50 protein-coding genes and 2 tRNA genes (2 of these 52 cut by a window edge) are annotated in these 55,201 nt (G+C 67.7%); 23 read left to right on the top strand and 29 right to left on the bottom strand.

Translation table 11 applies throughout. The annotated features are described in order from the left end of the window. Positions 1-770: the 5' portion of an ABC transporter substrate-binding protein gene (locus QWJ38_RS12425; RefSeq protein WP_290359398.1), read on the bottom strand. 73 nt of this gene lie to the left of the window's left edge; the window shows 770 of its 843 coding nt (coding positions 1-770); it begins with the start codon at positions 768-770; its stop codon lies off the left edge, out of view. A 165-nt stretch (positions 771-935) separates the two neighbouring features. Between QWJ38_RS12425 and QWJ38_RS12420 the strand changes: the two genes are divergently transcribed. After that, positions 936-1,958, top strand: a complete 1,023-nt coding sequence (locus QWJ38_RS12420; RefSeq protein WP_290359397.1) for an isopenicillin N synthase family dioxygenase — start codon at positions 936-938, stop codon at positions 1,956-1,958. A gap of 75 nt (positions 1,959-2,033) precedes the next feature. On the opposite strand, the gene QWJ38_RS12415 is transcribed toward QWJ38_RS12420, so the two are convergent. After that, positions 2,034-2,110, bottom strand: a tRNA-Pro gene (locus tag QWJ38_RS12415). A gap of 65 nt (positions 2,111-2,175) precedes the next feature. Then, a complete protein-coding gene (locus tag QWJ38_RS12410; RefSeq protein WP_290359795.1) occupies positions 2,176-3,105 on the bottom strand; it encodes a polyprenyl synthetase family protein in 930 nt (309 codons plus the stop codon). A 351-nt stretch (positions 3,106-3,456) separates the two neighbouring features. On the opposite strand from QWJ38_RS12410, the gene rplU reads away from it, so the two are divergent. The 4 genes from rplU to proB all read left to right on the top strand — a co-directional run bounded on the left by rplU (position 3,457) and on the right by proB (position 6,422). Further along, positions 3,457-3,768 carry a 50S ribosomal protein L21 gene (rplU, locus tag QWJ38_RS12405; RefSeq protein ID WP_195797624.1) on the top strand — a complete coding sequence of 104 codons (312 nt, stop codon included), beginning with the start codon at positions 3,457-3,459 and terminating at the stop codon, positions 3,766-3,768. Positions 3,769-3,811: 43 nt separating this feature from the next. Next, positions 3,812-4,069, top strand: a complete 258-nt coding sequence (rpmA, locus tag QWJ38_RS12400; protein WP_290359396.1) for a 50S ribosomal protein L27 — start codon at positions 3,812-3,814, stop codon at positions 4,067-4,069. Positions 4,070-4,212: 143 nt separating this feature from the next. Continuing rightward, positions 4,213-5,283 carry an Obg family GTPase CgtA gene (cgtA, locus tag QWJ38_RS12395; protein WP_290359395.1) on the top strand — a complete coding sequence of 357 codons (1,071 nt, stop codon included), beginning with the start codon at positions 4,213-4,215 and terminating at the stop codon, positions 5,281-5,283. Then, the gene (gene proB / locus QWJ38_RS12390) at positions 5,280-6,422 is read left to right on the top strand and encodes a glutamate 5-kinase (RefSeq protein WP_290359394.1); all 1,143 of its coding nucleotides are present in this window, start codon (positions 5,280-5,282) and stop codon (positions 6,420-6,422) included. The genes cgtA and proB overlap by 4 nt, the downstream gene beginning before the upstream one ends. 70 nt (positions 6,423-6,492) lie before the next feature. Here the strand turns inward: proB and QWJ38_RS12385 are convergent, their stop codons facing one another. Continuing rightward, positions 6,493-7,095: an RNA pyrophosphohydrolase gene (locus tag QWJ38_RS12385; RefSeq protein ID WP_290359393.1), complete on the bottom strand. Its 603-nt coding sequence runs from the start codon at positions 7,093-7,095 to the stop codon at positions 6,493-6,495. A gap of 120 nt (positions 7,096-7,215) precedes the next feature. Here QWJ38_RS12385 and QWJ38_RS12380 point away from each other — a divergent pair, with 120 nt between their 5' ends. Beyond that, complete coding sequence (locus QWJ38_RS12380; protein WP_290359392.1) at positions 7,216-8,961, top strand: proline--tRNA ligase; 1,746 nt, start codon at positions 7,216-7,218, stop codon at positions 8,959-8,961. Next, positions 8,958-9,578: a lytic transglycosylase domain-containing protein gene (locus tag QWJ38_RS12375; RefSeq protein WP_434063976.1), complete on the top strand. Its 621-nt coding sequence runs from the start codon at positions 8,958-8,960 to the stop codon at positions 9,576-9,578. The genes QWJ38_RS12380 and QWJ38_RS12375 overlap by 4 nt, the downstream gene beginning before the upstream one ends. Here the strand turns inward: QWJ38_RS12375 and QWJ38_RS12370 are convergent. The 6 genes from QWJ38_RS12370 to hemA form a co-directional block, all read right to left on the bottom strand. After that, positions 9,575-10,144 carry a UbiX family flavin prenyltransferase gene (locus tag QWJ38_RS12370; protein ID WP_290359391.1) on the bottom strand — a complete coding sequence of 190 codons (570 nt, stop codon included), beginning with the start codon at positions 10,142-10,144 and terminating at the stop codon, positions 9,575-9,577. The two genes, QWJ38_RS12375 and QWJ38_RS12370, sit on opposite strands and share 4 nt — an antisense overlap. Next, a complete protein-coding gene (gene grxD / locus QWJ38_RS12365) occupies positions 10,144-10,455 on the bottom strand; it encodes a Grx4 family monothiol glutaredoxin (protein WP_290359390.1) in 312 nt (103 codons plus the stop codon). The genes QWJ38_RS12370 and grxD overlap by 1 nt, the downstream gene beginning before the upstream one ends. Positions 10,456-10,530: 75 nt before the next feature. Next, positions 10,531-11,187 carry a hypothetical protein gene (locus QWJ38_RS12360; RefSeq protein WP_290359389.1) on the bottom strand — a complete coding sequence of 219 codons (657 nt, stop codon included), beginning with the start codon at positions 11,185-11,187 and terminating at the stop codon, positions 10,531-10,533. Positions 11,188-11,325: 138 nt separating this feature from the next. Beyond that, positions 11,326-12,144, bottom strand: coding sequence for a peptide chain release factor N(5)-glutamine methyltransferase (prmC, locus tag QWJ38_RS12355; protein ID WP_290359388.1), 819 nt, complete (start codon positions 12,142-12,144; stop codon positions 11,326-11,328). Continuing rightward, complete coding sequence (prfA, locus tag QWJ38_RS12350; protein WP_290359387.1) at positions 12,141-13,223, bottom strand: peptide chain release factor 1; 1,083 nt, start codon at positions 13,221-13,223, stop codon at positions 12,141-12,143. Before prfA ends, prmC begins: the two co-directional genes overlap by 4 nt. A gap of 57 nt (positions 13,224-13,280) precedes the next feature. Next, a complete protein-coding gene (hemA, locus tag QWJ38_RS12345; RefSeq protein ID WP_290359386.1) occupies positions 13,281-14,585 on the bottom strand; it encodes a glutamyl-tRNA reductase in 1,305 nt (434 codons plus the stop codon). Positions 14,586-14,630: 45 nt separating this feature from the next. Between hemA and QWJ38_RS12340 the strand changes: the two genes are divergently transcribed. After that, a complete protein-coding gene (locus QWJ38_RS12340; RefSeq protein WP_290359385.1) occupies positions 14,631-14,903 on the top strand; it encodes a hypothetical protein in 273 nt (90 codons plus the stop codon). Here the strand turns inward: QWJ38_RS12340 and miaB are convergent. The 3 genes from miaB to QWJ38_RS12325 form a co-directional block, all read right to left on the bottom strand. Then, on the bottom strand, positions 14,893-16,239 hold the full coding sequence (gene miaB / locus QWJ38_RS12335; RefSeq protein WP_290359384.1) for a tRNA (N6-isopentenyl adenosine(37)-C2)-methylthiotransferase MiaB: 1,347 nt from the start codon (positions 16,237-16,239) through the stop codon (positions 14,893-14,895). The genes QWJ38_RS12340 and miaB overlap by 11 nt on opposite strands. A gap of 5 nt (positions 16,240-16,244) precedes the next feature. After that, a complete protein-coding gene (locus QWJ38_RS12330; protein ID WP_290359383.1) occupies positions 16,245-16,631 on the bottom strand; it encodes a hypothetical protein in 387 nt (128 codons plus the stop codon). Positions 16,632-16,762: 131 nt separating this feature from the next. Further along, complete coding sequence (locus tag QWJ38_RS12325) at positions 16,763-17,170, bottom strand: VOC family protein (RefSeq protein ID WP_290359382.1); 408 nt, start codon at positions 17,168-17,170, stop codon at positions 16,763-16,765. A gap of 278 nt (positions 17,171-17,448) precedes the next feature. On the opposite strand from QWJ38_RS12325, the gene QWJ38_RS12320 reads away from it, so the two are divergent. The 6 genes from QWJ38_RS12320 to aspT all read left to right on the top strand — a co-directional run bounded on the left by QWJ38_RS12320 (position 17,449) and on the right by aspT (position 27,412). Then, a complete protein-coding gene (locus QWJ38_RS12320) occupies positions 17,449-18,015 on the top strand; it encodes a DUF3302 domain-containing protein (protein ID WP_290359381.1) in 567 nt (188 codons plus the stop codon). Further along, positions 18,016-19,236 (top strand): HlyD family secretion protein, encoded by a 1,221-nt coding sequence (locus QWJ38_RS12315; protein WP_290359380.1) that lies wholly within the window; start codon positions 18,016-18,018, stop codon positions 19,234-19,236. 7 nt (positions 19,237-19,243) lie between these two features. Continuing rightward, entirely contained in the window at positions 19,244-20,686 is a 1,443-nt protein-coding gene (locus QWJ38_RS12310) for an efflux transporter outer membrane subunit (protein ID WP_290359379.1), read from the top strand. 445 nt (positions 20,687-21,131) lie between these two features. Beyond that, complete coding sequence (locus tag QWJ38_RS12305; RefSeq protein WP_290359378.1) at positions 21,132-23,882, top strand: aminotransferase class I/II-fold pyridoxal phosphate-dependent enzyme; 2,751 nt, start codon at positions 21,132-21,134, stop codon at positions 23,880-23,882. A gap of 83 nt (positions 23,883-23,965) precedes the next feature. Next, the gene (locus tag QWJ38_RS12300; RefSeq protein ID WP_290359377.1) at positions 23,966-25,666 is read left to right on the top strand and encodes an aspartate:alanine exchanger family transporter; all 1,701 of its coding nucleotides are present in this window, start codon (positions 23,966-23,968) and stop codon (positions 25,664-25,666) included. A gap of 45 nt (positions 25,667-25,711) precedes the next feature. Further along, positions 25,712-27,412, top strand: coding sequence for an aspartate-alanine antiporter (aspT, locus tag QWJ38_RS12295; protein ID WP_290359376.1), 1,701 nt, complete (start codon positions 25,712-25,714; stop codon positions 27,410-27,412). A 70-nt stretch (positions 27,413-27,482) separates the two neighbouring features. On the opposite strand, the gene QWJ38_RS12290 is transcribed toward aspT, so the two are convergent. Then, a tRNA-Met gene (locus QWJ38_RS12290) sits at positions 27,483-27,559 on the bottom strand. 96 nt (positions 27,560-27,655) lie between these two features. Between QWJ38_RS12290 and ftsY the strand changes: the two genes are divergently transcribed. Next, positions 27,656-28,774, top strand: a complete 1,119-nt coding sequence (gene ftsY, locus QWJ38_RS12285) for a signal recognition particle-docking protein FtsY (protein ID WP_290359375.1) — start codon at positions 27,656-27,658, stop codon at positions 28,772-28,774. A 48-nt stretch (positions 28,775-28,822) separates the two neighbouring features. Here the strand turns inward: ftsY and ffh are convergent, their stop codons facing one another. Then, a complete protein-coding gene (gene ffh / locus QWJ38_RS12280; RefSeq protein ID WP_290359374.1) occupies positions 28,823-30,214 on the bottom strand; it encodes a signal recognition particle protein in 1,392 nt (463 codons plus the stop codon). 50 nt (positions 30,215-30,264) lie between these two features. Here ffh and QWJ38_RS12275 point away from each other — a divergent pair, with 50 nt between their 5' ends. The 7 genes from QWJ38_RS12275 to QWJ38_RS12245 all read left to right on the top strand — a co-directional run bounded on the left by QWJ38_RS12275 (position 30,265) and on the right by QWJ38_RS12245 (position 40,661). Beyond that, the gene (locus tag QWJ38_RS12275) at positions 30,265-31,122 is read left to right on the top strand and encodes a cytochrome C assembly family protein (RefSeq protein WP_290359373.1); all 858 of its coding nucleotides are present in this window, start codon (positions 30,265-30,267) and stop codon (positions 31,120-31,122) included. Between the two features lie 9 nt (positions 31,123-31,131). After that, the gene (locus QWJ38_RS12270) at positions 31,132-31,374 is read left to right on the top strand and encodes a PP0621 family protein (protein ID WP_290359372.1); all 243 of its coding nucleotides are present in this window, start codon (positions 31,132-31,134) and stop codon (positions 31,372-31,374) included. Next, on the top strand, positions 31,371-33,239 hold the full coding sequence (locus tag QWJ38_RS12265; RefSeq protein WP_290359371.1) for a sensor histidine kinase: 1,869 nt from the start codon (positions 31,371-31,373) through the stop codon (positions 33,237-33,239). Before QWJ38_RS12270 ends, QWJ38_RS12265 begins: the two co-directional genes overlap by 4 nt. After that, positions 33,236-34,813: a sigma-54-dependent transcriptional regulator gene (locus tag QWJ38_RS12260; protein WP_290359370.1), complete on the top strand. Its 1,578-nt coding sequence runs from the start codon at positions 33,236-33,238 to the stop codon at positions 34,811-34,813. Before QWJ38_RS12265 ends, QWJ38_RS12260 begins: the two co-directional genes overlap by 4 nt. A gap of 651 nt (positions 34,814-35,464) precedes the next feature. Next, positions 35,465-38,368 (top strand): ribonucleoside-diphosphate reductase subunit alpha, encoded by a 2,904-nt coding sequence (locus tag QWJ38_RS12255; protein WP_290359369.1) that lies wholly within the window; start codon positions 35,465-35,467, stop codon positions 38,366-38,368. A gap of 340 nt (positions 38,369-38,708) precedes the next feature. Then, positions 38,709-39,890: a ribonucleotide-diphosphate reductase subunit beta gene (locus QWJ38_RS12250; RefSeq protein WP_290359368.1), complete on the top strand. Its 1,182-nt coding sequence runs from the start codon at positions 38,709-38,711 to the stop codon at positions 39,888-39,890. 222 nt (positions 39,891-40,112) lie between these two features. After that, entirely contained in the window at positions 40,113-40,661 is a 549-nt protein-coding gene (locus tag QWJ38_RS12245) for a histone (RefSeq protein WP_290359367.1), read from the top strand. 71 nt (positions 40,662-40,732) lie between these two features. On the opposite strand, the gene QWJ38_RS12240 is transcribed toward QWJ38_RS12245, so the two are convergent. The 14 genes from QWJ38_RS12240 to QWJ38_RS12175 all read right to left on the bottom strand — a co-directional run bounded on the left by QWJ38_RS12240 (position 40,733) and on the right by QWJ38_RS12175 (position 53,169). Further along, positions 40,733-41,791, bottom strand: coding sequence for a zinc-ribbon and DUF3426 domain-containing protein (locus tag QWJ38_RS12240; protein ID WP_290359366.1), 1,059 nt, complete (start codon positions 41,789-41,791; stop codon positions 40,733-40,735). A gap of 36 nt (positions 41,792-41,827) precedes the next feature. Then, positions 41,828-42,742 carry a 50S ribosomal protein L11 methyltransferase gene (gene prmA / locus QWJ38_RS12235; RefSeq protein WP_434063975.1) on the bottom strand — a complete coding sequence of 305 codons (915 nt, stop codon included), beginning with the start codon at positions 42,740-42,742 and terminating at the stop codon, positions 41,828-41,830. A gap of 95 nt (positions 42,743-42,837) precedes the next feature. After that, positions 42,838-44,187 carry an acetyl-CoA carboxylase biotin carboxylase subunit gene (accC, locus tag QWJ38_RS12230; protein WP_290359365.1) on the bottom strand — a complete coding sequence of 450 codons (1,350 nt, stop codon included), beginning with the start codon at positions 44,185-44,187 and terminating at the stop codon, positions 42,838-42,840. 9 nt (positions 44,188-44,196) lie between these two features. After that, complete coding sequence (gene accB, locus QWJ38_RS12225; RefSeq protein WP_290359364.1) at positions 44,197-44,664, bottom strand: acetyl-CoA carboxylase biotin carboxyl carrier protein; 468 nt, start codon at positions 44,662-44,664, stop codon at positions 44,197-44,199. Between the two features lie 79 nt (positions 44,665-44,743). Further along, a complete protein-coding gene (gene aroQ, locus QWJ38_RS12220; protein ID WP_290359363.1) occupies positions 44,744-45,187 on the bottom strand; it encodes a type II 3-dehydroquinate dehydratase in 444 nt (147 codons plus the stop codon). Positions 45,188-45,331: 144 nt separating this feature from the next. Beyond that, positions 45,332-45,886 carry a TlpA family protein disulfide reductase gene (locus QWJ38_RS12215; protein ID WP_290359362.1) on the bottom strand — a complete coding sequence of 185 codons (555 nt, stop codon included), beginning with the start codon at positions 45,884-45,886 and terminating at the stop codon, positions 45,332-45,334. Further along, a complete protein-coding gene (locus QWJ38_RS12210) occupies positions 45,883-46,494 on the bottom strand; it encodes a hypothetical protein (protein ID WP_290359361.1) in 612 nt (203 codons plus the stop codon). Before QWJ38_RS12210 ends, QWJ38_RS12215 begins: the two co-directional genes overlap by 4 nt. Beyond that, the gene (mtgA, locus tag QWJ38_RS12205; RefSeq protein WP_290359360.1) at positions 46,494-47,234 is read right to left on the bottom strand and encodes a monofunctional biosynthetic peptidoglycan transglycosylase; all 741 of its coding nucleotides are present in this window, start codon (positions 47,232-47,234) and stop codon (positions 46,494-46,496) included. Before mtgA ends, QWJ38_RS12210 begins: the two co-directional genes overlap by 1 nt. A 6-nt stretch (positions 47,235-47,240) precedes the next feature. Further along, positions 47,241-48,095, bottom strand: coding sequence for a shikimate dehydrogenase (gene aroE / locus QWJ38_RS12200; protein WP_290359359.1), 855 nt, complete (start codon positions 48,093-48,095; stop codon positions 47,241-47,243). Next, entirely contained in the window at positions 48,092-48,949 is an 858-nt protein-coding gene (locus QWJ38_RS12195; RefSeq protein WP_290359358.1) for an energy transducer TonB, read from the bottom strand. Before QWJ38_RS12195 ends, aroE begins: the two co-directional genes overlap by 4 nt. Before the next feature lie 2 nt (positions 48,950-48,951). Then, positions 48,952-50,994: a ribonuclease catalytic domain-containing protein gene (locus tag QWJ38_RS12190; protein WP_290359357.1), complete on the bottom strand. Its 2,043-nt coding sequence runs from the start codon at positions 50,992-50,994 to the stop codon at positions 48,952-48,954. Next, positions 50,978-51,724: a nucleotidyl cyclase domain-containing protein gene (locus QWJ38_RS12185; RefSeq protein WP_290359356.1), complete on the bottom strand. Its 747-nt coding sequence runs from the start codon at positions 51,722-51,724 to the stop codon at positions 50,978-50,980. The genes QWJ38_RS12190 and QWJ38_RS12185 overlap by 17 nt, the downstream gene beginning before the upstream one ends. A gap of 75 nt (positions 51,725-51,799) precedes the next feature. Continuing rightward, on the bottom strand, positions 51,800-52,558 hold the full coding sequence (fabG, locus tag QWJ38_RS12180; protein ID WP_290359355.1) for a 3-oxoacyl-ACP reductase FabG: 759 nt from the start codon (positions 52,556-52,558) through the stop codon (positions 51,800-51,802). Then, positions 52,555-53,169: a YqiA/YcfP family alpha/beta fold hydrolase gene (locus tag QWJ38_RS12175; RefSeq protein ID WP_290359354.1), complete on the bottom strand. Its 615-nt coding sequence runs from the start codon at positions 53,167-53,169 to the stop codon at positions 52,555-52,557. Before QWJ38_RS12175 ends, fabG begins: the two co-directional genes overlap by 4 nt. 224 nt (positions 53,170-53,393) lie before the next feature. Between QWJ38_RS12175 and QWJ38_RS12170 the strand changes: the two genes are divergently transcribed. Then, a protein-coding gene (locus QWJ38_RS12170) for a zinc-dependent metalloprotease (RefSeq protein WP_290359353.1) crosses the window boundary here: on the top strand, positions 53,394-55,201 show its 5' portion. The gene runs 919 nt beyond the window's last position; 1,808 of the gene's 2,727 nt are visible here — the first part of the coding sequence; it begins with the start codon at positions 53,394-53,396; the stop codon falls past the right edge of the window.

Here is a 55,201-nt window from a genome sequence, read left to right as displayed (position 1 = left end):
CACTTGACGAACAGCTTCTCGGCCTCGCCGCGCTTTTCCAGCTCGCGCAGCACCTCGTCGACCACGGCCTTGAACTTGGTCTCGCCCTTGCGGATCCCCAGGGCCAGCGGCTCGATGCTGATGTTCTGCGGCAGGATCGCGTACTGCGCCTGTGCGCCGCCGAGCTTGGCGTACTGGTCCAGCAGCGAGACCTCGTCGTTGACGAAGGCGATGCCCTTGCCCTGCTGCAGCGCCTGGAAGGCCTGCGGCCCGGTCTCGAAGGTGACCACCTCCACCTGGCCGACCGCCTTGCGGATATTGGGCTCCTGCGTGCCTCCCTTAACGGTGACGACCTTCTTGCCGGCGAGCTCGGCGACGTTCCTGATGCCGCTGTCCTTCTTGACCAGCACCTTCTGCCCGGTGACGAAGGTGGTCAGCGAAAAGTCGATCACCGCCTCGCGCTCCTTGTTGTGCGTGAGGCTGGCGGCCAGCAGATCGACATGGCCTTGCTGCAGCTCGGGGATGCGCGCGGCCACGGCCAGCTGCTTGAGCTTCAGCGGCACGCCCAGCCGGGCGGCGATCGCGCGGGCCAGGTCGACCTCGTAGCCGATGATCTCGCGCGACTTCGGATCGATGAAGCTGTTCGGCTCGTCGGTGCCGAGCACGCCGACGACCAGCTCGCCCTTCTTGCGGATGTCGTCGAGCTGGTCGGCGCGGGCCGGGGCGGCCAGACCCAGCAAGGTGGCGGTGATGGCGGTGATCGCAAAGGCGCGGCGGCGCAGCAGGCTCATGGGCTTTTCCTTAGGTGCAGTGAACAGGGCCTCAGCTTAGAAAGGCCTGTCCGCGCCGGGAACAAAGGCTTGCACATATGCTTAGGCGCAAATCGGTGCAGGCCGCGCCGGGATTTGCGGCATGCTGTCGCGCATGCGAACCGCTTGCTTCATCCCTTGCCGACGATGACTGCCCTGTCTCCGCTCGAACACCAGCTGCCGGTGATCGACGTGGCGCCGCTGGTGGCCGCGACGCCCGACGCCACGGCGCTGGCCGAGGTTGCCGCGCAGATCGGCGCCGCCTGCCGTGCGCATGGCTTCTTCTATGTGCGCGGCCATGGCGTGCCGGCGGCGCTGGTCGAGCGCCTCGATGCATTGGCGCGTGAGTTCTTCGCCCAGCCCGAGGCCGAGAAGCTGCGCCTGACTATGAGCGCCGGCGGCCGCGCCTGGCGCGGCTATTTCCGCACTGGCGGCGAGCTGACCTCGGGCCGGCCGGACTGGAAGGAGGGGTTCTACCTCGGCAGCGAGCTGGATGCCGAGCATGCGCTGGTGCGCGCCGGCACGCCGCTGCATGGCCCCAATCTCTGGCCCGAGCGGCCGGCCGGGCTGCGCGAGGCGGTGCTCGACTATCTGCAGGCCGGCACGGCGCTGGGCCATGCGCTGATGCGCGGCATCGCGCTGAGCCTGGCGCTGCCGGCCGACTACTTCGCGGCGCGCTACACGGCCGATCCGCTGATCCTGTTTCGCCTCTTCAACTACCCGAGCCGGCCGGCGCCGGAGGCGGTGCAATGGGGCGTGGGCGAGCACACCGACTACGGCCTGCTGACCCTGCTGTACCAGGATGCCACCGGGGGCCTGCAGGTCCGGACGCGCGCCGGCTGGATCGAGGCACCGCCACTGCCGGGCAGCTTCGTCTGCAATATCGGCGACATGCTGGACCGGATGACGCGCGGCCTCTACCGCTCGACGCCGCATCGGGTGCGGCTCAACAGCAGCGGTCGCGACCGCCTGTCGTTCCCGCTGTTCTTCGATCCGAACTTCTTCTCGCGGCCGGCCGCTATCGAGGGCCTGCCCGCCGCCGAGGACGACCGTGCCAGCCGCTGGGACGGCGCCAACGTCCATGCCTTCGAAGGCAGCTATGGCGACTACCTGCTGGCCAAGGTCGGCAAGGTGTTCCCCGAGCTCAGCGGGACGGTGCTGTCGCCCTGATTGGGAAGGCGGCCCGAAAAGCAAAAAGCCGCGGAGTCCGCGGCTTCTGCAGTCCTTGTCACCAAGGAAAAATTCTGGTCGGGGTGAGAGGATTCGAACCTCCGGCCTCTACGTCCCGAACGTAGCGCTCTACCAGGCTAAGCTACACCCCGATGTGTCGATCAAGTCAGGGGAGCCCTGATTTGTTCTCAACTTCTTGTTCTGTCGTTCGATCCGATCAAAAAGATCTCTCAACCGACTGAGCCGCAAATTCTAGCAGACTTTCCTGCCACTTGTTAAGAGGCAGCTGATTTAAACATTCGCGGGCCAGCTTGGCCTCGGCGCGCGCGGCCTCGCGCGTCGCCTCGAGCGCGCCGGTCTCGCGCACGATGGCAACGATCTCCGCCAGCTTTTCCTGCTCGCCATGCTCGATCGCGTGGCGCAGCAGCGCGCGTTGTTCGGGCGTGCCGCGCTCCATCGCGATCAGCAGCGGCAAGGTGGTCTTGCCCTCGCGCAGATCGTCGCCGATGTTCTTGCCGAGCGCGTGCGGATCGCCCTCGTAGTCGAGCACGTCGTCGATCAGCTGGAAGGCTGTGCCCAGCGCGCGGCCATAGCCGGCGCAGGCATCCTCGACGGCCGGGCTGGCATCGGCCAGCACCGCGCCGAGACGCGCGCTGGCCTCGAACAGCTTGGCGGTCTTGTAGCGGATCACGCGCAGATAGCTCTCCACCGTGATGTCGGGGTCGTGCATATTGATCAGCTGCAGGACCTCGCCCTCGGCGATCACATTGGTTGCCTCGGCCAGCACCTCGAGCACACGCATGCGGTTGACGCCGACCATCATCTGGAAGGCGCGCGAGTAGAGGAAGTCACCGACCAGCACGCTGGCCGCATTGCCGAACAGCGCATTGGCGGTCGGCTTGCCCCGGCGCAGCGACGATTCGTCGACGACATCGTCGTGCAGCAGAGTCGCGGTATGGATGAACTCGACGACGGCGGCCAGTTCGAAGCGCTCGGGCCGGTCATAGCCCAGCGCATTGGCGAACAGCAGCACCAGCTTCGGGCGCATGCGCTTGCCGCCGGCGTGGACGATGTAGGCGGAGATCTGGTTGATCAGGGCAACGTCGGAGCTGAGGCGCCGGGCGATGACGGCATCGACCTGCTGCATCTCGGCGGCCAACTCGGCCAGCACTTCGGCCAGCGTGTTGGAGGGGGCGGGGGGCGAGGCGGACGCTGCGTGCACTCTCAACTCTCTTTTTGACGAATCACGGATTATAGGGAGCATGCCGAGTGCCGGTCGCGAGGCAGGCCGGTCTGCGGGTGCTCGGCGGGCGGGCCGCCGACGCCGCAGCCGCCACCCTCATCTCTGGCCTGCCCTTGGTGTTTTCCCGCGTTCATGCTACACTCGCCGGCTCTGCGTCTTTTTGGGTGTGTCCAGTGCGTGCCCGATGGGCTGCGGAGTCGGGGCCAGGCGCGGCCGTTTGAGCGGCGCCGGGCTTGTTTTATTGAAAGGGCTGATATGTACGCGGTCATAAAAACCGGTGGCAAGCAATACAAGGTTGCTGCTGGCGAAAAGATCAAGGTAGAACAGATTGCTGCGGATGTTGGCCAAGAGATTGTGATCGACCAGGTTCTGGCCGTCGGAAACGGCGCTGAACTGAAGGTTGGCACTCCCTTGGTTGCTGGCGCAAGCGTTAAGGCCACGGTTGTGGCGCAAGGTAAGCACGACAAGGTGCGCATCTTCAAGCTGCGTCGTCGCAAGCACTACAAGAAGAGCCAGGGCCATCGCCAGACCTACACCGAGCTGGAAATCAGCGCGGTCAACGGCTAAGCGATAGCGGTTTTTCTTCGCCAACAGTTCAAGGAGCTAATCCATGGCACAGAAAAAGGGCGGCGGTTCCACACGGAACGGCCGCGACTCCAAGCCCAAGATGCTGGGCGTGAAGGTTTACGGCGGTCAGACCATCTCGGCCGGTTCGATCATCGTGCGTCAGCGCGGCACCAAGTTCCACGCTGGCACGAATGTCGGCATGGGCAAGGACCACACGCTGTTCGCGCTGGTCGACGGCACGGTGTCGTTTGCCACCAAGGGCGAACTGAGCCGTTCGACGGTCATCGTCACGCCGGTCTAATCAGCCGGCAATGCATCGCCAGCGGCAGCGTCGCAGCCGACCGCTGGTGAGTTGAAGCCCCGGCTTGCCGGGGCTTTTGCTTTTTGAGGCTGCGCTGGCGGGCCTTGCCCTGACTTACCATCCGCCTCGAAAGGCGCAACACCATGAAGTTCGTAGACGAAGCCACCATCGACGTCGTGGCCGGCAATGGCGGCGCCGGCTGTGCCAGCTTCCGCCGCGAGAAGTTCATCCCCTTCGGCGGACCGGACGGCGGTGACGGCGGCCGCGGCGGCTCGGTCTGGGCCGTCGGCGACCTGAACCTGAACACGCTGATCGACTACCGCTATGCGCGCCGCCACGAGGCACGCAACGGCGAGGCCGGTCGCGGCTCCGACCAGTACGGCGCCGCCGCCGACGACATTGTGCTGCGCATGCCGGTCGGCACCATCATCACCGACCTCGAGACCGAGACCGTCATCGCCGAGCTGATCGAGCCCGGCGAGAAGGTGCTGATTGCCAAGGGCGGCGACGGCGGCTTCGGCAATCTGCATTTCAAAACCAGCACCAACCGCGCACCGCGTCAGAAGACGCCCGGTTGGCCCGGCGAGGCGAAGAAGCTGCGCCTGGAGCTGCGCGTGCTGGCCGATGTCGGCCTCTTGGGCCAGCCGAACGCCGGCAAGTCGACCTTGATCACGGCGATCTCGAACGCCAAGCCCAAGATCGCCGACTATCCCTTCACCACGCTGCATCCGAATCTGGGCGTCGTGCGGGTCGGGCCGGAGAAGAGTTTCGTCGTCGCCGACATTCCGGGACTGATCGAGGGTGCCTCCGAAGGTGCCGGCCTCGGCCACCAGTTCCTGCGCCATCTGCAGCGCACGCGTTTGTTGTTGCATGTGGTCGACCTGGCACCCTTCGACCCCGAGGTCGATCCGGTCGCCGAGGCCAAGGCCATCGTCAACGAGCTGAAGAAGTACGACCAGTCGCTGTACGACAAGCCCCGCTGGCTGGTGTTGAACAAGCTGGACATGGTGCCCGAGGACGAGCGCGCCGCACGGGTCAAGGACTTCATCAAGCGCTACAAGTGGAAGGGCCCGGTGTTCGAGATCTCGGCGCTGACCCGCGAGGGCTGCCAGCCGCTGATCCATGCGATCTACGAGCATGTGGCCAGCTTCCAGATCCACCATGTCGAGCCGGACGTGCGCTTCGAGGCGGCCGAAGGCGAGAGCAAGGCATGAGCGCCGCGACGGTGAATGCCGGTGTGGCGCCGCTGAAGGACGCCCGCCGCATCGTCGTCAAGGTTGGTTCTAGCTTGGTCACCAACGAGGGCCGTGGCGTCGATGCCGAGGCCATCGCTAACTGGTGCCGGCAGCTGGCCGCGCTGATGGGCGAGGGCCGCGAGCTGGTGATGGTGTCCAGCGGCGCGATCGCTGAGGGCATGAAGCGCTTGGGCTGGGCCACGCGGCCCAAGGAGGTCCACGAGCTGCAGGCGGCCGCGGCCGTCGGCCAGATGGGCCTGGCCCAGATGTACGAGAGCAAGCTGCGCGAGCAGGGCATGGGCAGTGCCCAGGTCTTGCTGACGCATGCAGACCTGGCCGATCGCGAGCGCTATCTGAATGCGCGCTCGACCCTGCTGACCCTGCTGCAGCACCGCGTGCTGCCGGTCATCAACGAGAACGACACCGTCGTCAACGACGAGATCAAGTTCGGCGACAACGACACCTTGGGCGCCCTGGTCGCGAACCTGGTCGAGGCCGACGCGCTGGTCATCCTGACCGATCAGAAGGGCCTGTACTCGGCCGATCCGCGCAAGGATCCGAACGCCCGCTTCATCGACCAGGCGGTGGCCGGCACGCCGGAGCTCGAGCAGATGGCCGGCGGCGCCGGCTCATCGATAGGCCGCGGCGGCATGATCACCAAGATCCTGGCCGCCAAGCGCGCGGCCGGCTCCGGCGCGTCCACCGTGATCGCCTGGGGGCGCGAGCCTGATGTGCTCTTGCGCCTCGGGGCCGGCGAGGCCATCGGCACGGCGCTGCTGGCCAGCACGCCCAAGCTGGCGGCGCGCAAGCTGTGGATGGTCGACCATCTGCAGCTGCGCGGTGCGGTCGGTGTCGATGCCGGTGCGGCGGCCAAGCTGCAGGGCGAGGGCAAGAGCCTCTTGCCGATCGGCGTTGTCGAGGTGCAGGGCGATTTCCAGCGCGGCGACGTGATTGCGGTGCGTGATCCGCAGGGTCGCGAACTGGCCCGGGGCTTGAGCAATTACTCGAGCGCCGAGGCGCGGCTGATCGCGCGCAAGCCCTCGCATCAGATCGAGCGCATGCTCGGTTACGCGGCCGAGCCGGAACTGATCCATCGAGACAATCTGGTGCTCGCCTGAGGCGAGCACCAGATTGCGGCAAGGCTCATATCGCGCAGCGATGTGAGCCGAAGCCACAATCCGGGCGCGGCTAAGCCGGCTTGTCCGCCTCGGGAATGTCGGCAGCCGGCGCCGCCTGCGGCTCCATCGTCTGCGACCGCCCGCCACCATCGCGATGCTGTGGCCGCATGCCGGAGCGCAGATAGCGGTTGTGATGGTTGATGCGCGGCAGGTAGCGGGCCAACTCGGTCAGCGCCATCTCGTAGACGCCGCGCTTGAACTCGATCACTGCGTCCAGCGGCACCCAGTATTCGTTCCAGCGCCAGGCATCGAACTCCGGATGATCGGTCGCGCGCAGGTTCATATCGCAGTCGCGTCCGGTCAGTTGCAGCAGGAACCAGATCTGCTTTTGTCCACGGTAATGGCCGCGCGCGTCGCGGCGGATGAAGTGCTCGGGCACTTCATAGCGCAGCCAGTCACGGGTGCGCGCGATGATGCGCACATGCTCAGGAATGAGCCCCACTTCTTCGTGGAGCTCGCGAAACATCGCCTGCTCGGGCGTCTCGCCATGCTTGATGCCCCCTTGCGGGAACTGCCAGGAATGGGTGCGGATGCGTTTGCCCCAGAACACCTCGTTCCTGTGGTTGAGCAGGATGATGCCGACGTTGGGGCGGAACCCTTCACGGTCGAGCATAATCAACCTCGAATCTCTAGTTGGATCGATTATTGCATTCGGCCGCCTTTTCGGCGCGATCCTCGCTAACCCTCATCTTTTGAATCCAGCCGGCCCTTGAGGGTCAGGCCTTGCTCAGCCATGAAAGCCAGCCAGTTCTTCATCTCCACGCTCAAGGAAGCGCCCGCCGATGCCGAAGTCGTCAGCCACAAGCTTATGATGCGCGCCGGCATGATCAAGCGCCTGGGCGCCGGCATTTACAACTACATGCCCATGGGTTTGCGGGTGATCCGCAAGGTCGAGGCCATCATCCGCGAGGAGATGAACCGGGCCGGCGCCGTCGAGCTCCTGATGCCCATCGTCCAGCCGGCCGAGCTGTGGCAGGAGACGGGCCGCTTCGACAAGATGGGCCCCGAACTGCTGCGCGTGAAGGATCGCCATGAGCGCGACTTCATCATCCAGCCGACCAGCGAAGAGGTGATCACCGATATCGCCCGCCAGGAGCTGCGCTCCTACAAGCAGCTGCCGAAGAATTTCTATCACATCCAGACCAAGTTCCGCGACGAGCGCCGGCCGCGCTTCGGCATCATGCGCGGCCGCGAGTTCACGATGAAGGACGCCTATTCCTTCGACCGTGACAAGGAGGCCGCCGGCCGCAGCTACGAGGCGATGTACGGCGCCTACTGCAAGATCTTCGACCGCCTGGGCCTCGAGTACCGTGCCGTCGCGGCCGACACCGGCGCGATCGGCGGCGATCGTTCGCATGAATTCCAAGTCATCGCCGAGACCGGCGAGGACGCGATCGTCTACTGCCCGGACAGCGACTTCGCGGCCAATATCGAGCTGGCCGAGGCGGTCGCGCTGATCGCGACGCGTGGCGCCGCGACCCAGGCGCTGGCGAAGACGCCGACGCCCGGCAAGGCCACCTGTGCCGATGTGGCGCAGCTGCTGAAGCTGGACCTCACGCAGACGGTCAAGTCGCTGGTGCTGGCCACCGACGAGCTCGACGAGCGCGGCGATATCAAGAAGACGACCGTCTGGCTGCTGCTGGTGCGCGGCGATCACGAGCTGAACGAGGTCAAGGCCGGCAAGCTCGAGGGTCTGAAGGGCGGCTTCCGCTTTGCCACCGTCGCCGAGATCGATGAGCACTTTGGCTGCAAGCCGGGCTATCTCGGTCCGATCGCCACCAAGAAGCCGGTCAAGGTCGTCGCCGACCGCACGGTCGCCAACATGGCCGACTTCGTCTGCGGCGCCAACGAGGCCGACTTCCACTACACCGGCGCCAACTGGGGCCGCGACCTGCCCGAGCCGGACCTGATCGCCGACATCCGCAATGTCGTTGCCGGCGATCCCTCACCGGATGGCAAGGGCCTGCTGGCGATCCAGCGCGGCATCGAGGTCGGCCATGTGTTCTATCTGGGCACCAAGTACTCGGCCGCGATGGGCGCCAACTTCCTCGACGAGGGCGGCAAGCCGCAGCCCATGGAAATGGGCTGCTACGGCATCGGCGTGACGCGCATCCTGGGTGCAGCGATCGAGCAGAACCACGACGCGCGCGGCATCGTCTGGCCCGACGCGATCGCGCCCTTCACCGTCGTCGTCTGCCCGATCGGCATGGACCGCAGCGAGGAGGTCAAGGCCGCCGCGACCCAGCTGCACGAGGAGCTGCAGGCGCTGGGCGTCGACGTGCTGCTCGACGACCGCGGCGAGCGCCCCGGCGCGATGTTTGCCGACTGGGAGCTGGTCGGCGTGCCGCACCGCGTCGTCATCTCGGACCGCGGCCTCAAGGAGGGTCAGGTCGAGTACCAGGGCCGCCGCGAAGCCGAGGCCAGCAAGCTGGCGCTGGCCGATGTCGTCGGCCATCTGAAGGCGCAGCTGAAGCTTTGAAGCGGCGCGGTTTCCTGCTCGCCGGCGCTGCCGTCTGCGCGGGCGCGCTACCGCCCCTGCAGGCGCGGGCCGGCGCCCAGGTCGAGGAGCCGCTGGCGGACGCGGTGCGCTCGGCGCTGGCCGCCTCGATCGCCAACAGCGCGCCGCCCAAACCGCGCTTCGAGCAGATCGAGGACCGCCTGGCCTATCTGCGCTGGCTCGGCGCGATGAGCGAGAAGCTCAAGCCCAAGAAGACCGAGCCGCAGACCCGCATCGAGTTCCTCGAGACCGTCTGGTACGAGGCCAAGCGCGCCGGCCTGGAGCCCTCGCTGGTGCTGGGTCTGGTCCAGGTCGAGAGCGGCTTTCGCAAATACGCGATCAGCAGCGCCGGCGCGCGCGGCTATATGCAGGTGATGCCCTTCTGGACCCAGCTGATCGGCGATGGCCAGGCCTCTCGGCTCTTCCATATGCAGACCAATCTACGCTTCGGTTGCGTGATCCTGCGCCACTATCTGGACCGCGAGCAGGGCGATCTCTACCTGGCCCTGGGCCGCTACAACGGCAGCCGCGGCCGGCCCGAATATCCGAACGCCGTGTTTGGCGCGCGCAAGCGCTGGCTGCTGGACGCCGAACGCTAGGCCTTGAGCCCGGGCCAGGACTGCGGTGCCGCGCCGGCCACGCCGGCCAGCTCCAGCACCCGCTCCACGCTCTCGTCGATCAGCGCACCAATGGTCTGCGGCCGGTGGTAGAAGGCCGGCAGCGGCGGGAAGACGATGGCGCCCATCTCGGTCGCCGCGGTCATATTGCGCAGATGCGCTAGGTTCAGCGGCGTCTCGCGCACCATCAGGATCAGGCGGCGGCGCTCCTTCAGCGTCACGTCGGCCGCACGGGTCAGCAGGTTGTCGCCAAAGCCATGGGCGATTGCCGCCAGCGATTTCATCGAGCAGGGCGCGACGACCATGGCCGCGGTGGCGAAGCTGCCGCTGGCCACGCAGGCGCCGACATCGCCGGGCGCGTAGGCGAAGCTGGCCTCGCGTTCAAAGCTCTGGCGATCGAGCCCCAGCTCGTGATGGATATTGAGCACGCCGGCCGGCGTGACGATCAGATGCGTCTCCAGGCCCAGCTCGCGGCCTCGGCGCAGCAAGCGCAGGCCGTAGGCGGCACCGGTCGCGCCGGTGATGCCGACGACCAGTCTCTGTGTCATCAGGCGCTCAGCACCTGCTGCAGTTCACCCGCCTGGTACATCTCCATCATGATGTCCGAGCCGCCGACGAATTCGCCGTTCACGTAGAGCTGGGGGATGGTCGGCCACTGGGCATAGTCCTTGATGCCCTGGCGCACCGCCTCGTCCTCCAGCACATTGAAGGTCTTCAGATCGTTGACGCCGCAGGCCTTCAGGATCTGCACCGCGCGGCCGGAGAAGCCGCACATGGGGAATTGCGCGGTGCCCTTCATGAAAAGCACGACCCGGTTGTTCTTGACCAGGTCGTCGATGCGTTGCTGAACTGCGTCCATGTCGTCTTGCCCAAAAGTGAATGTTCTGGGCCCGATTATCGGCGAGGCGCCGCCGGCGCGCTGGCGCCGGGGCTCTCAGTAGCTGTAGGACAGGCCCAGCTGCAGCACCGGCTTGTAGCGCATATCGCGCAGCACGTCCTCGATGCCGGCGGCATTGCTATTGCCCAGGCGCAGGCCGCTGGCACCATTCATCAGGCCGACGTCGGCGCTGAAGCTGATGCCGCTGCGCAGCGCATGGCCGGTGTAGCCGATGCCCAGATAGGACATCGACAGGCTGGGATCGCCCAACTCCGGGTTCGGTGACAGCAGGCTCATGCTGCGCTGGCCGATCGCGAGGTTCTGGCCGTACTGCATGGTGCTGGAGCCCAGGCTCAGGCCGGCGCCGGTCTGCGACATCGACAGCGGTCCCATCAGCATGCCGCCGGTGGCGCGCAGGCCACCGCGCACGCCGCCGAGGCCGGAACCGGTCAGGTAATAGTCGCCCAGCAGATTGGCGCTCAGGAAGCGCGAGCTCATATAGCGCTGGCTCTCGCCGCCGGCATAGGGGCCGCCGTCCTGGCTGCTCAGCTGCACGCGTGCCTGCCAGCGCGGCGAGGCGCTGCCGACGCTGGTCTGCACGCCGTCCCCGGCCAGCGCGGGCAGGCCGCTGCACAGCAGCAGCAAAGCCAGGCCGGACCGCGCGACGCGGGCAGCGGATGGCGACAGTGGAGCAGCCGGGGCAGCAGGCTTCATGGCGATCTCCTCATGCTGCTTCTTGCTCAGCAGCTTGGAGAACCATGCTACGCCTGAGAAGCGCTGCTGTGCAGGCAAATTGGGCGGCTTTGACGATTCTGTTGTCGGAAGCGCCGACGGGCCCCGCGATCGAGGGGGCTAGCCGGGCCAGCGCCCGCCGCTGACCCGGGGCTGGCCACCCAGATCGCGACGCAGGGCGAGCTCGCTGAAGCCGCGTGCGCGTAGCGCAGCGGCAACGGCCTCGGCCTGGTCGTAGCCATGTTCCAGCAGCAGCCAGCCGCCGGCTTCCAGATGCTGCGGCGCAGCATCGATCAGGATGTGCAGCGCCGACAGGCCGTCGCCCCCCGGCGTCAGCGCCGACAGCGGCTCATGCCGCAAGGCGGCCAGATGGTCGTCGTCGCCGGCGATATAAGGCGGGTTGCTGACGATCAGCTCGTAGCGCCGGCCGGCCAGCGGCTGCCACCAACTGCCGGCATGGAACACGACCTCCAGCTGCAGGCGCTCGGCATTGGCGCGGGCGACCGCCAGCGCGCCGGCGCTGAGCTCGACCGCCTCGACCCGCGCCGCCGGATGACGGTGCTTGATCGCCAGGGCGATCGCGCCGCTGCCGGTGCCCAGGTCGACCACCCGCGGCGCGCCCGGCAGATCGCTCAGCAGCTCCAGCGCCCAGTCGACCAGGGTCTCGGTATCGGCGCGCGGTACCAGGGTGTCCGGCGTCACCCGCAGGCGCAGGCCGTGGAATTCCTGCTCGCCGACCAGATAGGCATAGGGCTCGCCGGCCGCGCGCCGGCGCAGCAGCGCGTCGATCTGCCGCGCTTGCGCCTCGCTGAGCCGTGCATCGTCGTTGGCGATCAGCCAGCCGCGGTCCTGTTGCAGCCCGGCGGCCAGCAGCAGCTGGGCGTCGAGCCGGTCCACGCCCAGTTCGCGGGCCAGGGCCAGGGCGTCGGCAATCTTCAAGCGCGGCCTTCCAGCAGCGCCAGCTGCTCGGCCGCCTGCGCCGCCTGCAGGCCGGCGGCGACGTCGTCGAGATCGCCGTTCATGATCTGGTCGAGCTTGTACAGGGTCAGGTTGATGCGGTGGTCGGTCAGCCGCCCCTGCGGGAAGTTGTAGGTGCGGATGCGGTCGCTGCGGTCGCCGCTGCCGATCAGGCCCTTGCGGGTCGCGGCCTCCTTGGCGGCGCGCTCGTTCTTGTCCTTGTCGCGCAACCGGGCGGCCAGCACGGCCATGGCCTTGGCCTTGTTGCGGTGCTGGCTGCGGTCGTCCTGGCATTCGGCGACCAGGCCGGTCGGGATGTGGGTGATGCGGATCGCCGAGTCGGTCTTGTTGACGTGCTGGCCGCCGGCGCCGCTGGCGCGGAAGGTGTCGATGCGCAGCTCGGCCGGGTTCAGCTGGATCTCCTCGGCCTCGGGCGGCTCGGGCATCACCGCCACCGTGCAGGCGCTGGTGTGGATGCGGCCCTGCGATTCGGTCGCCGGCACGCGCTGCACGCGGTGGCCGCCCGATTCGAACTTCAGCCGGCCATAGACCTGCTCGCCGGCTATGCGCAGCACCAGCTCCTTGTAGCCGCCCAGGTCGGAGACGCTCTCCGACATCACCTCGGTGCGCCAGCCCTGGCGCTCGGCATAGCGCAGATACATGCGCGCCAGATCGCCGGCAAACAGCGCAGCCTCGTCGCCGCCGGCGCCGGCGCGGATTTCCAGGAAGGCCGGGCAATCGTCGTCCGGGTCCCTGGGCAGCAGTGCCAGCTGCAGCTGCTCGTGCAGGCGCAGGAGATCGGCCTCGGCGGCGGCGATTTCCTCGCGCGCCATCTCGGCCATCTCGGGGTCCTCCAGCAGCTCGCGGGCGGCGGCCAGATCGGATTCGCGCTGCAGATAGAGCCGGTAGCGGCCGACCAGCTCGGCCACCTCGCTCTGTTCCTTGCTCAGCGCGCGGTAGCGCTTCATGTCGGCGGCGACGCTGCCGTCGGCAAGCAACTGCTCGAGCTCGGCGAGGCGGAAGGCCAGGCGCTCGAATTGTTGGCGGAGAGACTCTTTCATGGGCGGAGAAGCAGGGGCTGAAGACGAAGAAAACCGAGGGGTCTTGCTTCAGCGCCGCTAATTCTCCGAGGACGGGCTCTTGCTGCTGTTGCGCAGGAACAGGCGCGACACCGTCTGCGCCAGCTGCATGCGCTGCTCGCCGTCGCTGGCATGCAGCTCGGCGAGCGTGCCGTGCAGCATCTTCTGCGTCAGACCGCGCGAAAGCGCTTCCAGCACCGTGTCGACGTCCTCGCCGCGCGCCAGCAGCTTGCGGGCGCGCGCAATCTCCAGCTCGCGCCAACCCTCGGCCTGCGCGTTCAGCGCCTGGATCAGCGGCACCGTGCTGCGCTGGCCCAGCCAGTGCACAAAGCTCTGCACGCCGGTCTCGATGATGGCCTCGGCCTGCTCGACGGCGGCCTGGCGCTTCTCGCCGGCCGTCTGCACGACGGCGGCCAGCTCGTCGACGGTGTAGAGATAGACGTCGTCGAGCTGCCCGACCTCGGGCTCGATATCGCGCGGCACGGCCAGGTCGACCATGAACATCGGCCGGTGCTTGCGCGCCTTCAGCGCACGCTCGACGGCGCCCAGGCCGATCAGGGGCAGGCTGGAGGCGGTGCAGGAGATCACCGCGTCGAATTCATGCAGGCGCTGCGGCAGATCGGCCAGGCGGATCGCCTCGGCGTTCAGCCGCCCGGCCAGCTTTTCCCCGCGCTCCAGCGTGCGGTTGGCCACGGCCATCGCCTTCGGCATGCGCGCCGCGAAATGGGTGGCGACCAGCTCGATCATCTCGCCGGCGCCGACAAAGAGCACCTTGATCTTGCTCAGGTCCTCGAACAGCTGGCCGGCCAGGCGCACCGAGGCGGCGGCCATGCTGATCGAATGCGCGCCGATCTCGGTCGAGCTGCGCACCTCCTTGGCCACCGAGAAGCTGCGCTGGAACAGCTGGTGCAGGGTCGTGCCCAGCGTGCCGGCCTGGTTGGCCTCGCGCACCGCCTGCTTCATCTGGCCGAGGATCTGCGGCTCGCCCAGCACCATCGAATCGAGGCCGCTGGCGACGCGGAAGGCATGGCGCGCGGCGGCGCTGCCCTCCATCACATAGGCATGGTCCAGCAGCGCGCTGCTGCCGACGCCGCCGACCTGGGCCAGCCAGTCGACGGCCGGCTGCACCATCGCGGCATGGCCGGCGACATAGAGCTCGGTGCGGTTGCAGGTCGACAGGATCGCCGCCTCGGCGCCGCCCGGCGCATGGCGGGCGACATGCGGCCCCAGCTGCTGGCGAAAGCCCAACAGGGTGGGCGCCAGCTGTTCGAGGCTGAATGCAAAACGGCCGCGCAGATCGAGCGGCGCGGAGTTGTGATTCAGACCGAGGGCAAACACCGACATGGGCGGATTATAAAATTTGGCGCGTCATTGCGAGGAAAGCGTCTGTTGAGCCCGTTCGATGCCTTGTGGCATATCACCAATCTGTTCGCTCCGGCCTGGTGCGTCGCCACCCTGCTGGCCGGCGCCGCCAAGCTGCTGTGGCGGCGCGAGCTGAAGGCGCTGAGCTGGCGGCGGCTGGCGCTGTGGGGCGCCGCCGGCGGCAGCCTGGCCCTGCTCGCCGCGCTGGCCCTGACGGGCCATGACGGCAAGATGGTCGGCTATGCGCTGATGCTGCTGGGCATCAGCCTGCCGCAGTGGCTGCTGATGGTCAGGCGTTGACGAGATCCTCGTTGATCAGCACCTCGCCGCGCAGCGAATGCGCGAAGGCCTGGGTGATGCGGACGTCGATCAGCTGGTTCATCAGCCGCGGCTGACCCTTGAAGTTGACGATGCGGTTGCACTCGGTGCGGCCCATCAGCTCGTTCGGGTCCTTGCGGGAATGGCCGCTGACCAGGATGCGCTCGGTCTTGCCAACCATCTTCTCGCTGATCGTCACCGCATGGGCCTCGATTGCCGCCTGCAGTTCCTGCAGGCGCCGCACCTTCTCTTCGTAAGGCGTCAGGTCTTCCAGCGCCGCGGCCGGCGTGCCGGGGCGCGGGCTGAAGATGAAGGAGAAGCTCTGGTCGAAGCCGACGTCGTGCACCAGCTTCATCAGCTTGTCGTGGTCTTCCTGCGTCTCGCCGGGAAAGCCGACGATGAAGTCGCTGGCGATGCGGATATCGGGCCGGATCGCGCGCAGCTTGCGGATCGTGCTCTTGAACTCCAGCGCCGTGTAGCCGCGCTTCATCGCCATCAGGATGCGGTCGCTGCCATGCTGGACCGGCAGGTGCAGATGGTTGACCAGCTGCGGCACCTTGGCATAGGCCTCGACCAGGCGCTGGCTGAACTCGTTCGGGTGGCTGGTGGTGAAGCGCAGGCGCTGGATGCCGGGGATCTCGGCCGCGTATTCCAGCAGCAGGGCCAGGTCCGCGTATTCGCTGGTGTCGCCCATCCTTCCGCGGTAGGCATTGACGTTCTGGCCCAGCAGATTGATCTCCATCACGCCCTGGTCGGCCAGGCCGGCGATCTCGGTCAGCACGTCCTCGAAGGGGCGTGAGACCTCCTCGCCGCGCGTGTAGGGCACGACGCAGTAGGAACAGTACTTGGAGCAGCCTTCCATGATGGAGACGAAGGCGCTCGCGCCCTCGACCTTGGCGGGCGGCAGATTGTCGAACTTCTCGATCTCGGGGAAGCTGATGTCGACCTGCGGGCGGCGCTGCTCCTGGCGCGCGGCCAGCATCTGCGGCAGGCGATGCAGGGTCTGCGGGCCGAAGACCACGTCCACATAGGGCGCGCGTTCGATGATGGCGGCGCCCTCCTGAGAGGCGACGCAGCCGCCGACGCCGATCATCACGCCCTTGGCCTTCAGATGCTTGACGCGGCCGAGGTCGCTGAACACCTTCTCCTGCGCCTTCTCGCGCACCGAGCAGGTGTTGAACAGGATCAGATCGGCCTGCTCCGGGTCGTCGGTCTTCTCGTAGCCCTGGGCGGCGCCCATCACGTCGGCCATCTTGTCCGAGTCGTACTCGTTCATCTGGCAGCCGAAGGTCTTGATGAATACTTTCTTCGTGCTCATGGGCTTCACCGCGTCCAGATCTGCGAGGCCTGATCGAAGGACCAGGCGGCCGCCTCCTGCGGCGTGCGGGGCCAGACCTTGTTGGCCAGCTCGGCCGGGTTCAGCACCCAGACATCCATCAGCAGGCCGTTCGGATCGACCGTGTAGTGGACGATCAGCTTCTGGCCGGCGACGGCCGCCGGCTGCAGCAGCAGATTGGTGTCGCCGCGCAGGCGCGCGCCGGGCGCCAGCTTGGCGGGCCGGCCGTTCAGCGCGACATCGGGCGTCTGCAGCACGACCAGCTCGCCGCGCAGGGCCTGGACGGGGAAGGGGCGGTGCACCTGGGCCTGGGCCGAGATGCTGACGACGCCGGCCGCGAAGGCGGCGAGCAGCGGGGAGACACAGCGGTACATGGTATTAGTCCAGTGGCTGCTTGAAGGGCAGGAATCGGGCAAGAGAAAACGGCCCGCGGGCTGCATGCCCCAGGCCGTCGTTCTTGTCCGCAGAGCCGCGATTTTAGCCGATGGCGCCGGAATGGGGCGGCTCAGGGCGCCGTCACGACGACGCTGTCGGCCGAGCGCCGCGCCGGACCGTGAAATACGGCCTCGATATTGTTGCCGTCCGGATCGAGCACGAAGGCGGCGTAGTAGCCGGGGTGGTAAGGGCGCTCGCCCGGCGCGCCGTTGTCGCGGCCGCCGGCGGCCAGCGCCGCCGCGTGGAAGGCCTCGACCATCGCGCGGTCGGCCGCCTGGAAGGCCAGATGGATGCGCGAGACCGGGCCGTCGGCGCGGTCGAACCAGAGCTCGTCGGCATTGAAGTGGTCGGCGCTTTCCTGGAACAGCTGCGGCCTGCCGAGCGCGGCCAGCACCGCGCGGTAGAAGCGCTTGCTGGCCTCGAGGTCGGCGACGCGGAAATGCACATGATCGATCAGTCGGCCGCGGTGGAACTGCATGGAATCCTCCTGGCTTGGCGATGGACGAGGACGCGACGGCCGCCAGGCCCGATGTTCGCAGCGTCGCCGCAACAACAGGCCTCGCGGCAACATGGCCGGCGACCATCCTGCGCTATAACTCGGACGAGGCGGCAGGCAAGACCAGACCCCGGTCATGACTTGTCACCCGAGCCGTACTGCGATGCCGCGAATCAGGTGTATTCTGCGCCCGATCCCGGGCAGCGATCGTCCGGGAACGATGTGCATGCTGGTGAAGCCGGACACGGCGAGGAGGGATGATGCTTTCTCAACCGCATTCAGCGCGATCGCAGCGTCTGGCGCTGCGTCTGCTGGGCAGCCTGGCGCTGCTGCTGAACGCCTCGCTGGCGCGAGCCGCCGACAGCAGTTTCGTCGACAAGGTCGCCGACGTGATGGCGATCATTGTCCTGATCGTCGTTCCGGTCGTGGTCATCGTGGTCTTCTGGGTCGTCCACGTGATGCCGGAGAAGATCGCCCACAAGCGCCATCACCCGCAGACGGCCGCGATCACCACCTTGTGCCTGCTCTCCCTCGTCTTCGGCGGCCTGCTGTGGCCGCTGGCCTGGCTGTGGGCCTACACCAAGCCCGTCGCCCACCGGATGGCCTATGGCACCGACAAGCACGAGGACTACTACGACGAGATGGCCCAGAAGCACAGCAAGGGCGAACTGGTGCGCGAGGAAATCGTCCATCTGCGCGAGGACCTCGACGCGATCGAGGCGCGCGGCGCGCTGCCGCCGAAACTCAAGGCGCTGAAGGACGCGCTCGACGAGCTCCGTGCCGACGAGCAGGCGCGCGTCGCGACAGAGCAGAAAGGTGTCGTCTAAATGGACATCCTGATTCTTGGCATCTACTCCTTCTTCGTCTGGCTGATCTTCATCAAGTACAAATGGCTGCCCTGGAACACGGCCAGCAAGGTGACGGTCGTCATCATCCCCATCGTCGCCCTGACGATCCTGATCCTGTCCTTGAACGTGTTCGCGCCGTCCTCGGCCAATCTGCGCGTCTACAAATACCAGATCCCCATCGTCTCGCAGGTCAAGGGCCGGGTGATCGAGGTGCCGGTCGAGGAGGGCAACCGCCTGGTCAAGAAGGGTGACGTGCTGTTCAAGATCGACCCGACCCCCTACCAGATCGACGTCAATGTGCTGACGGCCCAGCTGGCGACGGCCCAGGGCTCGCAGCGCGAGGTCGAGGAATCGCTGAAGGGCGCACGCGGCAAGATCGCCGAGTCGCGCGGCGCGATCGCACAGGCCGGCAGCCGCGGTCGTGAGGTCAGCGCCAAGCTGGAGCTGGCCAGGAAGCGCGCCGCGCAGTACGGCGAGCTGGTCGCCACCGGCGCCGGCAACCGCTTCGATCTTGAGCGCGCGCAGACCGACGTCAAGGAGCTGGAAGGCCAGCTGGACGCGATCCGCAGCACCGAGGTGCAGGCGCGCGCGGCCGAGACGCAGGCGATCGCCGGCGAGCAGCAGGTGCTGCAGAAGCTCGGTTCCAAGGTCGACGGCGAGTACTCGCAGGTGGCGCAGATCCGCGCCCAGCTCGAGAACGCCAAGTGGCTGCTGAGCCAGACGACGACCACCTCGCCCTGCGACTGCTATGTGGTCAATCTGCAGCTGCGCAAGGGGGCCTTCGTGGCCGGCATCCCGCTCAATCCGGTGATGACGCTGATCGAGGCCGAGGGCCAGGTGCTGGCGCTGTTCAGCCAGAACGAGCTGCACCAGGTGGCACCCGGCAACGAGGTCGAGTTCACGATGAACACCATCCCCGGCGCCGTCATCAAGGGCAAGGTCGACTCCATCATCTGGGCCCAGGGCATGGGGCAGCTGCCCAGCGGCCAGGTGCCCTTCAACGCCTTCCTGGCCCAGCAGCCCAGCCAGTACGCGGTCAAGGTCGACATCAGCGAGCGCGACAAGGCGCTGTTCCTGGCCGCCGGCGCGGTCGGCCAGGCGGCGATCTACACCGACAGCGGCACCCACATCCACATCCTGCGCAAGGTGTTGATCCGGGTCGCCTCGTACATGAACTACCTGGTCCTGAAGCTGCACTGAGGCCACCATGGACCTGCTCCGACCTTCTCTAATCGCCGCGGCCGCCGTGCTGGCGCTGGCCGGCTGCGCACTGAAGTCGCCGCCGCAGCGCGACGAACTGGCCCGCGGCGCGGCGCCGAACCGGCAGCTGCCGGCGCAATGGAGCGCGCTGGCCTCGGCCTCTGCCGGCGTGCCGGCCGGCGCCGTGGCCGATCGCTGGCTGGCCAGCTTCAAGGACGCGCAGCTGCAGGCGCTGGTGCAGGAGGCGCTCGCCTACAGCCCGGACCTGGCCGTCGCGGCGGCGCGGGTCGAGCAGGCGGCCGCCTACCAGAAGGCGGCCGGCGCCCTGCTCTATCCGCAGGTCAATCTGATGGCGCGCGGCGGCGGGCAGCTGAGCGGCGATTCCAGCGGCCTGCAGGGTGTCGGCATCTTCGCCAACTGGGAGCTCGATCTCTGGGGCCGCGTGCGCGCCGGCGCCGCCGCCGCCGAGGCGCAATATGTGGCGACCGCGCTCGACGCCGAGTACGCGCGCCAGTCCTTGAGCGCCCAGGTGGCCAAGAGCTGGTTCCTCGCCACCGAGGCGCGCATGCAGAAGGCGCTGGCCGAGGACAGCGTCAAGGCCTCGTCCCGGGTCGTCGATCTGACCGGGGACCGGGTGCGCGTCGGCGTGGGCGACGAGTACGAGCTGCGCGTGGCGCAGGCGAATCTGCAAACCTTCCGCGACACGGTGCAGAGCCTGGACCAGGCTTACCAGCAGGCGCTGCGCGCGTTGGAGATCCTGGTCGGCCGCTACCCGGCCGCCGCGCTGTCGGTGCCGGCCGAGCTGGCCACGCCGCCGGCCGCGCCGCCGGTGGGCATGCCGTCCGAGCTGCTGGAGCGCCGGCCCGACGTGATTGCCGCCGAGCGCCGCGTCGCCGCCGCCTTCTACCGCGGCGAAGAGGCGAAGGCGGCGCGGCTGCCGCGCATCTCGCTGACCGCCGCGGTCAGCAGCGTCAGCAGCGAGCTGTTCGTGCTGAAGGAGCGCGACAACCCGGTCTGGAGCGCCGGCGCGACCATCCTCGCGCCGCTTTTCAGCGGCGGGCAGCTGCAGGCCCAGGTCGAGATCCGCAACGCCGAGCAGAAGCAGGCGCTGGCCGAGTACGGCCGCGTCGGCGCGCGCGCCTTCGGCGAGGTCGAGAACGCCTTGTCGGCCGGCTTCTCGCTGGCCGCGCGCGAGAACATCCTCAAGCAGGCGGTGGTGGAGAACCAGCGCGCGCTGGAGCTGGCCGGCATCCGCTACCGCGTCGGCTCGGCGGATCTGCGTTCGGTGCTGCAGCAGAACATGGCCGTCTACGCCGCGCAGGTTGCGCTGGTGCGCGTGCGCAGCGAGCAATTGCTGCAGCGCGTCAACCTCTACTTGGCGCTGGGCGGCGGCTTCGACGAGCGCGCGCCGCTGACGGTGGCCGGCACGCCGGACGCGGCCAAGCAGTAGTCGATCTTCCGCGGCACTCGACGGCTGCTGGCCGTCCCTCGCGGGCCGCATGAACCCTCGCCCCGTTTCGCGGCATGTACGGCTTGCGAACGCCCGCCGCCACGTGGCGCCCAAGGTTTGGCCCCCATGGGCCGGGGTGCCCGCGCGCCCGTGTTCATCGGCATTGCGCGCCGCGGACGTGCCGGAACTTGTGCTGGCGCAAGCGCTTTACTTCTTTACGTCCATAAGCCTTTCGTGACATTGACACGGACTTGGCCGAACTCTATAAGCCTGTACTGAGGTGTGCGCATGGGTGCCGGGTCTTGCCTAGGTCGATGCGGACTCCGTCACATTCAGCGAGGCGCTTTCTTGTCCTTGTTCCGAATGCTGCGTTTGCCTGTTGGGCGCGGATGCAGGCAGCGATTGCGCCGGTCTGGTGGTTTGTATCCCAACACGGAGCTTGCAGATGAATGCACCGATGACTTCCGGCACGACCCAAACGCTGATGCAGTACTTCGCTGCGTCGGAGGCGCGCATCGATCAATGGAGAACGCTGTCCCGGCTTGCCCGGGCCTTGGACGGGCGGGGCTCCGACGCCGGCGCCGTGGTCGAGATCCAGCGCTGCCTGCGCGAGCTGGCCCCGATCGAATGCCTGAACGCCTATCCGGGCCAGGCCCTGCTCGACCAGCTGAACGACCGGCTCAAGCGCGGCGAATGGGCGGCCTTCCACCGCATGGCCGCGCGCATCAGCGCGGCGCTGCAGACCAATGCCTATCGCGAGGATTCGGCGGCCTGGGCGCTGGACGACGAGGTCGAGGCGGTGATGGGCGATGTGCTGCCGCCGGCGCAGGGCCTGTCGAGCGGGCGGCGGCCCTATTTCGAGGTGCTGGTCGTGGCGGCGATGGACCGCTCGCACTGGACCAGTCTCAAGGAAACCTTCCGCCGCCTGCGTCGCCCGGAGGACGAGTTCATCTACGAGATCGTCGCCGTCGACAGCTTCGAGGATGCGGTGCTGGCTGCCAACTTCAACTACAACGTCCAGGCGGTGCTGGTCTCCGAGGGCTTCATCTTCGACTCCCAGCAGGACATCCCGGTGCTGCGCGAGCTGATCGCGCAGTTCGTGCCCGAGGACGCGCAAGACGGTGATCTGGGCGGCGCGCTGGCCGGCGTCCTGAGCCATCTGCGGCCCGAGCTGGACATCTATCTGACCACCGATCGCGATCCGGCCGCCGTTGCCGGCTCCGACGAGGTCGCCGGCGTGCGGCGCGTGTTCTACGGCCCCGAGGAACCGATGGAGATGCATCTGTCCATCCTCGGCGGCATCAAGGACCGCTACCGCACCCCCTATTTCGACAATCTGAAGAAGTACGCGGCCCGGCCGATCGGCACCTTCCATGCGCTGCCGGTGGCGCGCGGCAAGTCGATCTTCAAGTCGAACTGGATCCGCGACATGGGCGAGTTCTACGGCACCAATCTGTTCCTGGCCGAGTCCTCGGCCACGACCGGCGGCCTGGACAGCCTGCTCGACCCGACCGGCAATATCAAGGACGCGCAGGAGCTGGCCGCCCGCGCGCTTGGCGCAGACCGCGCCTTCTTCGTCACCAACGGCACCTCGACCTCGAACAAGATCGTCCACCAGGCGATCCTGACGCCGGGCGACATCGTGCTGATCGACCGCGACTGCCACAAGTCGCACCATTACGGCGCCGTCATGTGCGGCGCCCAGCCGCTGTACATCGACGCCTTCCCGCTGACCCAGTACTCGATGTACGGCAGCCTGGGCATCCGGCCGATCAAGCAGGCGCTGCTGACCCTGAAGGCCGAGGGACGGCTGGACAAGGCCAAGATGCTGGTGCTGACCAACTGCACCTTCGACGGCCATGTGGCAAACGTGCAGCAGACGATGCTGGAGGTGCTGGCGATCAAGCCGGACATGGTCTTCCTGTGGGACGAGGCCTGGTTCGGCTTCGCCCGCTTCTCGCCCTTCCTGCGCCGGCGCACGGCGATGGGCGGCGTGGCGGCGCTGCGCAAGCTGTTCGCCAGCCCGGCCTACCGCGAGCAGTACGCCAAGTTCAAGGCCGAGGTCGGCGAGATCGATCCGGCCAACCAGGCCCTGCTCGACACGCGGCTGTGGCCCGACCCGGACGCGGTGCGGCTGCGCGTCTACGAGACCGACTCGGTCCACAAGTCGATGTCGGCGCTGCGCCAGGGCTCGATCGTCATCTGCTCGGACCAGGACTGGCCCAAGGTCGAGGGCCCGTTCAAGGAGGCTTTCTACGCCCACACCTCCACCTCGCCGAATCTGCAGATCATCGCCTCGCTCGATCTGGCACGCCGCCAGATGGAGCTGGAGGGCTTCGAGCTGGTCGGCAAGGCGACGCAGCTGGCGATCGAGATCCGGCGCGAGATCAACCACCACCCGCTGATCTCGAAGTATTTCCGCTGCGCGACGCCGGCAGAGATGATCCCGGCCGAGTACCGCAAGAGCGGGATCGAGGACTTCGTCGTGCCGGGCCAGACGATTGCCGACATCAGCCGCGCGCTGAACCAGGACGAGTTCTTCCTCGACCCCAGCCGCATCACCCTCTTGTGCGGCAATGCCGGCTTCGACGGCACCCAGTTCAAGGCGCTGCTGTCGTCCGACCACGACATCCAGATCAACAAGACCTCGCGCAACAGCGTGCTGGTGCAGATCAATATCAACAACACGCGCAGCGATATGGCGCACCTGATCAAGGCCCTGGCCGACATCTCGCGCGACATCGATCGCCGCCTGGCCGGCGGGGGTGAGGGCGCGCGCAAGGCCTTCGATGCGCGGGTCAAGGACCTGGTCGAGAACGTGCCGGACCTGCCCGACTTCAGCCGTTTCCACGACGCCTTCCGCGACGATCCGGCCAGCAAGAGCTGCGAGGGCCATATGCGCGAGGCCTATTACCTGGCCTTCGACGATGCCAACTGCGAGTACCTCGGGCTCAACGACCCCCAGGTCGACGAGCGACTGAAGAACGGGCCCGATCTGGTCTCGGCCAAGTTCGTGATTCCCTATCCGCCGGGCTTCCCGATCATGGTACCGGGCCAGGTGATTTCGCAGGAAATCATCACCTTCATGCGCAAGCTCGACGTCAAGGAGATCCACGGCTTCAATGCCGCGCGCGGTCTGCAACTGCTGCGGCCCGATGTGCTGGAGGCGCATGCCAGCGGCGGCAAGCGGCGCTGAGATGAGTCCGAGAAGGCAGTAATCCAACAACGGCGGGGGCAGGAGGTGGCCCCCGCACCCGCAAAATTCATGGGGGATTCGCTATGCACACATTCCTGAGTTGGCTGGCCGCCAACCCCTACATCCTCTTGTTCTTCGTCGTCGGCGCGGCGGTGCTGCTCGGCAAGGCGACGATCAAGGGCTATGGCCTGGGCATGGTCGCCTCGGCCATCATCGTCGGCGCCGGCATCTCGGCCTGGGCGGCGACGATGGGCATCAAGATGCAGCTCGACAACTTCGCCAAGTCGCTGTTCTATTACCTGTTCATGTATGGCGTCGGCCTGCGCGTCGGCCCGTCCTTCTTCAACAGCCTGAAGGCCGACGGCCTGAAGTTCACCATCCTGGCGGTGATCTGCTCGGTGATGGGCCTTCTGATGGCGGCCGGCTTCGCCAAGTGGTTCGACCTGCCGGCCGGCGCGGCCGGCGGCGTGCTGGCCGGCTCGATGACGATGTCGGCCGCGATCGGCTCGGCCGAGGAGGCGGTGCGCCAGGGCGCCTTCCCGCTGGCGCCAGGGCAGACCTTCGAGGACGTCAGCGGCATGATCGCGCTGAGCTACGGCCTGACCTATATCTGGGGCACGGTCGGCATCATCCTGATCGTCAAGTACCTGCCCAAGATCTGGGGCATCGATGCCAAGGCCGCCGCGCGCGAGTACGAGAAGTCCAACGGCGTGCTCAATGTCGATGACTCGGGCCTGAGCGGCTACCGCGCCGGCGGCGTTCGCGCCTACCGGCTGGAGAACCCCAAGCTCGTCGGCCAGACGGTGCGGCAGTTCTTCCAGCAACACATCGGCCTGCGCGTGATCAATGTCCACCGCGACGGTGAGTCGCTGGGTGCTGGCGATGACGTGGCCTTCAAGCTCGGCGACGTGATCGTGCTGGGCGGCAAGCTGGAGGCGCTGACCTCCGACATGGGCCTGATCGGCCCCGAGGTCGCCGATGCCAAGGCGCTGGCCGTGCCGCTGGACCAGGCCGAGATCCTGGTGACCAACAAGGACATCTCCGGCCGCAAGCTGAAGGACTTCGCCAACGAGCCCTTTGCCGGCCACGTCAACCTGGCGCGTATGGAGCGCGGCGGCGTGCCGATCCCGATCGGCCTGGAGACCGAGGTCCGGCGCTTCGACCTGCTGTTCGTCACCGGCCTGAAGAGCGCCGTCAACCAGCTGGCCGACAAGGCCGGCAAGATCGGCCGCGCCAGCACCGGCACCGACCTGCTGACCTTGGCGGCCGGCATGATCCTGGGCTTCCTGATCGGCGCGATCTCGGTGCCGCTGGCCGGCGCCAATGTCGGCCTCGGCAATGCCGGTGGCCTGCTGGTCTCCGGCATCATCGTGTCCTCGGTCGTGTCGCGCACCCGCTTCTTCGGTCACACGCCGAACGCGGCGCGCAACATCCTGGAGGACCTGGGCCTGATCGTCTTCATCGCCATCGTCGGCGTCAACTCGGGCGCCGGCCTGATCTCGCAGCTGTCGGCCGCGCTGACGGTGAAGATCCTGATCGCCGGCTTCTTCTGCTGCACGGTGCCGCCCGTCGTGGTCTGGATCATCGGCTTGTACGTGATGAAGATCCATCCGGTCGTGCTGATGGGCGGCGTCGCCGGTTCGCGCTCGCACTCGGGCCCGGCGCGCGAGGCGGCGGTCGAGGTGCAGAGCTCGGTGCCCTGGGTCGGCTTCCCGGTCGGCTATGCGGTCTCCGGCGTGCTGCTGACGGTGTTCGGCTATGTCGCGATGATCATGTCCAAATAAGGCAGCGCGTCGCATGAGGACAGGGCGCCAGACGGGAGATCAACGATGATCGAATGGCTGGCGCCCTTTTTCACCAAGTCGCCCGAGATTGCCGTCTTCCTGGCCATCGGCATCGGCTACTGGATCGGCAAATTCAAGTTCAAGGGCGTGGGCTTCGGGCCGGTCACCGGCTCGCTGATCGCGGGCCTCCTGATCGGCAACTTCTTTCATGTGCCGGTGGCCGACACGGCCAAGCAGCTGCTGTTCCTGCTCTTCATGTTCGGCATTGGCTACTCGGCCGGGCCGGGCTTCATACGCGGCATCCAGGACGGCGGCTGGCGCTGGATCGCGCTGGGCATCACGGTGCCGCTGACCGGCCTGCTGACTGCCTATGCGATGGCTAAGCTGCTGCATCTGGAGCTCGGCTACGCGGCCGGCATGATGTCCGGCGGCCTGACGGAATCGCCGGTGATCGGCACGGCCAGCGAGGCGATCCGCTCGCTGCCGATTCCCGACGCCGAGAAGCAGCGCCTGGTCGCGCAGATCCCGATCGCCGACGCGTTGACCTATATCTTCGGCACCTTCGGCGTGATCTTCTTCTGCTCCTATATCGGCCCCTGGCTGCTGCGCCTGGATATGAAGGCCGAGGCGCTGAAGCTGGAGCGGGAGATGGGCATCGAGCGCGAGCAGGCCGGCATCAGCTCGGCCTGGCGCATGTTCGAGCTGCGCGCCTACCAGCTCGATGCCGAGCAGCCGGTGGTCGGCCGCAGCGTTGCCGAGGCCGAGAAGATGCTGGCCAAGGAGCGGCTCTTCGTCGAGCGGATCCGCCGCGACGGGCAGATCATCGAGAGCGGCCCCGACACCGTGCTGCGGGCCGGCGACATCGTCGCCGTGCTGGGCAGCAACGAATCGCTGCTGAAGGTCGTCGACACGCGGGCGGTCGAGCAGTTCGACCGCGAACTGCTGGACATCCCTTCGGCCACCTTCGACGTCGAGCTGACGAACAAGGTCTATGCCGGCCGCACCTTGGCCGACTACCGCCGGCATTCACCGGCCGCGCGCGGCGTCTTCCTGAAGGCGATCCGGCGCGGCAGCGAATCGATCCCGCTGGGGCCGGGCACCGTCGTGCAGCGCGGCGACATCCTGACCGTCCACGGGCTGGAGCCGGCCGTCAAGCGCGTCTGCGAGGAGGTCGGCAATGTGCTGGAGGCGGGCGACCACACCGACTTCGTCGCGCTGGGCCTGGCCATCTTCGTCGGCGCGCTGATCGGCATCGCACTGTCCTTCCCGGTCGGCGGCCTGCACATCGCCCTGGGCAGCAGCGTGGCCGTGCTGGTGGCCGGCATCGCCATGGGCTGGCGCAATTCGATCCGGCCCAGCTTTGCCTACATCCCGCATGGGGCGATCGAGTTCATGAAGTCGGTCGGCCTGGCCGCCTTCGTCGCGATGATCGGGCTTAAGGCCGGGCCGGTCTTTGTCGAGGCGGTCAAGCAGATCGGCCTGACCGTCTTCCTAGGCGGCATCGTCGTCACCCTGATGCCGCAGATCGTCGGCCTCTACGTCGGCCGCTATCTGCTGAAGCTGAACCCGCTGATGCTGCTCGGCGCGCTGGCCGGCGCGCAGACGATGACGGCCGGCCTGGCGGCCGTGCAGGAACGCTCGGAGAGCCCGGTGGCGGTGATCGGCTACTCGAGCACCGTCGCCTTCGGCCACATCCTGATCTCGATCGGCGGCACGGCGCTGATCTGGATGCTGCACGCGTCGTGAGGGGCGGCGGCCAACGTGGCCGCGTCGATAAAGAAAAAGGGCCTAGCATCGCTGCTAGACCCTTTGTATTTGGTGGCGCTTCAGGGATTCGAACCCCGGACCTGCGGATTATGATTCCGTCGCTCTAACCGGCTGAGCTAAAGCGCCTCAAGCCCGCCATTGTAGTCATGTTTTGACGGACAATGCAAGGCCCGCCCGAAATCGGGTGAAAAATATTCCTTCCCTCCAGCCGGCGCCTCAGCGATGTTCAGTTTTTTCAAGAAGAAGTTCGGCGCCGCGCCCACGGTCAGCAGCGACGAGCAGTCATCGCCGCAGGTCGACGAAGTGGTCGCGGAGCCGGCGCCCTTGCCGGTGGCCGAGCCGACCCCCGCTGCGGCAGCCGAGCCGGCGGTCGTCCCGGCCGCGCCCGCAGTGCTTGCTGAAGTCGGCGCCGAAGCTGAGGCAACCGAGACGCCCGAGGCACCGCGCAAGGGCTGGATGGACAAGCTGCGTGCCGGCCTGCGCAAGACCGGCTCCAGCATCGCCCAGGTCTTCACCGGCACGCGCATCGACGAGGCGCTGTACGAGGAGTTGGAGGAAGCGCTGCTGATGGCCGATGCCGGCGTCAAGGCGACCGAGTTCCTGCTCGACGATCTGAAGCGGCGCGTCAAGGAAGCGAAGGCGACCGAGCCGGCTGCCGTGCGCGGCCTGCTGATCGATGCGCTGAGCGATCTGCTGCGGCCGCTCGAGAAGCCGCTGTCGGTCGGCGAGCAGACGCCGACGGTGATGATGGTCGTCGGCGTCAACGGCGCCGGCAAGACGACCAGCATTGGCAAGCTGACCCGCCATCTGGCCGAGGCCGAGCAGAAGGTGCTCTTGGCCGCGGCCGATACCTTCCGTGCGGCGGCGCGCGAGCAGCTGGGCGTCTGGGCGGATCGCACGCGCGTCGAGATCGTCAGCCAGGAGGGCGGTGATCCGTCGGCGGTGACCTTCGATGCGGTGACGGCCGGCCGCGCGCGCGGCTGCGATGTGGTGATCGCCGACACGGCCGGCCGCCTGCCGACGCAGCTGCACCTGATGGAGGAACTGAAGAAGATCAGGCGCGTGATCGCCAAGGCGCAGGACGGTGCGCCGCACGAGGTGCTGCTGGTCGTCGATGGCAACACCGGCCAGAACGCGCTCTCGCAGGTCAAGGCCTTCGACGACGCGCTGGGCCTGACCGGCCTGATCGTCACCAAGCTTGATGGCACGGCCAAGGGCGGGGTGCTGGCGGCGATCGCGCGCGAGCGTGCCGTGCCGGTCTATTTCATCGGCATCGGCGAGAAGCTCGAGGATCTGCAGACCTTCAGCGCGAGGGAGTTCGCGCAGGCCTTGCTGGAATAAAGAAGAAACGGGCCATCGAGGCCCGTTTTCACTGGAAGGTGCTTAAGCCTATTTCAGACCTGGGGGCATCATCCCGCCCATGCCCTTGAGGCCGCCGAGCTTCTTCATCATCTTCATCATCCCGCCGCCGCTCATCTTCTTCATCATGCCGGCCATCTGGTCGTACTGATTCAGCACGCGGTTCACTTCCTGAACCTGCACGCCGGCGCCTTGCGCGATGCGCTTCTTTCGGCTGGCCTTGCTCTTGCCGTCAAGCAGCAGCTTGGGGTTGGCGCGCTCCTTGGCCGTCATCGCGCTGAGGATGCCTTCCATGCGCTTCATATCGCGCTCGGCGTTGTCCATGTCGGCCGCGCCCGCCTTGGCCGTCATCTGGGCCGGCAGCTTGTCCATCAGGCTGGACAGGCCGCCCATCTTCTTCATCTGCGAGATCTGGGCGAGGAAGTCGTTCAGGTCGAAACCGCTGCCGCTCTTGAGCTTGCCGGCGAGCTTCTCGGCGGCGGCCAGGTCCACGCCCTTGGTCACTTCCTCGACCAGGGCGACGATATCGCCCATGCCCAGCACGCGGCCGGCATGGCGCTCGGCATCGAAGACCTCCAGCCCGTCGATCTTCTCGGACACGCCGGCAAACTTGATCGGCGCGCCGGTGATCTGGCGCACGCTCAGTGCCGCGCCGCCGCGCGAATCGCCGTCGAGCTTGGTCAGGATCACGCCGGTCAGCGGCAGGGCCTCCTTGAAGGCCTTGGCCGTGTTGACCGCATCCTGACCCTGCATCGCATCGACGACGAACAGGGTCTCGACCGGATTCAGCACGCCGTGCAGATCGCGGATCTCGGCCATCAGCGCCTCGTCGATCGCCAGGCGCCCGGCGGTGTCGACCAGCAGCACGTCGAAGTAGTGGCGCTTGGCGTAGTCGATCGCGGCCACCGCGATGTCGTGCGGCTTCTGCTCCGGCGTCGAGGCGAACCATTCGGCGCCGGCCTGCCTGGTGACCGTCTTCAGCTGCTCGATCGCGGCAGGACGGTAGACGTCGGCCGAAACGGTCAGCACCTTCTTCTTGCGCTTCTCGATCAGGTGCTTGGCCAGCTTGGCCGTCGTCGTCGTCTTGCCGGCGCCCTGCAGACCGGCCATCAGGATGACGGCCGGCGGCTGCGCCGCGAGATTGATGTCGGCCACGCCCTCGCCCATGGTCGCGGCGAGTTCCTTGTGCACGACCGAGACCAGCACCTGCCCCGGGTTCAGCGAGCCGACCACCTCCTGGCCCAGCGCCTTGTCCTTCACGCGGGCGATGAAGTCGCGCACGACCGGCAGCGCCACGTCGGCTTCCAGGAGCGCCATGCGCACCTCGCGCAGCATCTCCTGGACATTCGATTCGGTGATGCGGGCCTGGCCGCGCATCGTTTTGACGAGCTGGCTCAGGCGGTCGGTCAGATTGGAGGCCATCAAGGTTCGTACCGACCGGTCGGGTGGGCACGCAAAAGTACACTGTGACGATGATTTTATCGCCCGACACTTCGGCCGCCGCCGCGCTGGCGCTCGGCGGCGCCAGCCTGGTGGCGGCGCTGGCCTATGCGGCCGTCGCGCTGACGGCGCCACAGCCCGCCGAGAGCGCCTCCGCGTCGCCCCGCCGCCAGGGCCTGCTGCTGCTGGCCTGGGCCGCGCATCTGCTGGCCCTGGTCATCGATATCGCCGGCATCGGCCTGGCCCGGCCCGGCGCGCGCTTCGGTTTCGCGCCGGCGCTGTCGATGACGGTCTGGCTGGTGCTGGCCGTCTATATGGTGGAGAGCCGCTTCGTGCCGCTGCAGAGCAGCCGCCGCGTGCTGGCCGGCCTGGCCGCGCTGGCGGTGCTGCTGGCCCTGCTGTTCCAGGGCGAAAGCCGGCCGCAGGCCGCCTCGCCCTGGGCGCCGCTGCACTGGGTGCTGGGCCTGGCCTCCTATGGCTTGTTCGGCACGGCGGTGCTGCATGCGGTGCTGCTGAGCCGTGCCGAGCGGCAGCTGCGGCAGAAGCCGACGGCCGCCAAGCTGGCGACGACGGCCGGCACACCGGGCATGCCGCTGCTGCGGCTTGAGCGGCTGACCTTCCAGTTCGTCGCGGCCGGGGTCGCGGTGCTGTCGCTAGCCATCCTGCTGGGCTGGTGGTTCACGCCGCACTGGCGCTGGGACCACAAGAACCTGCTGGCCCTGCTCGGCTGGATCGTGCTGGCCGGCCTGCTGGCCGGCCGGCGCATCTTCGGCTGGCGCGGCCGGCGCGCGACGCGCTGGCTCTACGTTGGCGCGGCCCTGCTGCTGCTGTCCTATGCCGGCTCGCGCTTCGTGCTCGAGGTCGTGCTGCAACGCGGCAGTCCCGCCTGATTGCTGACGATGAAATACCTGTTGCTGATTCTGTTGCTGGCGCTGCTGGTCTTCCTGCTGGGCGTCAAGCGCGCGCGGCCGCCGCGCCGGGCCAAGCCGCCGGCCGCGCCGCGCGGACCGCAGCCCATGCTCAGCTGCGCGCGCTGCGGCCTGCATCTGCCGCGCGACGAGGCCTTGCCCGGCCGCGGCGGCGTGTTCTGCAGCGCCGCCCATCGCGCCGCCTATGAGGCGGAGCATGGCGGCGCGCCATGAGCGGCGAGCGAACGCAGTCCTGGTTCGGTCCGGTGCCGGACAGCGAGGTCGAGCCGTCGGAGATCCATGAGGCGACGGCCGCCGGCGAGGCACAAGCCGCCGAGGGGGCTGCCGAGTCGCACGCCGATTCGCAGTTCCTGTTCCGCCGCGCGCGCCGGCTCGGCGATGCCGGCGGCAATGCCTTCGCGCGCCTGTACCGCGCCTTTCTGGGCGCCCGCGTCGCGCTGGCCCTGGTGCTGCTGGCCGCGCAGCTGATCGCCGGCTTCCTCGGCTCGCCGCCCGAGCGCTGGACGCTGCTGCTGTGCACGGCCTATGCCGGCCAGACCCTGCTGCTGTGGCTGCTGCCGCGGCTGCAGCGCGGCGCCTCGGCGCAGACGCTGGCGCGGCTGTCGAGCCCGCATTGGTGGCTGGGCATCGGCACCGACCTGGCCGTGTTCGGCCTGCTGCATGCGCTCGATCGCGGCGCCAGCGTTAACTATGGCGCGCTGTTCGTGATGCCGGTGCTGATGGCCGGCGTGCTGACGCCGCGGCTGCTGGCGCTGGCGGTGGCGGCGATGGCGGCGCTGCTGATGCTGGGTGTGGCCGGCCTGGCGGTGCTGCGCGGTGCCGACATCGGCCTGCGGCTGACGCAGGCCGGTCTGGCTGGCAGCGGCTTCTTCGTCGTCAGCCTGCTGGCCGGCGAGATGGCCAGCCGGCTGGCGCGCGAGCAGCGCGCCGCGCGCGGCAGCATGGAGTTCGCGCGCCAGCAGGCGGCGCTGAACCGGCTGGTGATCGAGGAGATGCAGGAGGGCGTGCTGGTGGTCGACCAGCGCGGCAATGTGCGCGCCGCCAACCCGGCCGCGCGCGCGCTGCTGGCCGAGGCGCCGGCGACGATGGTGCGCAAGGCGCCGTTCCCGCTGAAGGGCGTGGCGGCCTGGCTGCCGCTGGTGCAGGCGGTCGAGCAGGCCGTCGCGGCCGGCGGCTGGCCGGCGGCCGGGCGCGATGTGCTGCTGCAGTTCGGCACAGCGGGCGCCGGCGCGCAGCGCTCGCTGCGCCTGCGCATGCGCTTCACCCGCCGGCGAGAGCCGCATGCCAGCGAGGACCTGTGCGTGCTCTTCATCGAGGACAACCGCCTGCTGCAGGCGCGCAGCCAGCAGGAGAAGCTGGCCGCGATGGGCCGCGTGTCGGCCGGCATCGCGCACGAGATCCGCAATCCGCTGGCCGCGATCGCGCAGGCCAACGAGCTGCTGGCCGAGGACAGCAGCGAGCCGCGCGCGCAACAGCTGACCCGCATGGTGGCCTCCAACGTCGCGCGGCTGACCCGCATCGTCGACGATGTGCTGGAGGTCGCGCCGGGCACGCGGCAGGAAGCGGTGCCGCTGGACGCCAGCTCGCTGGTTGCCGAGACCTGCCTGGATTGGGCGCGCACCAACAAGCTGCCGCCGGGGCCCGACGATCCGCTCGCCTGCAGCGTGCCGCTGCGGCCGCTGGTGGTGGCCTTCGACCCCGAGCATCTGCGCCGGGTGCTGGTCAATCTGCTCGACAATGCCTTGCGCCATGCGAGCCCGGGGCCCGGCAGTGTGCAGGTGCTGCTGGCCGACGATGAAGAGGACCCGGCGCTGGCGCGGCTGAGCGTGTTCAGCGCCGGCGCGCCGATTCCGGCCGAGGTCGAGCGCCATCTGTTCGAACCGTTCTTCTCGACCCGCAGCCGCGGTTCCGGCCTGGGCCTCTATATTTGTCGGGAGCTGTGCGAGCGCTATGGCGCGCGCATCGCCTACCGGCGCCGGGACGACACGACGCCGCCGTGCAATGAATTCCTGCTGCGGCTGCGCCGCGGCGACGGCAGCGAACTTAGCGACCTTATCAGCGACGCCAATCCGCCATGAGCACCAACGCAGCGGCACCGAGCTTCAGCCTTCTCGTCGTCGACGACGAGCCGGACCTGCGCACCCTGTACGAGCTGACCCTGCTGCGCGAGGGCTATGAGCTGGAGACGGCCGGCTCGGTGAGCGACGCGCTGGCGCGGCTGCAGCGGCGCAGCTACAGCGCCGTCATCACCGATATGCGCCTGCCCGACGGCAGCGGGCTCGATCTGCTGAACTGGCTGGAGCAGCAGGGCCGACGCGAGAAGGCGCTGGTGATCACCGCCTTCGGCTCGGCCGAGAACGCGGTCGAGGCCTTGAAGGCCGGTGCCTACGACTACCTGACCAAGCCGGTCGACCTGCGCCAGTTCCGCCTGGTCGTCGCCTCGGCGCTGGGCCGGCTGCCGCCGACCCAGCCCTCGGTCGTGCCGGCGCAGCTGCCGGCCGAAGGGGTCGAGAAGCCGGCGGCCAAGCCGGCCGCGGCGCCGCGGCCGGTGCCTTCGCCTGCACAGGCACCCACGCCTTCGCCGGTGGCCGCGCCCGCCGCGCCGGTGGGCGCGCTGTCGCGGCTGGCCGGCGGCTCCGCGGCAATGCAGCAGGTGCGCTCGCTGATCGAGAAGGTTGCGCGCAGCATGGCGCCGGTGCTCTTGCAGGGCGAGTCGGGCACCGGCAAGGAGCTGGTGGCGCGCGCCATCCACGACAGCAGCGCGCGCGCACGCCAGCGCTTCGTCGCCGTCAATTGCGGCGCGATTCCCGAGCAACTGCTCGAGGCCGAGTTCTTCGGCTATCGCAAGGGCGCCTTCACCGGCGCCAACGAGGACCGGGAAGGCTTCTTCCAGGCGGCCGATGGCGGCACCCTGTTTCTCGACGAGATCGGCGATCTGCCGCTGGCGATGCAGAGCAAGCTGCTGCGCGCGATCCAGGAGCGCTCTGTGCGGCCGGTGGGCGCGGTCGTCGAGGCGCCGGTCAATGTGCGGGTGCTGAGTGCGACGCACAAGGATCTGGGTGCCGAGGTGGCGGCGAACCGCTTCCGCCAGGATCTGTTCTATCGCCTCAATGTGATCCAGATCCGCGTACCGCCGCTGCGCGAACGGATCGAGGACGTGCCGCTGATCAGCGAGCATGTGCTGGAGCGGATCGCGCGCGATGCCGGCGTGTCGCCGGCGCCGCGTCTGACCGCGGCCGCGCAGTCGCAGCTGGCCCGCTATGCCTTCCCCGGCAATGTGCGCGAGCTGGAGAACCTGCTGCACCGCGCGCTGGCGCTGTCCGGCGGCGAGCTGATCGATGCCGACGATCTGGGCCTGCCCGAATCGCTGCTCGACGATTCGCAGCTCGGCGCGCTCGATCCGCTGGACGAGGCGCGCAGCCGCGCCGCGGCGCCGGCGCTCGATGCCGACAAGGCCGGCGCCGAGCTGCCGCAGGACCTGGCCCTGTATCTGGACGAGGTCGAGCGCAGCATCCTGCTGCGTGCGCTCGAGCGGCATCGCTTCAACCGCACGGCCGCCGGCGCGAGCCTGGGCCTGTCACTGCGCCAGATGCGCTACCGGATGGCGCGGCTGGCCATCAGCGCGGGCGAGGGCGGCGCAGGCGAATCCTGAAGCGGCTGCGCGCGGCGCGGCACCAGCCAACCGTTTTCGTTTCGCGGGCCCTAGGGCTTGCCCCATTGATGAAAGCGAGCAGCTCGCCGTGGCCACTTCCGGCGCTGTCCGCCGCGGCACATTCCGCGCGCGCCGCAAGCGCGAATCGACGCGGGTTTGCGGGCTCTTTGGCGCGCTAAGCAAGGCCTGGCGCGGCTTGTCGCCGCGATGCCCCGCAACCATCGGGGCAAACCGCTGCCGCGGTCGATGGAAAGGCCCTTGGCGGTGCTCCGGCTAGCCTTTACTGTGCCGCCGGTCAATGGGGCGCACACGCTATTGGTAGTGCTTGAAGAGGGTGGGGACCCCAGATATAGTGTGTCTCTATGCTATCCTGCCAACCTGGCAAATCCGCTATGCCGACCCCGATCGCTGCACTGACCGCCGCTTGCCGGACCCGGCCAGTGCCCAGCCGGGTCGCCGTGCCGGCCGCAGCGTCGGCCACCGAAGAGCGGGGCGCGCGCAGCCATCGAGCGGGGCTGCGCAGCGACCCGGCCCAGCAGGCGGGACTCCACCAGGCATTGAACTGCTGAGGCACCGGGCGCAAGAACGCACGGCGGCTCGGCATCCCATTCATTGACGACAACGAACAAGACCAGAAGAGGAAGATCGACGATGCAAACGCATACCGCATCCACGCTGCCCGAAGGCGCCAGCCGTGTCGACCAGGCGGTCGCCGGCCAGGCGGCGCAATCGGCATACCAGGCCTATCAAATCATTCGCCGCAACGGGGCCGTGGTGTCGTTCGAGCCCAGCAAGATCGCCGTCGCGCTGATGAAGGCCTTCCTGGCCGTGCACGGCACCAGCGGCGCGGCCTCGGCCAGCGTGCGCGAGACCGTCGACGGCCTGACCGAGAACGTGGTGCGCGCTCTCTTGCGCTCGCGCCCGGCCGGCGGCAGCTTCCATATCGAGGACATTCAGGACGCGGTGGAGCTGGGCCTGATGCGCGGTGGTCACCATGAAGTGGCGCGCGCCTATGTGCTGTACCGCGAGCGCCGCCACCAGGAGCGCCTGGCCAAGGGCGAGGCGGTGCAGGCCGCCGTCGTCGAGTCGGGCCTGACGGTGATCGACAACGGCCAGCGCGTGCCGCTGGACCTGGCCCATCTGCAAAGCCTGATCGTGTCGGCCTGCGCCGGCCTGGGCGCCGACGTCAAGCCGGAGCCGGTGCTGGCCGAGACCAAGCGCAATCTGTACGACGGCGTGCCGATGGACGAGGTCTACAAGGCCGCCATCCTGGCCGCCCGCACCCTGATCGAGAAGGACCCGGGCTACAGCCGCGCGACCGCGCGCCTGCTGCTGCACACGATCCGCCGCGAGATCGTCGGCGGCGAGGTGACGCAGGAGCAGATGCAGAGCCGCTATGCCGAGTACTTCCCCGGCTATATCAAGAAGGGCGTGCAGGCCGAGCTGCTGGACGAGAAGCTGCAGCAGTACGACCTGGCCAAGCTTGGCGCGGCGCTGAAGGCCGAGCGCGATCTGCAGTTCGACTACCTGGGCCTGCAGACCCTGTACGACCGCTACTTTCTGCACATCGGCGAGCAGCGCATCGAGATGCCGCAGGCCTTCTTCATGCGCGTTGCCATGGGCCTGGCCCTGAACGAGATCGACCGCGAGGCGCGCGCGATCGAGTTCTACGAGGTGCTGTCCTCCTTCGACTTCATGTCCAGCACGCCGACGCTGTTCAACAGCGGCACGCGCCGCTCGCAGCTGTCCAGCTGCTATCTGACGACGGTGGCCGACGATCTGGACGGCATCTACGAGGCGCTGAAGGAAAACGCGCTGCTGTCCAAGTTCGCCGGTGGCCTGGGCAATGACTGGACCCCGGTGCGCGCGCTGGGTTCCCACATCAAGGGCACGAACGGCAAGAGCCAGGGCGTCGTGCCCTTCCTGAAGGTCGTCAACGACACGGCCGTGGCCGTCAACCAGGGCGGCAAGCGCAAGGGCGCCGTCTGCGCTTACCTGGAAAGCTGGCACCTGGACATCGAGGAGTTCCTCGAGCTGCGCAAGAACACCGGCGACGACCGCCGCCGCACGCACGATATGAACACGGCGAACTGGATTCCCGATCTGTTCATGAAGCGCGTGATCGAGGGCGGCGATTGGACCCTGTTCTCGCCCTCGACCTGCCCAGACTTGCACGATCTGTTCGGCGCCGCCTTCGAGAAGGCCTATGTCGAGTACGAGGCCAAGGCCGATCGCGGCGAGATCAAGCTGTTCAAGCGCATGCCGGCCAAGGACCTGTGGCGCAAGATGCTCTCGATGCTGTTCGAGACGGGCCATCCCTGGATCACCTTCAAGGACGCCTGCAATGTGCGTTCGCCGCAGCAGCATGTCGGCGTCGTCCACTCGTCGAATCTGTGCACCGAGATCACGCTGAACACCAATGACAGCGAGATCGCCGTCTGCAATCTCGGCTCGGTCAATTTGGTCCAGCACCTGAGGGACGGTGGCATCGACCACGACAAGCTGCGCAAGACGGTCTCGACCGCGATGCGCATGCTCGACAACGTGATCGACATCAACTACTACGCGGTCAAGAAGGCGCGCGACTCGAACCTGCGCCACCGTCCGGTGGGCCTGGGCCTGATGGGCTTCCAGGACGCGCTGTACGCGCTGCGCACGCCCTATGCGTCGAACGAGGCGGTCGAGTTCGCCGACCGCTCGATGGAAGCGATCTGCTACTACGCCTACCAGGCCTCGACCGAGCTGGCCGCCGAGCGGGGGCGCTACTCCTCCTACCGCGGCTCGCTGTGGGACCGAGGCATCCTGCCGATCGACTCGCTGGACCTCTTGGTCAAGGAGCGCGGTGGCTATGTCGAGGTCGACCGCTCGAGCACGCTGGACTGGGACGCGCTGCGCGCCAAGATCGCCCAGCACGGCATGCGCAACAGCAACTGCGTGGCGATCGCGCCGACGGCGACGATCTCCAACATCATCGGCGTCGATGCCTCGATCGAACCTTGCTTCGGCAATCTGTCGGTCAAGTCGAATCTGTCCGGCGAATTCACCGTCATCAACGAAGCGCTGGTCCGCGACCTGAAGAAGCTGGGCCTGTGGGACGACGTGATGGTGATGGATCTGAAGCACTTCGATGGTTCGCTGCGCCGCATCGACCGCGTGCCGGAAGAGCTGAAGACGCTCTACGCGACCGCCTTCGAGGTCGACACGCATTGGCTGATCGAGGCCGGCGCACGCCGCCAGAAGTGGATTGACCAGGCGCAATCGCTGAACATCTATATGGCCGGTGCCTCGGGCAAGAAGCTGGACGAGACCTACAAGCTGGCCTGGATCCGCGGCCTGAAGACGACCTACTACCTGCGCACGACCAGCGCCTCCTCGGCCGAGAAGAGCACGGTGACGAAGTCGGGTCAGCTGAATGCCGTGTCGGCGGGCTCGGCGTCGACGATGGTGTCGGCACCGATTGCCGCAAGCGCTGCGGCACCGGTCGAGGCCGAACTGCCGGCCACCGACATGAAATTCTGCTCGATCGACAACCCCGATTGCGAGGCCTGCCAGTAAGCAGCTGATGCGAAAGGGCTGCGGCGACGACGACTCATCACGATGCGATGTGATGTCGATGCCACAGCCCTTGTCGCCGACGCTGCCGGCAGGATCGGCAGACAAAGAGCACCGGCGCGCGGAATATGCAAATGCCCGCGATGCCCGTGTTCATCGGCTCAAACGCTGATCAATGGGTTTGCAAGCGATGCGAATCCATCGATCAACGAATGAGCACCGAGGCCTCGCGAATGCATCGAATGCGATGCGATGCAGCAACGCGCAAGACGTGTTGATGTCAAGAAGTCCTTGGTGTTTGAACACAACACTCTGATAATTCGACACGATAGGAAGTGCCACCATGTTGGTCTGGGAAGAAGAACTGAAACCCTCTCACAGCGCCCCTGCGAATGCCTTGCCGAATGCGACCGGCCATGCGCCCGTCTCCGCGTCGCTCGCTTCGACCGCCGCCGCTGTTTCTTCCCATCGCCCGGCTCCGTCGCAAGCTGCACAGAGCGCCGAACAGCGCCGCGTGAAGGCCGCCGACAAGCGCATCATCAACGGCCAGACCGACGTCAATCAGCTCGTTCCCTTCAAGTACAAATGGGCCTGGGAAAAGTACCTGGCCACCTGCGCCAACCACTGGATGCCGCAGGAAGTAAATATGAGCCGCGACATCGCGCTGTGGAAGGACCCGAACGGTCTGACCGACGATGAGCGCCGCATCATCAAGCGCAACCTCGGCTTCTTCGTCACCGCCGATTCGCTGGCCGCCAACAATATCGTGCTGGGCACTTATCGCCACATCACGGCGCCCGAGTGCCGCCAGTTCTTGCTGCGCCAGGCCTTCGAAGAGGCGATCCACACGCACGCTTACCAGTACATCGTCGAGTCGCTGGGCCTGGACGAGAGCGAGATCTTCAACGCCTACAACGAGGTGAAGTCGATCCGCGACAAGGACGAGTTCCTGATCCCCTTCATCGAGGCGATCATGGACAAGGATTTCCATACCGGCACAACGGCCGCCGACCAGACGCTGCTGAAGAGCCTGATCGTCTTCGCCTGCCTGATGGAAGGCCTGTTCTTCTACGTCGGCTTCACCCAGATCCTCGCGATGGGCCGGCAGAACAAGATGACCGGCGCCGCCGAGCAGTATCAGTACATCCTGCGCGACGAGTCCATGCACTGCAATTTCGGCATCGATCTGATCAACCAGATCAAGCTCGAGAACCCGCAGCTGTGGACGCCCGAGTTCAAGGCCGAGATCAAGGCGCTGTTCCTGAAGGCGGTCGAGCTGGAGTACCGCTATGCCGAGGACACGATGCCGCGCGGCGTGCTGGGTCTGAATGCCGCGATGTTCAAGGGTTATCTGCGCTATATCGCCAACCGCCGTGCCACGCAGATCGGCCTGGAGGAGCTCTTCCCGAACGAGGAAAACCCGTTCCCGTGGATGAGCGAAATGATCGACCTGAAGAAGGAACGTAATTTCTTTGAAACCCGCGTCATCGAATACCAATCCGGTGGCGCGCTGAGCTGGGACTGAACGCTGGACGGCTGGAGCTCTTCAGCGCGCGGTTCCTATTTGTGTGAGATCAAGATTGGCGAGCAACGGACCGAGGCCGTAGAAGCCGAGGCCGGTGCTCGCAACCCGATTCATCGTATCGGGGCGCTCCTCCTGGGCGACTTTCGGACGATGAATGACTGCTCTGCGACGGCATGTCGTTGCAGGGACAGTGTTCTTTCCACTTGATCAAGGAGAACTGAAATGGCAACTGCAAAGAAGGCTCCGGCCAAGAAGGCCGCGGCGAAGAAGGCTGCACCCGCGAAGAAGGCCGCAGCGAAGAAGGCTGCGCCGGCGAAGAAGGTCGTCGCCAAGAAGGCGGCTCCGGCCAAGAAGGCCGCTGCCCCGAAGAAGGCGGCTCCTGTGAAGAAGGCCGCAGCGAAGAAGGCTGCACCGGCGAAGAAGGCTGCTGCTCCCAAGAAGGCTGCACCGGCGAAGAAGGCTGCCGCTCCCAAGAAGGCTGCACCGGCGAAGAAGGCTGCTGCTCCCAAGAAGGCTGCACCGGCGAAGAAGGCTGCTGCTCCCAAGAAGGCTGCACCGGCGAAGAAGGCTGCTGCTCCCAAGAAGGCTGCTGCGCCGAAGAAGGCTGCTGCTCCCAAGAAGGCTGCCTCCAAGCCTGCCTCCAAGCCTGCTGCCAAGCCGCCCGTCAAGAAGGCCGCCCCGGCTGCCAAGCCTGCGGCTGCTGCCCCGGCTGCCAAGACGGCGCTGAGCCCGCAAGCCGCCTGGCCCTTCCCGACCGGCAACAAGCCCTGATCATCGATCGGGCGCACGCCATCAAAACCCGGCTCCGGCCGGGTTTTTTTATGCGGGGCGGCGACCGCGTATCAGGGATGGAAGATCTCGACGCTGTAGCCGCTGACGCGTTGATTGCCGCTGGACAGCAGCAGTTGCAGTGAGCGCTCCGCGCCGCCTGCCAGGCTGATCGATCCAGCGCTGTTGGCGAAATCGCTGGGCGCCAGCATGCGGCGCAGCACGACTGCGCCGGCCGCGTCGGTCAGATTCAGCTCGACCCAGGGCAGGGCGACCTCGACCGCCGATTTGTTGCGCAGGCTCACGGTCAGCTGGAACTGATTGCCGGCGCCGGCCTGGTTCAGCGCGCTGTTCTCGACACTGAGTGCCTCGATGCGCCGCCATGGCCGCAGTTCGCAGCCGGCCAGCTTGCAGACCGCCTGCAGCGCCGGGCGTGCGGGCGGATAGAGCGCGGCCAGCGCATCGTGGAAGTGCAGCGCGATCTGCCCGCCGAGCAGCAGGAGCAGCAGCAGCGAAAGCAGGCCCAGCGCGATCCGCTCGACCGGACCCGCGCGCTTGCGTGCCGGGCGCATGAAGTCGGGCATCGGGGTGGAACCGATGGCGGCATCCGGTCCCGACGCTGAGCCGAGTTCCGGCATCGGCTTCATCTCGGCCAGGCGCGGCGCCAGCACGACGTCGGGGCCGAGCTCGGCGGCGATCGCCGGCGGCTCCATGCGCTCCGACGGTGGCTCGATCGGCCGCGGCGGGGCGTCGCTGCGCGCTTCGTCGAACCATTGCGGCTCGGGCCGCGCGTCGAAAGCTTGCGCCTCGACCGGCGCGGCCGGCTCCGGCTCCTCTCCTGGAATCTGTGCAGGCTCGACCGCTTGCCACTGATCATCGTCGTGCGACGGTTCGGGTTCCGGCTCCGGTTCGGGCCCCAGGCTGATCACCGCCGGCCCGGCCTGCGGCTCAAGATCGACCTCCTGCTCCGGCCAGGGCGGCGGCGCCTCGCGATCGATGTCGAACAATTGTTCACGCGCATCGAAGACCTCGGCGCAGCGCCCGCAGCGCACCCAGCCTTCGGAGACGCGCAACTGATCCTGCACCACCCGAAAGATGGTGCCGCAAGCGGTACAACGGGTGGCGAGACTCATGGCGAGATCATGCCATGAGCGCCGGTCGCGCCGATCTCATGCGCGCCGTGCCGTCATCAGGATCCAGCCGTCTTCGCGGTCGCTGACCTCGAGTTGCAGCCAGGGCGCATAGGCCTGCTGCAGTTCCTCGGCCTGGCGCTCCAGGATGCCGGCCAGGATCAGGTCGGCGCCGGGTGCCAGATGCGCGCTGAGCAGCGGCGCCAGCAGCTTCAGCGGGGTGGCCAAGATGTTGGCGATGACCAGTGGATAAAGGCCTTGCGCCGCATCGGGCAGGGCGGCGTGCAGCTGCACCTGATTCGCCGCGGCATTGGCGAGGGTCGCCGTCACCGCGGCCGGGTCGATGTCGACGGCATCGATGCCATGTGCGCCATGCAGGGCGGCGCCGATGGCCAGGATGCCGGAGCCGCAGCCATAGTCGAGCACGCGCTGCCAGGTCGGGGCCAGGTCTCGATGGCGCGCGATCCAGCGCAGGCACATGCGCGTGGTCGGATGGGTGCCGGTGCCGAAGGCCAAGCCCGGGTCGAGTCGCATCACGGTTTTGGCCTGTGGCGGCGCCTCGTGCCAGGACGGCACGATCCAGAATTCCGGCGTGATCTCGACCGGCGCGAACTGCGACTGCGTCAGCCGCACCCAGTCCTGCTCCTCGACGGCCTGTATCGTCTGGACATGGACATCGCGCGCCCAGTCCTGCGCCAGCACCAGGGTCGCGGCCTCGGTCGCCTCGGCCTCGGAGGCAAACAGCGCCTTCACGACCGACCGCTCCCAGCCCAGCTTTGGCGCGGGCATGCCCGGTTCGCCGAACAAGGCCTTCTCGGCATCGGTGTCGGCATCGGCATCCTCGACCGAGACGGCCAGCGAGTCGACTTCCATCAGCGCGTCGCTGACGGTTTCGACATCGTCCTCGCGACAGATCAGGATCAGTTCGTGCAGGGAGGAGGGGCTGCTGTTCATCATGGTGTCCTTCATCAAAAGCGAATCCCTGGGACGGCTCGCGCCATGCCAGGGAGTGTCGCAGGCGGGCGGGTCGAAAACCCGCCGGACGCCGGTCAGCGCTTGTGCTCGCTCATCCAGCTCTCCAGATAGTGGATGCTGGTGCCGCCTTCGACAAACTTGGCGTCGGCCATCAGTTCGCGGTGCAGCGGGATATTGGTCTGGATGCCTTCGACCACCGTCTCCGACAGCGCGATGCGCATGCGCGCCAGCGCCTGCTCGCGGGTGTCGCCGTGGCAGATGATCTTGCCGATCATCGAGTCGTAGTTGGGCGGCACGAAGTAGTTCGTGTAGGCATGCGAGTCGACGCGCACGCCGGGGCCGCCCGGCGCGTGCCAGGTCGTGATCCGCCCCGGCGAGGGCACGAACTTGACCGGGTCCTCGGCATTGATCCGGCATTCGATCGCATGGCCGCGCATGGTGATATTGCGCTGCGTGAAGGGCAGCTTCTCGCCGGCGGCGATGCGGATCTGCATCTGCACGATGTCGATGCCCGTCACCATCTCGGTGACCGGGTGCTCGACCTGCACCCGCGTGTTCATCTCGATGAAATAGAACTCCCCGTTCTCGTAGAGGAACTCAAAAGTGCCGGCGCCGCGGTAGCCCATCTTCTTGCAGGCGGCGGCGCAGCGGTCACCGATCTTCTCGATCACGCGGCGCGGGATGCCCGGCGCCGGCGCCTCTTCGATGATCTTCTGGTGGCGGCGCTGCATCGAGCAGTCGCGCTCGCCCAGCCAGACGGCATTCTTGTGGCCGTCGGCCAGCACCTGGATCTCCACATGGCGCGGGTTCTCCAGGAACTTCTCCATATAGACCTGCGGATTGCCGAAGGCGGCACCCGCCTCGGCCTTGGTCGTTTGCACCGCATTGACCAGGGCCGCCTCGGTGTGGACGACGCGCATGCCGCGGCCGCCGCCGCCGCCGGCCGCCTTGATGATCACCGGGTAGCCGACCGCGCGGGCGATGCGGACGATCTCCTTCGGGTCGTCGGGTAGCGCGCCTTCGGAGCCCGGCACGCAGGGCACGCCGGCCTTGATCATCGCCTGCTTGGCCGAGACCTTGTCGCCCATCATGCGGATGTTCTCCGGCGTCGGGCCGATAAAGGTGAAGCCGCTGCGCTCGACCCGTTCGGCAAAGTCCGCGTTCTCGCTGAGGAAGCCATAGCCCGGATGGATCGCCTCGGCGTCGGTCACCTCGGCCGTCGCGATGATGGCCGGCATGCTCAGATAGCTTTGGGCGGACGGCGCCGGCCCGATGCAGACCGCCTCGTCGGCCAGCTTCACATACTTGGCATCGCGGTCGGCTTCCGAATAGACGACGACCGATTTCACGCCCAGCTCGCGGCAGGCGCGCTGAATCCGAAGGGCGATCTCCCCTCGGTTCGCAATCAATATCTTCTTGAACATGGCCGAGCCTTACTCGATCACGAACAGGGCTTGACCGAATTCGACCGGCTGGCCGTTCTCGACCAGGATCTTGGTGATCGTGCCGCTCTTGTCGGCATCGATCTCGTTCATGATCTTCATCGCCTCGATGATGCAGATCGGCTCGCCTTCCTTGATCGTCTGGCCGACCTCGGCAAAGGCCTTGGCGTTCGGGCTGGACGCGCGGTAGAAGGTGCCGACCATCGGCGACTTGACGATATGGCCGGTCTCGACGGCCGGGGCAGGCGCGGCAACGGCTGCCGGAGCGGCGGCCTGGGCGGCCGGCACGGCCACCGGTGCGGCGACCGGCGCGACGGCCGGCATCGCCATCATCGGCACGGCGACCGCGCCGTCCGACTTCACGATGCGCACCTTGCCATCGGCCTCGGTGATCTCAAGTTCGGAAATGTTCGACTCGGACACCAGGTCGATCAGGGTCTTGAGCTTGCGCAGATCCATATGTTTTCTCCAACGGAATTGGTTTTCTGTTTTGGGATGTCGGCGTCCGCTCGTGCCGGACGCTCGCTTTTCTTGTTTGTCAGGCCGGCCGACGCAGCTTGTCGAGCGCATAGCTCAAGGCCAGCCGGTAGCCCTGAGCGCCCAGCCCGCAGATCACGCCCTCGGCCAGCGGGGAGAGGTAGCTGTGCTGTCGGAACGCCTCGCGCTTGTGGATATTGGACAGGTGGACTTCGACAAAGGGCAGGGCCACCGCCGCCAGTGCATCGCGGATCGCGACACTGGTATGTGTGTAGGCGGCTGGATTGATGATGATGAAGCGGCAGCCATCTTGGCGAGCCGCCTGAATCCGGTCGATCAGCGCGCCTTCATGGTTGCTTTGGAACGATTCCAAGGCCACACCGGCTTCGGCCGCTATTTCAGCCAAATCTGCATCGATCTGTGCCAAAGTCTGCGAGCCATAGACCTCAGGCTCCCGGCTGCCGAGAAGATTGAGGTTGGGGCCGTGAAGGACAAGAATCTGCATCGTCGAGGGCTTGCGCCGCGGCAGGGCGTTTAGGGTGTGAACACTAGAAGCGGAAAAGGCTGAACTTTACGCTTTTTAGTGGCCGATCGACGCAGCACCCTTAAAAAATTAGAAAAGCCTGTTTTAGGACGGCCTTGCTGGAGCTCAGCCGACTCTTGCCGCCAGTTCTCGCAGTTCTGGCAGCTCCGTCGGTCCCAACTTTTGCCAGATCTGGGCGCCGCTGCGGTCGAAAGCGACGCTGAAGGGCAGGCCGCCCTGGGCGTTGCCGAGTGTGCGAGCGAGGCTGGTGCCCGTCAATCCCGCCAGCGCCGTCGGAAAGTCCAGCGGCAGCTTGCGCAGGAACTCGCGCACCGGCTCGGGCGTGTCGACGGCCAGGCCCAGCACCTGCCAGCCGGCGGAGCGGAACTCCTGCTGGAAGCGCGCCAGCTCCGGCAACTCCTTGACGCAGGGCGTGCACCAGGTCGCCCAGAAATTGAGCAGCAGCGGTTCGCCGCGCAGATCGGCGGCGCGCAACTCACCACCCTCGGGCTTCTCGAAACGGGAGGACCAAAAGGTCTCGGCGCCGGGGGGGCTTGCTGCGAGCGGTGCTTGCCGACCTTGCTGCTGGCGCCAGGCCAGGCCCGCGCCGAGTCCGGCGGCCGCGACGCCGGCGGCGCCGATCAGCCAGCGCCGCCGGCTGCTGGAATCTTGATCGCTCATATCGGTTCGCCGTCCTCTTTCTCTATCAGCTGGCGCAGCGCCGCCAGATTCCCGCGCTCGCTGCGGCCGCGCGCATCCGGTTTCAGCGCACCGCGCAAATCATCGAAATCGAGAATGCTCAGGTGCAAGGTCACCCGCTCGTTCAGCGCGCGGCAGGGCGCGGCCAGGCTCAGCACATCGACCTCGCGGCCGCGCGGGCCGGTGGTGGCGCCGACCTCGTAGTCGATACCCTGGTTGATCAGCGCGATCTCGGCCGCCTTGCCGTCGTCGCAGAACAATTGCAGATGGATATTAGACAGCCGGGTCGCCGTGCCGCGCCAGACCGCGCCGCTCAGATGCGGGCGGAACTCGGCCAGCCGCTCCATCCAGACGGCGGCCAGCTCGCGCAGCGCGGCCAGCTCGCCCGGCTGGGTGTCGGCGCAGAACAGCGCCAGATAGTCGCGTACCTCGTCCTCAAGCTCGTCGTTGCCGGGCAGGGCGGTGCGGCGCGGCAAGCCCAGCTGCTTCAGCGCGCGCTGCTTGGCCGGGCCGTACTCAAGTCCTTCCTCCACCACCAGGCGGGCGGCCGTGGCGGCGATTTCGCGGCTGAGCTGATTGTGGTCGTCCATCATGGCAACTCGACGGCCCCCATGCGCGCTTCTATCGTGCCGGCGCGCGCCAGCACATAGGACGAGGCCGGCCGCTTCTCGAAGCGCTTCGGGGCCGGCAGCATCACCGCCAGCCGCGCCGCCTGGTTCGGCGACAGCCGGGCCGCATCGGTATGAAAGTAGTGGCGTGCGGCCGCCTGGGCGCCGAACAAGCCCTCGCCCCATTCGACATTGTTCAGATAGATCTCCAGGATGCGGCGCTTGTCCAGCAGCGCCTCCAGCATGAAGGTCAGCGCGAACTCCTGGCCCTTGCGCAGCAGATTGCGCTCGCCGCTGAGGAAGAGGTTCTTCGCCAGTTGCTGCGTGATCGTCGAGCCGCCGACGATCTTGGCCGTCGGCGCCGGGCGGCCCGGCCGCAGATTGACGGCCAGCTTCTCGGCGCGAGCCTCGGCTTTCTGGTTCTTCTCCCAGGCCTTCTCCAGCGCGTCCCAGTCGACGCCGCCATGGTCGGCAAAGCCGGCGTCCTCGCTGGCGATTACCGCGCGCTGCAGATTGCGGGACAGGCGCTCCTCGTCCACCCATTGCTGGCTCCAGGCGATCCGGCCCTTCTCCGTCGCCAGACGCCAGATCTCAGACCGTTGGAAGCTGGTCGATTGCGGCGCCAGCAGATTCATCAGCGCGATGCGAGCAGCGAAGTACAGCTGCAGCGCCAGCAGGCCCAGCAGCAGCAGGATCAGCAGCCGCAGCAGTTTGCTTGCCATGGTGCGCTACTTTGCCGCCGCGATGCGCTCGCGCAGCGTGGCCAGCACCGGCGCGCTGTCCGGGCGCCGGCCTCGCCAGAGATAAAAGGCCTCGGCCGCCTGCTCAACCAGCATGCCCAGGCCGTCGCGGCCCTCGAAGCCATGGGCGGCGGCCCATTCCAGAAAGCGCTGGGCGGCCGGGCCGTACATCATGTCCAGCGCCAGCGCGCCCGGCCGCAGCACCTGCGGCGGCACCGGCACGGCGGCGCCGGCCAGGCTGGCGCTGGTGCCATTGACCAGGATGTCGAAGCCGTCGCCGGTCTCGTCCAGTGCGCTGGCGCGAAGGCGCACGCCATGCTCGGCGGCAAAGGCGGCGTGGCTGTCGACCAGCGCCCGCGCCTTGTCGACGCTGCGGTTGGCCAGCACGATCTCGGCCGGCCGGCCCTCGATCAGGCTGCCCAGCACGCCGGCGGCCGCCCCGCCCGCACCGAGCAGCAGCAGGCGCCGGCCCTGCAGCGGCCACCCGGCGTTGCGCTCGATATCGCGTGCCAGGCCGATGCCATCGCTGTTGTCGCCGAACCAATCGTCGGCACCGTCGAAGCGCAGCACATTGCAGGCGCCGGCCAGTTGCGCGCGCGGCGACAGGCGGCGCGCCAGCGCATGCGCCTCGAACTTGAAGGGCACGGTGATATTGCAGCCGCGCCCGCCAGCGGCGACAAAGCTGCGCAGGCTGGTCTCGAAGCCGTCCAGCGGGCACAGCAGGCGCTCGTAGACCAGGCTCTCGCCGGTCTGGGTGGCAAACATCGCGTGAATCTCGGGTGAGCGGCTGTGCGCGACCGGATTGCCGGCGACGACATAGCGATCGGGAACGGTGGCATTCATGGCTGGGCGGACAGGGTGGTTTCGAGGCCGTCCTCGCGGGTGAAGCGGAAGCGCGAGCTGATCACCAGCACCTCGGCGCCCTGGCGCATTGCGGCGCTGAAGGGGCCGAAGGGCGACGCCGCGCGCACGATGGCCTCGGCGCGGCGGTCCAGGTTCTTGTTGCCGGAGCCGGCCATGATCTCGGTCTCGATCACGCGGCCGCGCTGGTCCACATGGATGTTCATCGTCAGCTCGCCGTACAGCTTGCGGCCATTGTGCTGCGGAAAGTCGCGCGTGCCGCGCTCCTCCACCTTGTGGCGCAGATTGTCGTAGTACTGCGCGTAGACGACCTCGCGCGTGGCCGGGCTGACGTACTTCTTCTTCGGCCGCGCGTTTTCCTCGTTGACCCGCTTCTCGATCGCGGCCAGCAGCTGGATCAGCTGGCGGCGCTTCTCGGCCTGCTCGCGCGCCCGGGCCGAGCCCTTGTCGCGCTTGGGGTCCGGCGGCGGCAGGGCCGCCAGCTCGCGCCGCACCTGGGCCAGCAGCTGCTGCTGCTGCTGCTGCAACTCGGTGATCTGCGCATGCTGGACCTCGTTCGCCTCGCCAAGCTCCAGCAGCTTGGACGGCGGCAGCGGCGAAGTCGCCCGCCCCCGCTCGGCCTCGCCGCCGCCGCTCAGGTTCGCCTGCGCCAGCGCCTGTGCCTTGAGCGGCGCCTCGCGCGAGCGGCTGTTGACCAGCACCACCTCCAGCGGCGTGTCCTCGAAGATCCGGTTGAAGCGCTCCGGGTCGGCGAAGCGCAGGGTCAGCAGGCCCCCGTGCAGGGCCAGCGAGAACAGCAGCGCGGCCTGGAGAGCGGAGAGCCGGAGGCGATGCATCGTCAGTTCGCGGCCGCTTCCTCGCCCTTGGCGCTGCCGCCATCGTCGCCCTCGGCGCCGACGTCGATGGCCAGGGTCAGCGGGCCGCTGCCCACCTCGTCCTCGTCTTCTTCCTCGTCGGCCGCTTGCTGCGCGACCTCGTCCAGGCGTTCGATCAGATTGGCATGCAGGTCCAGCGTCATCTCGTCGATGCCGGTGATGCGCACCTTCACATGCGTGCCGCGCGGCAGCGGCTCGCAGCCCAGGGCCTTGAAGACCAGCGGCAGCGTGTCGGCGCGCACCAGGCCGTCCTTCATCACCGTCGCCGTCAGCTCCCTGATGTCCTGCTGCTGCAGATGGCGCAGGGTCCAGAAGCGCTCGATGCCGTTCTGGAAGCCGTTGTAGGCGCTGTAGGCGGCGTCGAAGCCGGAGATGATGGAGAACAGCGCCGCGTCCTTGGGCTTGAAGGGCGCGGCCAGCGCGGCCGTGCGGCCGTGGCGGGCGCAGGCAATGATCTGCCACTGGTTGACCAGGTCCACATAGCGGCGCAGCGGCGAGGTCGCCCAGGTGTATTGCGCGACGCCCATGCCCGCATGCGGCAGCGCCTTGGTGCCCATGCGCACCTTGACGCCGGGCGCCAGGCTGGCCTGGCTGCGGTAGATGCCGGGCAGGCTCAGTTCGTGGAGCCAGCCGCCCCAGGTCGAGTTCGCCAGGATCATCGCCTCGGCGACGATGAGGTCCAGCGCCGAGCCGCGCTGGCGCACCGTGATCGCCACCGTTTCGCTGCCGTCCGGTTCACTCGTGCCGGCACCGTCGAGGCGGAAGTTGTAGTCCGGCCGGTTGAAGGTCTCGGGCTTGCCGCGCACGACTTCGCGCTTGGCCTTTAGCTCCTTGGCCAAGCGGTGGCAGAAGGCCAGCTCGGCGGCGAACTCGTAGGCGGCCGGCGCCTGGCCGGTCAGGGACGCCTCGGTGATTACCGTGTCCAGCTTGTCGTGGCGCAGATTGCTCTTGATCGGCACGCGCTCCAGCCGGGTCTCGCTGCCCTTGATCTCCAGCGTCGCCTCGTCGAGCGTGAAGTAGATGGACACCGCCGGGCAGTCGCGGCCCGCGATCAGCGTGTAGGCCTGCACTACCTCGTCGGGCAGCATGGTCAGCTTCCAGCCCGGCATATAGACGGTCGAGAAGCGCTCGCGCGCCACCTTGTCCACGGCCGAATCGGGCTGGATCGCCAGGCCGGGTGCTGCGATGTGCACGCCGAACACCACCGTGCCCGTGCCCAGACCCTGCACCGACAGCGCATCGTCGATCTCGGTCGTGGCCGAATCGTCGATCGAGAAGGCGGCCACATTTGCCAGCGGCAGCTCGTCCTTGATCTCGGGTGCCGTCAGCGCCGGGAAGCCGGTGCCCTTGGGGAAGTTCTCGAACAGGAAGCGCTTCCAGTGGAACTGGTAGGCGCTGCTGATCGCGCCGGCCGCCTGCAGCAGCTCCAGCGGCGCCTTGTGCGCGCGCTTCGTCGCCTCGACGACCGCCTTGTACTCGGGGCCGTTCTTGTCCGGCTTGAACAGGATCTTGTAGATCTGGTCCTTGATCGGCTGCGGGCACTGGCCGGCCGCCAGCTCCTCGGCCCAGGCCTCGATCTGCAAGGCCTGCTGACGCTTGCGCTCGATGCCCAGCAGGGCGGCCTTGACGATCTCCTCGGGCGCCTTCTTGAACAGGCCCTTGCCCGAGCGGCGGAAGTAATGCGGCGCCTCGTACAGGCGGAACAGCGCGGCCACCTGGTGCGCGGTACTGGCCTTGGCGTCGAAATAGTCGCGCGCCAGGTCGGCGAAGCCGAACTCGGTCTCGGGCGCGAACTCCCAGGCCAGATCGAGATCGATCTCCTGTGCCAGGCGCTGAGCTTCGGCGATCAATTCGCCGGGCGCCGGCTTGTCGAACTTCAGCAGCACATTGGCCGCCTTCACTTTGACGCGCTTGCCGGACTCCAGCTCGATCTGCAGCGAGCTTTCGGCCTCGGACATCACGCGGCCGGCGAGGAACTTCCCGGCGTCATCAAACAGGGCAAACATGGCTGGCATTGTCGCCGATGGCGGTGACGTTGCTGGCGCCCTTCCAGGGCCGCAGCGCGCGATCCAGCAATGGCGGCAGCGCCTCGCCCGGCGTAGCGACGGCGGCACCGATGAAGACGCGCAGCCCGGCATGCTGGCGCTGCGGATCGAGCCGCTCGCTCAGGCGGTTCACGACGACGGCCAATTGCTCGCGGTTTGAGATGTCGGCCAGCAGCACCGCCAGGCGCAAGCCCGGCAGCCGGCCCACCAGATCGCTGCCGCGCGTGCCGGCGATCGCGACGCCGGCCGCCCATTGCAGCGCCGCCAGTTGGGCTGGCGAGGCGAGCGCGAAGCCGGGCTCCATGGCGCCCGACAGCTCGATCACCATCAGGCCGAAGGGCTGCCGCTGCGTCTGCAGCTTCTCGCAGGCCGCCTCGAAGAAGGCGGCGCTGGCCGCCTTGCTGTCGGCATCGAAGCAATGCCGGCGCCGCGCCTCGGCTTCCAGCTGCTGGCGGCGCAGCGCGCCGAACGGTGCGAGCAGGATCAACGCGGCGCTGGCGGCCAGGGCCAGCCAGGCCGGCCCGGTGCCGGGCTTCCAGCCCCGCAGCAGCAGCGCGCCCCAGCCGGCCAGTGCCAGCACGGCGATCGCGCTGGCGGCCCAGGTCGCGACGAGCAGGCCCGCCGGCGCGCCCGCCGCCTGGGCGAGCGCGAGCTTGCCGCCGATCGATTGCTTCGGTCTCGTCTCGGACATCGGATGCCTCTCTCCAGAATGCGCGCGCTTCGTGGCGCGTCGTCAATCTCTTTTCTTCTCGGGCGCTTGTGGCCGCTAGACCGTCATGCCGCCGGAAACCTCCAGCACGGCACCATTGATGTAACTGGATTCATCGCTGGCGAGGAAGGCATAGACATTGGCGATCTCCTCGGCGCGGCCCAGGCGGCGCAGCGGCACTTGCTCGCGCATCTGCTCCAGCACCTTGTCGGGCACGGTGGCAAGGATGGGCGTCTCGACAAAGCCCGGCGCGACCGCATTGACGCGCACACCCTTGGGCCCCAGCTCGCGCGACCAGGTCTTGGTGAAGCCGATCACGCCGAACTTGGCGGCCGCGTAATTGGTCTGGCCGAAATTGCCGTAGATGCCGACCACCGAGCTGGCATTCAGGATCACGCCGGCGCCCTGGGCGACCATGGTGTCGGCGACCGCCTGCGCGCAGTGGAAGACGCCGCGCAGATTGACGTCGATGACGGCGTCGAACTGCGCCAGGCTCATCTTCTGCAGGCGCGCATCCTTGGTGATGCCGGCGTTGTTGACCAGCACGTCGATACGGCCGAAGCGCTCCTTCACCGCGGCGGCCATCGCATCGACCTGCTCGCGCTGGGTCACGTCGAGCACGAAGCCGGTCGCCTCGGCGGCGCCCTGGCTTAAGGCTTCGTTGACGGCGTCATCGACGGCGGCTGCTCTGATGTCGCAGACGACGACGATGGCGCCCTCGCGGGCGAATTTCTGCACGGTGGCAAGGCCGATGCCCTGGGCCGCGCCGGTGATGATGCAGACCTTGTGGGCGAGTCTCTTCGTCGTGGTGCTCATAGATTCAGGAAGTCGATCAGCGAAGGCAGGTGCTCGTCGAAGTCGCTGAGCCCGTGGTCGCTGCCCTCCAGCAGCAGGACCCGACAGGCCTGGTAGCGCGCCAGCATCTCGCGCCAGTCCAGCAGCTCGTCGCCCTTGGCGATGACGGCGCAGTAGCGCTGCGGCTGGGCCAGCGCACCGGGCGCCAGCGCGCGCAGCTCGTCGACGAACTCGGGGCGGAAGTAGAAATGCTGGGCCGGGTCTTGCCAGCAATGCTGCTCGCCGATATAGGCGGCCAGATCGCGCGCCGGGTCGACGGCCGGATTCAGCAGCACGGTGCGGGCCGGCCGCAGCCGCTCGCTCAGCACGGTGGCGTAGAAGCCGCCCAGCGAGCTGCCCATTACAGCCATGGTCTCGCGCGGCCAGTCGCGGATCAGCTCCTCGACCAGCGCGATCGCCGCGGCCGGCGAGGGCGGCAGTTGCGGGCAGGCGAAGACCAGATCATCGGGCCGCTCGCTCGCCACCCAGTCGGCCATGCGGCGCGCCTTCGCCGACTGCGGCGAGGAGCGGAAACCGTGCAGATAGAGCAGGTGGGTGCTGCGGGGAGGGCGGGACGGCAGGGCGGCGGACATCGCTGCCCAGTCTAGCGGCCGCTGCCGACGCGGGGCGGCTCTTGAGCCGCGGCGCCTCGCCATAAAGTGATCAATTCACCAATGTTGCGACGAAATCGGTTTTGGACGGATCCAACCCCGGTTTTCCACATTGACGCCCGGCGGCACGCGCGAGACAGTTGCCGACTTTGCCGCAGCGCCGGCTCCCCTTTTCCTGTTCCCTTGTTTGTTCGAGGACCGCCCGAATGAGTCTCCCTGTTTGCTATCGTGGCCACACCGGCCTGCTGAATCTCTCGGCCATCGCCGCCGCCGCGGCGCTGCTCGGCGCCTGCGCCAGCACCGGTGACGGCTCCGGCGCCGCCAAGCCGGCCGCCAGCGCCGTGGCGCCGGCCGCGTCGGCCCCCGCCGCCGCCACCGTGCCCGGCGCCGCCGCGGCCGCCACGGCCGTCGCGGCCCGTCCGCCGGCCGATCCCAGCGCGCCCAAGCCCTTCGCCGAGGTGATCAAGGGCGCCAAGGTCGACGACGGCCTGTTCCCGATCTGGCGCAAGGACGAGAAGGTCTGGCTGGAGATCCCCAGGGACGCCTTCAACAAGCCCCTGCTGTTCAGCGTCAATATCGCCAATTCGGTCGGCGAGCGGGGCCTCTACGCCAGCCAGATGGCCGGCGGCGCGACGGTCGAGTTCCGCCGCATCGGCAACCAGATCCAGCTGATCGCGCTGAACACCAAGTTCCGCGCCGTTGCCGACCAGGGCTCCAAGCGTGCGATCGACCAGGCCTTCTCGCCCAGCCTGCTGGGCGCCGCCGTCGTCGCCAGCGCCGAGCATCCGGAGCGCAAATCGGTGCTGGTCGACGCGGGCTTCCTGCTCTCGGACATTCCCGGCTATTCGACCGCGCTGGAGGCCGTCTACCGCCTGCCCTTCGCGCCCGACCGCAGCAACAGCTATTTCGAGGCCGCGCGCGCCGACGCCAAGCTGAGCACGCTGACGGCGCGCATCCACTTCGCGACGCCGCGCATCCCGGCGCCGCCGCTGGTCGCGCCGCCGGTGCCGGTGCCGACGCCGCCGCAGGCCACGCCCGATCCGCGCAGCCTCTTCGTCAGCTATGTCTACAGCTTCCTGGCCCTGCCCGACACCGCGATGGCGCCGCGCCCCACCGACCCGCGCCTGGGCCATTTCGCCGACTCCTTCACCGACCTGGGCGGCGACAACAAGGCCAATCCGCGCGTGCACTATGTGAAGCGCTGGCGGCTCGAGAAGAGGGATCCGGAGGCGGCGCTGTCCGAACCGGTGACGCCGATCACCTACTGGATGGACAAGAACATTCCGCCCAAGTACCGCCCGGCCGTCGAAGCCGGCATCGTCGAGTGGAACAAGGCCTTCGAGAAGATCGGCTTCAAGAATGCCGTCGTCGCCAAGCAGCAGCCCGACGATGCCGACTGGGACAATATGGACGCCGCCCATGCGTCGATCCGCTGGTTCGTCGGCGCCGACGTCGGCTTCGCGATCGGCCCCAGTCGCAGCGATCCGCGCAGCGGCGAGATCCTCGATGCCGACATCGGCATGAGCGATGTGTTCGTGCGCGGCGGCCGCGAGTTCATCACCGAGGCCGCGCCGCGCGGCGCGCCGACCGCCCTGGGCCAGGGCGAGGAGGCCTTCTGCAACTATGCGCACGAGGCCGGCGCCGAGATGGGCTTCGCGCTGGACCTGCTGGAGGCGCGCGGCGAGATCGAGCCCGACAGCCCCGAGGCCGATGCCTTCATCTTCGCCCGCATCAAGGACGTGGTGATGCACGAGGTCGGCCACACGCTGGGCCTCAAGCACAACTTCAAGGCCTCGACGACCATCACCCGCGCGCAGCTGCAGGACAAGGCCTTCACCGAGGCGCACGGCCTGTCCGGCTCGGTGATGGACTACAACGCCTTCAATATCGCCGTCCAGGGCGAGCCGCAGGCGAGCTACAACAATGCGACGCTGGGCGCCTACGACTACTGGGCGATCGAGTACGCCTACAAGCCGATCGCGGCCGGCGAGGAGAAGGCCGAGCTGGCCAGGAT

It is taken from the genome of Roseateles violae, assembly GCF_030410485.1.
GTDB classification, from domain to species: domain Bacteria; phylum Pseudomonadota; class Gammaproteobacteria; order Burkholderiales; family Burkholderiaceae_C; genus Roseateles_D; species Roseateles_D violae.
The sequence above is the reverse complement of the archived record's forward strand: the minus strand, read 5'-3'. Positions and strand labels throughout refer to the sequence as shown.

Excerpts from the sequence above, each read along its gene's own strand:
- QWJ38_RS12420 (WP_290359397.1), top strand. The coding sequence starts at position 936 with ATGACTGCCCTGTCTCCGCTCGAACACCAGCTGCCGGTGATCGACGTG.
- QWJ38_RS12410 (WP_290359795.1), bottom strand. The coding sequence starts at position 3,105 with ATGCAGCAGGTCGATGCCGTCATCGCCCGGCGCCTCAGCTCCGACGTT.
- rplU (WP_195797624.1), top strand. The coding sequence starts at position 3,457 with ATGTACGCGGTCATAAAAACCGGTGGCAAGCAATACAAGGTTGCTGCT.
- rpmA (WP_290359396.1), top strand. The coding sequence starts at position 3,812 with ATGGCACAGAAAAAGGGCGGCGGTTCCACACGGAACGGCCGCGACTCC.
- cgtA (WP_290359395.1), top strand. The coding sequence starts at position 4,213 with ATGAAGTTCGTAGACGAAGCCACCATCGACGTCGTGGCCGGCAATGGC.
- proB (WP_290359394.1), top strand. The coding sequence starts at position 5,280 with ATGAGCGCCGCGACGGTGAATGCCGGTGTGGCGCCGCTGAAGGACGCC.
- QWJ38_RS12385 (WP_290359393.1), bottom strand. The coding sequence starts at position 7,095 with ATGCTCGACCGTGAAGGGTTCCGCCCCAACGTCGGCATCATCCTGCTC.
- QWJ38_RS12380 (WP_290359392.1), top strand. The coding sequence starts at position 7,216 with ATGAAAGCCAGCCAGTTCTTCATCTCCACGCTCAAGGAAGCGCCCGCC.
- QWJ38_RS12370 (WP_290359391.1), bottom strand. The coding sequence starts at position 10,144 with ATGACACAGAGACTGGTCGTCGGCATCACCGGCGCGACCGGTGCCGCC.
- grxD (WP_290359390.1), bottom strand. The coding sequence starts at position 10,455 with ATGGACGCAGTTCAGCAACGCATCGACGACCTGGTCAAGAACAACCGG.
- QWJ38_RS12360 (WP_290359389.1), bottom strand. The coding sequence starts at position 11,187 with ATGAAGCCTGCTGCCCCGGCTGCTCCACTGTCGCCATCCGCTGCCCGC.
- prfA (WP_290359387.1), bottom strand. The coding sequence starts at position 13,223 with ATGAAAGAGTCTCTCCGCCAACAATTCGAGCGCCTGGCCTTCCGCCTC.
- hemA (WP_290359386.1), bottom strand. The coding sequence starts at position 14,585 with ATGTCGGTGTTTGCCCTCGGTCTGAATCACAACTCCGCGCCGCTCGAT.
- miaB (WP_290359384.1), bottom strand. The coding sequence starts at position 16,239 with ATGAGCACGAAGAAAGTATTCATCAAGACCTTCGGCTGCCAGATGAAC.
- QWJ38_RS12330 (WP_290359383.1), bottom strand. The coding sequence starts at position 16,631 with ATGTACCGCTGTGTCTCCCCGCTGCTCGCCGCCTTCGCGGCCGGCGTC.
- QWJ38_RS12325 (WP_290359382.1), bottom strand. The coding sequence starts at position 17,170 with ATGCAGTTCCACCGCGGCCGACTGATCGATCATGTGCATTTCCGCGTC.
- QWJ38_RS12320 (WP_290359381.1), top strand. The coding sequence starts at position 17,449 with ATGCTTTCTCAACCGCATTCAGCGCGATCGCAGCGTCTGGCGCTGCGT.
- QWJ38_RS12315 (WP_290359380.1), top strand. The coding sequence starts at position 18,016 with ATGGACATCCTGATTCTTGGCATCTACTCCTTCTTCGTCTGGCTGATC.
- QWJ38_RS12310 (WP_290359379.1), top strand. The coding sequence starts at position 19,244 with ATGGACCTGCTCCGACCTTCTCTAATCGCCGCGGCCGCCGTGCTGGCG.
- QWJ38_RS12305 (WP_290359378.1), top strand. The coding sequence starts at position 21,132 with ATGAATGCACCGATGACTTCCGGCACGACCCAAACGCTGATGCAGTAC.
- QWJ38_RS12300 (WP_290359377.1), top strand. The coding sequence starts at position 23,966 with ATGCACACATTCCTGAGTTGGCTGGCCGCCAACCCCTACATCCTCTTG.
- aspT (WP_290359376.1), top strand. The coding sequence starts at position 25,712 with ATGATCGAATGGCTGGCGCCCTTTTTCACCAAGTCGCCCGAGATTGCC.
- ftsY (WP_290359375.1), top strand. The coding sequence starts at position 27,656 with ATGTTCAGTTTTTTCAAGAAGAAGTTCGGCGCCGCGCCCACGGTCAGC.
- ffh (WP_290359374.1), bottom strand. The coding sequence starts at position 30,214 with ATGGCCTCCAATCTGACCGACCGCCTGAGCCAGCTCGTCAAAACGATG.
- QWJ38_RS12275 (WP_290359373.1), top strand. The coding sequence starts at position 30,265 with ATGATTTTATCGCCCGACACTTCGGCCGCCGCCGCGCTGGCGCTCGGC.
- QWJ38_RS12270 (WP_290359372.1), top strand. The coding sequence starts at position 31,132 with ATGAAATACCTGTTGCTGATTCTGTTGCTGGCGCTGCTGGTCTTCCTG.
- QWJ38_RS12265 (WP_290359371.1), top strand. The coding sequence starts at position 31,371 with ATGAGCGGCGAGCGAACGCAGTCCTGGTTCGGTCCGGTGCCGGACAGC.
- QWJ38_RS12260 (WP_290359370.1), top strand. The coding sequence starts at position 33,236 with ATGAGCACCAACGCAGCGGCACCGAGCTTCAGCCTTCTCGTCGTCGAC.
- QWJ38_RS12255 (WP_290359369.1), top strand. The coding sequence starts at position 35,465 with ATGCAAACGCATACCGCATCCACGCTGCCCGAAGGCGCCAGCCGTGTC.
- QWJ38_RS12250 (WP_290359368.1), top strand. The coding sequence starts at position 38,709 with ATGTTGGTCTGGGAAGAAGAACTGAAACCCTCTCACAGCGCCCCTGCG.
- QWJ38_RS12245 (WP_290359367.1), top strand. The coding sequence starts at position 40,113 with ATGGCAACTGCAAAGAAGGCTCCGGCCAAGAAGGCCGCGGCGAAGAAG.
- QWJ38_RS12240 (WP_290359366.1), bottom strand. The coding sequence starts at position 41,791 with ATGAGTCTCGCCACCCGTTGTACCGCTTGCGGCACCATCTTTCGGGTG.
- prmA (WP_434063975.1), bottom strand. The coding sequence starts at position 42,742 with ATGAACAGCAGCCCCTCCTCCCTGCACGAACTGATCCTGATCTGTCGC.
- accC (WP_290359365.1), bottom strand. The coding sequence starts at position 44,187 with ATGTTCAAGAAGATATTGATTGCGAACCGAGGGGAGATCGCCCTTCGG.
- accB (WP_290359364.1), bottom strand. The coding sequence starts at position 44,664 with ATGGATCTGCGCAAGCTCAAGACCCTGATCGACCTGGTGTCCGAGTCG.
- aroQ (WP_290359363.1), bottom strand. The coding sequence starts at position 45,187 with ATGCAGATTCTTGTCCTTCACGGCCCCAACCTCAATCTTCTCGGCAGC.
- QWJ38_RS12215 (WP_290359362.1), bottom strand. The coding sequence starts at position 45,886 with ATGAGCGATCAAGATTCCAGCAGCCGGCGGCGCTGGCTGATCGGCGCC.
- QWJ38_RS12210 (WP_290359361.1), bottom strand. The coding sequence starts at position 46,494 with ATGGACGACCACAATCAGCTCAGCCGCGAAATCGCCGCCACGGCCGCC.
- mtgA (WP_290359360.1), bottom strand. The coding sequence starts at position 47,234 with ATGGCAAGCAAACTGCTGCGGCTGCTGATCCTGCTGCTGCTGGGCCTG.
- aroE (WP_290359359.1), bottom strand. The coding sequence starts at position 48,095 with ATGAATGCCACCGTTCCCGATCGCTATGTCGTCGCCGGCAATCCGGTC.
- QWJ38_RS12195 (WP_290359358.1), bottom strand. The coding sequence starts at position 48,949 with ATGCATCGCCTCCGGCTCTCCGCTCTCCAGGCCGCGCTGCTGTTCTCG.
- QWJ38_RS12190 (WP_290359357.1), bottom strand. The coding sequence starts at position 50,994 with ATGTTTGCCCTGTTTGATGACGCCGGGAAGTTCCTCGCCGGCCGCGTG.
- QWJ38_RS12185 (WP_290359356.1), bottom strand. The coding sequence starts at position 51,724 with ATGTCCGAGACGAGACCGAAGCAATCGATCGGCGGCAAGCTCGCGCTC.
- fabG (WP_290359355.1), bottom strand. The coding sequence starts at position 52,558 with ATGAGCACCACGACGAAGAGACTCGCCCACAAGGTCTGCATCATCACC.
- QWJ38_RS12175 (WP_290359354.1), bottom strand. The coding sequence starts at position 53,169 with ATGTCCGCCGCCCTGCCGTCCCGCCCTCCCCGCAGCACCCACCTGCTC.